The organism is Pseudomonas sp. AE27 (assembly GCF_037113495.1).
Lineage (GTDB): Bacteria > Pseudomonadota > Gammaproteobacteria > Pseudomonadales > Pseudomonadaceae > Aquipseudomonas > Aquipseudomonas palmensis.
In genome coordinates this window covers 3,614,891-3,670,489 of record NZ_CP146966.1, presented here as the reverse complement: position 1 = coordinate 3,670,489, position 55,599 = coordinate 3,614,891, and the positions used below count along the sequence as shown (strand labels likewise).

The 55,599-nt window shown below is 64.4% G+C and carries 57 protein-coding genes (2 of these 57 only partly in view); 31 read left to right on the top strand and 26 right to left on the bottom strand.

Annotated features, from left to right (window positions below; translation table 11 throughout):
- Both gatA and gatC read right to left on the bottom strand, forming a co-directional pair.
- A protein-coding gene (gene gatA / locus V9K84_RS16965) for an Asp-tRNA(Asn)/Glu-tRNA(Gln) amidotransferase subunit GatA (RefSeq protein ID WP_043862478.1) crosses the window boundary here: on the bottom strand, positions 1–902 show its 5' portion. Its footprint begins 550 nt before the window's first position; only the first 902 of its 1,452 coding nucleotides appear in the window; the start codon lies at positions 900–902; its stop codon lies off the left edge, out of view.
- Between the two features lie 16 nt (positions 903–918).
- On the bottom strand, positions 919–1,206 hold the full coding sequence (gene gatC / locus V9K84_RS16960; RefSeq protein ID WP_043862477.1) for an Asp-tRNA(Asn)/Glu-tRNA(Gln) amidotransferase subunit GatC: 288 nt from the start codon (positions 1,204–1,206) through the stop codon (positions 919–921).
- A 205-nt stretch (positions 1,207–1,411) separates the two neighbouring features.
- Between gatC and mreB the strand changes: the two genes are divergently transcribed.
- The 8 genes from mreB (at position 1,412) to tldD (ending at position 12,513) form a co-directional block, all read left to right on the top strand.
- Positions 1,412–2,449, top strand: coding sequence for a rod shape-determining protein MreB (gene mreB, locus V9K84_RS16955; protein WP_008371426.1), 1,038 nt, complete (start codon positions 1,412–1,414; stop codon positions 2,447–2,449).
- A gap of 187 nt (positions 2,450–2,636) precedes the next feature.
- Positions 2,637–3,638: a rod shape-determining protein MreC gene (gene mreC / locus V9K84_RS16950; protein WP_338794413.1), complete on the top strand. Its 1,002-nt coding sequence runs from the start codon at positions 2,637–2,639 to the stop codon at positions 3,636–3,638.
- Positions 3,638–4,126 carry a rod shape-determining protein MreD gene (gene mreD / locus V9K84_RS16945; RefSeq protein ID WP_043862475.1) on the top strand — a complete coding sequence of 163 codons (489 nt, stop codon included), beginning with the start codon at positions 3,638–3,640 and terminating at the stop codon, positions 4,124–4,126. Before mreC ends, mreD begins: the two co-directional genes overlap by 1 nt.
- Positions 4,127–4,163: 37 nt before the next feature.
- Entirely contained in the window at positions 4,164–4,769 is a 606-nt protein-coding gene (locus V9K84_RS16940; RefSeq protein ID WP_043862474.1) for a Maf family protein, read from the top strand.
- Positions 4,770–4,857: 88 nt separating this feature from the next.
- Complete coding sequence (rng, locus tag V9K84_RS16935; RefSeq protein ID WP_043862473.1) at positions 4,858–6,315, top strand: ribonuclease G; 1,458 nt, start codon at positions 4,858–4,860, stop codon at positions 6,313–6,315.
- Positions 6,316–6,394: 79 nt separating this feature from the next.
- Positions 6,395–10,210, top strand: a complete 3,816-nt coding sequence (locus V9K84_RS16930) for a YhdP family protein (RefSeq protein WP_088515327.1) — start codon at positions 6,395–6,397, stop codon at positions 10,208–10,210.
- 9 nt (positions 10,211–10,219) lie between these two features.
- Positions 10,220–11,071 (top strand): carbon-nitrogen hydrolase family protein, encoded by an 852-nt coding sequence (locus V9K84_RS16925; RefSeq protein WP_054916383.1) that lies wholly within the window; start codon positions 10,220–10,222, stop codon positions 11,069–11,071.
- A gap of 2 nt (positions 11,072–11,073) precedes the next feature.
- Positions 11,074–12,513, top strand: coding sequence for a metalloprotease TldD (gene tldD / locus V9K84_RS16920; RefSeq protein WP_043862470.1), 1,440 nt, complete (start codon positions 11,074–11,076; stop codon positions 12,511–12,513).
- 42 nt (positions 12,514–12,555) lie between these two features.
- On the opposite strand, the gene yjgA is transcribed toward tldD, so the two are convergent.
- The gene (gene yjgA / locus V9K84_RS16915) at positions 12,556–13,077 is read right to left on the bottom strand and encodes a ribosome biogenesis factor YjgA (RefSeq protein ID WP_043862469.1); all 522 of its coding nucleotides are present in this window, start codon (positions 13,075–13,077) and stop codon (positions 12,556–12,558) included.
- 108 nt (positions 13,078–13,185) lie between these two features.
- Between yjgA and pmbA the strand changes: the two genes are divergently transcribed.
- The 6 genes from pmbA (at position 13,186) to V9K84_RS16885 (ending at position 18,481) form a co-directional block, all read left to right on the top strand.
- Positions 13,186–14,532 (top strand): metalloprotease PmbA, encoded by a 1,347-nt coding sequence (gene pmbA, locus V9K84_RS16910; RefSeq protein WP_088515328.1) that lies wholly within the window; start codon positions 13,186–13,188, stop codon positions 14,530–14,532.
- 169 nt (positions 14,533–14,701) lie between these two features.
- Positions 14,702–15,103 carry a hypothetical protein gene (locus tag V9K84_RS16905; protein WP_043862467.1) on the top strand — a complete coding sequence of 134 codons (402 nt, stop codon included), beginning with the start codon at positions 14,702–14,704 and terminating at the stop codon, positions 15,101–15,103.
- On the top strand, positions 15,096–16,472 hold the full coding sequence (locus V9K84_RS16900) for a class II fumarate hydratase (RefSeq protein ID WP_058541428.1): 1,377 nt from the start codon (positions 15,096–15,098) through the stop codon (positions 16,470–16,472). Before V9K84_RS16905 ends, V9K84_RS16900 begins: the two co-directional genes overlap by 8 nt.
- 29 nt (positions 16,473–16,501) lie before the next feature.
- Positions 16,502–16,963, top strand: coding sequence for a hypothetical protein (locus tag V9K84_RS16895; protein WP_043862465.1), 462 nt, complete (start codon positions 16,502–16,504; stop codon positions 16,961–16,963).
- A 1-nt stretch (position 16,964) separates the two neighbouring features.
- Entirely contained in the window at positions 16,965–17,576 is a 612-nt protein-coding gene (locus V9K84_RS16890; RefSeq protein ID WP_088515329.1) for a superoxide dismutase, read from the top strand.
- An 11-nt stretch (positions 17,577–17,587) separates the two neighbouring features.
- The gene (locus V9K84_RS16885; RefSeq protein ID WP_058541430.1) at positions 17,588–18,481 is read left to right on the top strand and encodes a ZIP family metal transporter; all 894 of its coding nucleotides are present in this window, start codon (positions 17,588–17,590) and stop codon (positions 18,479–18,481) included.
- Positions 18,482–18,496: 15 nt separating this feature from the next.
- Here the strand turns inward: V9K84_RS16885 and V9K84_RS16880 are convergent, their stop codons facing one another.
- The 10 genes from V9K84_RS16880 to V9K84_RS16835 form a co-directional block, all read right to left on the bottom strand.
- Positions 18,497–18,769 (bottom strand): HPr family phosphocarrier protein, encoded by a 273-nt coding sequence (locus V9K84_RS16880; RefSeq protein ID WP_043862462.1) that lies wholly within the window; start codon positions 18,767–18,769, stop codon positions 18,497–18,499.
- Between the two features lie 20 nt (positions 18,770–18,789).
- Positions 18,790–19,644, bottom strand: a complete 855-nt coding sequence (rapZ, locus tag V9K84_RS16875) for an RNase adapter RapZ (protein WP_043862461.1) — start codon at positions 19,642–19,644, stop codon at positions 18,790–18,792.
- A gap of 2 nt (positions 19,645–19,646) precedes the next feature.
- Positions 19,647–20,111, bottom strand: a complete 465-nt coding sequence (gene ptsN / locus V9K84_RS16870) for a PTS IIA-like nitrogen regulatory protein PtsN (protein WP_043862460.1) — start codon at positions 20,109–20,111, stop codon at positions 19,647–19,649.
- A gap of 12 nt (positions 20,112–20,123) precedes the next feature.
- Positions 20,124–20,432, bottom strand: a complete 309-nt coding sequence (gene raiA / locus V9K84_RS16865) for a ribosome-associated translation inhibitor RaiA (RefSeq protein ID WP_043862459.1) — start codon at positions 20,430–20,432, stop codon at positions 20,124–20,126.
- Between the two features lie 82 nt (positions 20,433–20,514).
- On the bottom strand, positions 20,515–22,008 hold the full coding sequence (locus V9K84_RS16860) for an RNA polymerase factor sigma-54 (RefSeq protein ID WP_088515330.1): 1,494 nt from the start codon (positions 22,006–22,008) through the stop codon (positions 20,515–20,517).
- 188 nt (positions 22,009–22,196) lie between these two features.
- Entirely contained in the window at positions 22,197–22,922 is a 726-nt protein-coding gene (gene lptB, locus V9K84_RS16855; RefSeq protein WP_043862457.1) for an LPS export ABC transporter ATP-binding protein, read from the bottom strand.
- Positions 22,923–23,447, bottom strand: coding sequence for a lipopolysaccharide transport periplasmic protein LptA (lptA, locus tag V9K84_RS16850; protein ID WP_054916380.1), 525 nt, complete (start codon positions 23,445–23,447; stop codon positions 22,923–22,925).
- A complete protein-coding gene (gene lptC / locus V9K84_RS16845) occupies positions 23,434–24,006 on the bottom strand; it encodes an LPS export ABC transporter periplasmic protein LptC (RefSeq protein WP_043862455.1) in 573 nt (190 codons plus the stop codon). The genes lptA and lptC overlap by 14 nt, the downstream gene beginning before the upstream one ends.
- Positions 24,007–24,014: 8 nt before the next feature.
- Positions 24,015–24,539: an HAD family hydrolase gene (locus V9K84_RS16840; RefSeq protein ID WP_043862454.1), complete on the bottom strand. Its 525-nt coding sequence runs from the start codon at positions 24,537–24,539 to the stop codon at positions 24,015–24,017.
- Complete coding sequence (locus V9K84_RS16835) at positions 24,540–25,514, bottom strand: KpsF/GutQ family sugar-phosphate isomerase (protein WP_043862453.1); 975 nt, start codon at positions 25,512–25,514, stop codon at positions 24,540–24,542.
- A 256-nt stretch (positions 25,515–25,770) separates the two neighbouring features.
- Here V9K84_RS16835 and V9K84_RS16830 point away from each other — a divergent pair, with 256 nt between their 5' ends.
- The 12 genes from V9K84_RS16830 (at position 25,771) to V9K84_RS16775 (ending at position 35,741) form a co-directional block, all read left to right on the top strand.
- On the top strand, positions 25,771–26,580 hold the full coding sequence (locus tag V9K84_RS16830) for an ATP-binding cassette domain-containing protein (protein WP_043862452.1): 810 nt from the start codon (positions 25,771–25,773) through the stop codon (positions 26,578–26,580).
- Positions 26,580–27,377: a lipid asymmetry maintenance ABC transporter permease subunit MlaE gene (gene mlaE, locus V9K84_RS16825; protein WP_043862451.1), complete on the top strand. Its 798-nt coding sequence runs from the start codon at positions 26,580–26,582 to the stop codon at positions 27,375–27,377. The genes V9K84_RS16830 and mlaE overlap by 1 nt, the downstream gene beginning before the upstream one ends.
- Positions 27,377–27,844: an outer membrane lipid asymmetry maintenance protein MlaD gene (mlaD, locus tag V9K84_RS16820; protein ID WP_043862450.1), complete on the top strand. Its 468-nt coding sequence runs from the start codon at positions 27,377–27,379 to the stop codon at positions 27,842–27,844. The genes mlaE and mlaD overlap by 1 nt, the downstream gene beginning before the upstream one ends.
- 9 nt (positions 27,845–27,853) lie before the next feature.
- Positions 27,854–28,504, top strand: a complete 651-nt coding sequence (locus V9K84_RS16815; RefSeq protein WP_338791498.1) for an ABC transporter substrate-binding protein — start codon at positions 27,854–27,856, stop codon at positions 28,502–28,504.
- Positions 28,501–28,803, top strand: a complete 303-nt coding sequence (locus tag V9K84_RS16810) for an STAS domain-containing protein (RefSeq protein WP_054916378.1) — start codon at positions 28,501–28,503, stop codon at positions 28,801–28,803. Before V9K84_RS16815 ends, V9K84_RS16810 begins: the two co-directional genes overlap by 4 nt.
- A gap of 115 nt (positions 28,804–28,918) precedes the next feature.
- Positions 28,919–29,158, top strand: coding sequence for a BolA family protein (locus V9K84_RS16805; RefSeq protein WP_010223373.1), 240 nt, complete (start codon positions 28,919–28,921; stop codon positions 29,156–29,158).
- Between the two features lie 23 nt (positions 29,159–29,181).
- Complete coding sequence (murA, locus tag V9K84_RS16800) at positions 29,182–30,447, top strand: UDP-N-acetylglucosamine 1-carboxyvinyltransferase (RefSeq protein WP_043862447.1); 1,266 nt, start codon at positions 29,182–29,184, stop codon at positions 30,445–30,447.
- 97 nt (positions 30,448–30,544) lie between these two features.
- A complete protein-coding gene (gene hisG, locus V9K84_RS16795) occupies positions 30,545–31,180 on the top strand; it encodes an ATP phosphoribosyltransferase (protein ID WP_088515331.1) in 636 nt (211 codons plus the stop codon).
- A 126-nt stretch (positions 31,181–31,306) separates the two neighbouring features.
- Positions 31,307–32,647 carry a histidinol dehydrogenase gene (gene hisD, locus V9K84_RS16790; protein ID WP_088515332.1) on the top strand — a complete coding sequence of 447 codons (1,341 nt, stop codon included), beginning with the start codon at positions 31,307–31,309 and terminating at the stop codon, positions 32,645–32,647.
- A gap of 2 nt (positions 32,648–32,649) precedes the next feature.
- On the top strand, positions 32,650–33,696 hold the full coding sequence (gene hisC, locus V9K84_RS16785) for a histidinol-phosphate transaminase (RefSeq protein ID WP_043862444.1): 1,047 nt from the start codon (positions 32,650–32,652) through the stop codon (positions 33,694–33,696).
- A gap of 130 nt (positions 33,697–33,826) precedes the next feature.
- Complete coding sequence (locus tag V9K84_RS16780) at positions 33,827–34,474, top strand: FadR/GntR family transcriptional regulator (protein ID WP_043862443.1); 648 nt, start codon at positions 33,827–33,829, stop codon at positions 34,472–34,474.
- A 13-nt stretch (positions 34,475–34,487) separates the two neighbouring features.
- Positions 34,488–35,741, top strand: a complete 1,254-nt coding sequence (locus V9K84_RS16775; protein WP_256582870.1) for an MFS transporter — start codon at positions 34,488–34,490, stop codon at positions 35,739–35,741.
- 137 nt (positions 35,742–35,878) lie between these two features.
- Here V9K84_RS16775 and V9K84_RS16770 read toward each other — a convergent pair whose 3' ends face one another.
- A complete protein-coding gene (locus V9K84_RS16770) occupies positions 35,879–36,814 on the bottom strand; it encodes a transposase (RefSeq protein ID WP_338791484.1) in 936 nt (311 codons plus the stop codon).
- Positions 36,815–37,135: 321 nt separating this feature from the next.
- On the opposite strand from V9K84_RS16770, the gene V9K84_RS16765 reads away from it, so the two are divergent.
- Both V9K84_RS16765 and V9K84_RS16760 read left to right on the top strand, forming a co-directional pair.
- Entirely contained in the window at positions 37,136–37,606 is a 471-nt protein-coding gene (locus tag V9K84_RS16765) for a nuclear transport factor 2 family protein (protein ID WP_043862441.1), read from the top strand.
- Positions 37,607–37,646: 40 nt separating this feature from the next.
- The gene (locus V9K84_RS16760; RefSeq protein WP_229589547.1) at positions 37,647–37,940 is read left to right on the top strand and encodes a GIY-YIG nuclease family protein; all 294 of its coding nucleotides are present in this window, start codon (positions 37,647–37,649) and stop codon (positions 37,938–37,940) included.
- Here the strand turns inward: V9K84_RS16760 and yejK are convergent.
- A complete protein-coding gene (gene yejK, locus V9K84_RS16755; RefSeq protein WP_043862439.1) occupies positions 37,921–38,928 on the bottom strand; it encodes a nucleoid-associated protein YejK in 1,008 nt (335 codons plus the stop codon). The genes V9K84_RS16760 and yejK overlap by 20 nt on opposite strands.
- 408 nt (positions 38,929–39,336) lie before the next feature.
- Here yejK and V9K84_RS16750 point away from each other — a divergent pair, with 408 nt between their 5' ends.
- Positions 39,337–39,618, top strand: a complete 282-nt coding sequence (locus V9K84_RS16750) for an HU family DNA-binding protein (protein WP_009398256.1) — start codon at positions 39,337–39,339, stop codon at positions 39,616–39,618.
- Positions 39,619–39,690: 72 nt separating this feature from the next.
- Here V9K84_RS16750 and rlmF read toward each other — a convergent pair whose 3' ends face one another.
- From rlmF to V9K84_RS16725, 5 genes are all read right to left on the bottom strand, one after another.
- Entirely contained in the window at positions 39,691–40,653 is a 963-nt protein-coding gene (gene rlmF, locus V9K84_RS16745) for a 23S rRNA (adenine(1618)-N(6))-methyltransferase RlmF (protein ID WP_088514593.1), read from the bottom strand.
- A gap of 145 nt (positions 40,654–40,798) precedes the next feature.
- Positions 40,799–43,645: a valine--tRNA ligase gene (locus tag V9K84_RS16740; protein ID WP_088514592.1), complete on the bottom strand. Its 2,847-nt coding sequence runs from the start codon at positions 43,643–43,645 to the stop codon at positions 40,799–40,801.
- A gap of 171 nt (positions 43,646–43,816) precedes the next feature.
- Positions 43,817–44,182 carry a DNA polymerase III subunit chi gene (locus V9K84_RS16735; protein ID WP_088514591.1) on the bottom strand — a complete coding sequence of 122 codons (366 nt, stop codon included), beginning with the start codon at positions 44,180–44,182 and terminating at the stop codon, positions 43,817–43,819.
- Between the two features lie 2 nt (positions 44,183–44,184).
- On the bottom strand, positions 44,185–44,613 hold the full coding sequence (locus V9K84_RS16730) for a DNA polymerase III subunit chi (protein ID WP_043862523.1): 429 nt from the start codon (positions 44,611–44,613) through the stop codon (positions 44,185–44,187).
- A gap of 51 nt (positions 44,614–44,664) precedes the next feature.
- The gene (locus tag V9K84_RS16725; protein WP_054916377.1) at positions 44,665–46,158 is read right to left on the bottom strand and encodes a leucyl aminopeptidase; all 1,494 of its coding nucleotides are present in this window, start codon (positions 46,156–46,158) and stop codon (positions 44,665–44,667) included.
- A 287-nt stretch (positions 46,159–46,445) separates the two neighbouring features.
- Here V9K84_RS16725 and lptF point away from each other — a divergent pair, with 287 nt between their 5' ends.
- Positions 46,446–47,561 (top strand): LPS export ABC transporter permease LptF, encoded by a 1,116-nt coding sequence (lptF, locus tag V9K84_RS16720; RefSeq protein WP_043862434.1) that lies wholly within the window; start codon positions 46,446–46,448, stop codon positions 47,559–47,561.
- Positions 47,554–48,615 (top strand): LPS export ABC transporter permease LptG, encoded by a 1,062-nt coding sequence (gene lptG, locus V9K84_RS16715; RefSeq protein WP_043862433.1) that lies wholly within the window; start codon positions 47,554–47,556, stop codon positions 48,613–48,615. The genes lptF and lptG overlap by 8 nt, the downstream gene beginning before the upstream one ends.
- Positions 48,616–48,698: 83 nt before the next feature.
- Here lptG and V9K84_RS16710 read toward each other — a convergent pair whose 3' ends face one another.
- The 6 genes from V9K84_RS16710 to gcvH form a co-directional block, all read right to left on the bottom strand.
- Entirely contained in the window at positions 48,699–49,187 is a 489-nt protein-coding gene (locus V9K84_RS16710) for an RDD family protein (protein WP_043862432.1), read from the bottom strand.
- Between the two features lie 97 nt (positions 49,188–49,284).
- Entirely contained in the window at positions 49,285–49,497 is a 213-nt protein-coding gene (locus tag V9K84_RS16705) for a cold shock domain-containing protein (RefSeq protein ID WP_003175786.1), read from the bottom strand.
- 340 nt (positions 49,498–49,837) lie between these two features.
- A complete protein-coding gene (gene gcvT / locus V9K84_RS16700; protein ID WP_058541434.1) occupies positions 49,838–50,962 on the bottom strand; it encodes a glycine cleavage system aminomethyltransferase GcvT in 1,125 nt (374 codons plus the stop codon).
- 29 nt (positions 50,963–50,991) lie between these two features.
- Positions 50,992–52,368, bottom strand: coding sequence for an L-serine ammonia-lyase (locus V9K84_RS16695; protein ID WP_088514590.1), 1,377 nt, complete (start codon positions 52,366–52,368; stop codon positions 50,992–50,994).
- Positions 52,369–52,468: 100 nt separating this feature from the next.
- Positions 52,469–55,324 carry an aminomethyl-transferring glycine dehydrogenase gene (gene gcvP, locus V9K84_RS16690; RefSeq protein WP_088514589.1) on the bottom strand — a complete coding sequence of 952 codons (2,856 nt, stop codon included), beginning with the start codon at positions 55,322–55,324 and terminating at the stop codon, positions 52,469–52,471.
- A gap of 10 nt (positions 55,325–55,334) precedes the next feature.
- Positions 55,335–55,599: the 3' portion of a glycine cleavage system protein GcvH gene (gene gcvH, locus V9K84_RS16685; protein ID WP_043862428.1), read on the bottom strand. It continues 119 nt past the right edge of the window; the window shows 265 of its 384 coding nt (coding positions 120–384); the start codon falls outside the window, past its right edge; it ends in the stop codon at positions 55,335–55,337.

The window sequence follows — 55,599 nt, the reverse complement described above, 5'->3', positions numbered from 1 at the left end:
TGCTGCATGTTCGGCAGGCTGATCTGCTTGACCACCGCGCCGAGCTTTTCCAGCTCCTTGACGCTGGCCTGGATCAGGTCGGCGATGCGCGGGTCCAGGCCGGCACCGAAGTACTCCTTCGGCAGGCCGATGCGCAGGCCCTGCAGCGAGGCGTTGAGCGGGGCGCTGTAGTCGGGCACCGGTTCGTCGATGCTGGTGGAGTCCTTGGCGTCGAAACCGGCCATGGCCTGCAGCAGCAGCGCGCAGTCTTCGGCGGTACGCGCCAGCGGGCCACCCTGGTCGAGGCTGGAGGCGTAGGCAATCATGCCCCAGCGCGACACGCGACCGTAGGTCGGCTTGAGGCCGGTGAGGTTGGTCAGCGCCGCCGGCTGGCGGATCGAACCGCCGGTGTCGGTGCCGGTGGTGGCCGGCAGCAGGCGCGCGGCCACGGCGGCGGCCGAACCGCCGGACGAACCGCCCGGCACGTGTTCGAGGTTCCACGGGTTCTTCACCGCGCCGTAGTGGCTGGATTCGTTGGCCGAACCCATGGCGAACTCGTCCATGTTGGTCTTGCCCAGGGTGACCATGCCGGCCTCGGCCAGCTTGCTGACCACGGTGGCGTCATACGGCGAGACGAAGTTGTCGAGCATCTTCGAGCCGCAGCTGGTGCGCACGCCCTGGGTGCAGAACAGGTCCTTGTGGGCGATGGGGGCGCCCAGCAGGGCGCCGGTTTCACCGCCAGCGCGGCGGGCGTCGGCGGCACGCGCCTGGTCCAGGGCCAGGTCTTCGGTGACGCTGATGAAACTGTTGATTTGCGGGTCGAGCTGCTGGATGCGCGCCAGCAGCGTGCGGGTCAGCTCTTCGGCAGAAAAGGCTTTGTCGGCGAGTCCGCGGGCGATCTCGGCCAGGGTCAGTTGATGCATGGCAGGCTCTATTCCCTTACTCGATGACTTTAGGAACCAGGTACAGGCCGCTTTCGGTCGCCGGGGCGATGGCCTGGTAGCTGTCTCTCTGGTTACTTTCTGTTACCACGTCGGCACGCAGGCGCTGACGGGCTTCAAGGGGGTGGGCCAGTGGCTCGATGCCAGTGGTGTCGACCGCTTGCATCTGGTCGACCAAACCCAGAATACTGTTCAAGGCATCGGTAGTGCGCGGAAGATCGGCTTCATTGAGGCCCAGGCGGGCCAGGTGAGCGATCTTTTCCACGTCGCAGCGTTCAAGCGCCATGGGGATCTCCAGGGGAAAACAAAAAACGGAATTGGTCCGCGAATGAGGAACATGCTGGCAGATTTACGGTCATAAGGCCGCGATTGTGTGCTGGCTTGCTCGGAAAAACTGCCAATTTAACATATTGGCGCCTTGCCCAAAATCCCCGCCGTTGTTAGAGTTTGCCGCACTTTTTTACCCACGCGTTGCCTAGGGTCACTTTCCCATGTTCAAGAAACTGCGTGGCATGTTTTCCAGCGATCTTTCCATCGACCTGGGCACTGCCAACACCCTTATTTACGTGCGTGAGCGCGGTATCGTCCTGAATGAGCCTTCGGTTGTGGCCATTCGTACTCACGGCAACCAGAAAAGTGTCGTCGCTGTCGGCACCGAGGCCAAGCGCATGCTCGGCCGTACGCCCGGCAACATCGCTGCCATTCGTCCGATGAAGGACGGCGTGATCGCCGATTTCAGCGTCTGCGAAAAGATGCTGCAGTACTTCATCAACAAGGTTCACGAAAACAGTTTTCTGCAGCCCAGCCCTCGCGTGCTGATCTGCGTTCCGTGCAAGTCGACCCAGGTAGAGCGCCGCGCCATTCGCGAGTCGGCCCTCGGTGCCGGTGCCCGTGAAGTGTTCCTGATCGAAGAGCCGATGGCCGCCGCCATCGGTGCCGGCCTGCCGGTCGAGGAAGCCCGTGGTTCGATGGTCGTCGATATTGGTGGTGGTACCACCGAAATCGCACTGATCTCCCTCAATGGTGTGGTGTACGCCGAATCCGTGCGTGTGGGTGGCGACCGTTTCGACGAGGCCATCGTCACCTACGTGCGCCGCAACTACGGCAGCCTGATCGGCGAGTCCACCGCCGAGCGTATCAAGCAGGAAATCGGTACTGCCTACCCGGGCGGCGAAGTGCGTGAAGTCGACGTACGCGGCCGCAACCTGGCCGAAGGCGTGCCACGTGCCTTCACCCTGAACTCCAACGAAGTGCTCGAAGCCCTTCAGGAATCGCTGGCGACCATCGTGCAGGCGGTCAAGAGCGCCCTGGAGCAATCGCCACCGGAGCTGGCTTCGGACATCGCCGAGCGCGGCCTGGTGCTGACCGGTGGTGGTGCGCTGCTGCGCGACCTGGACAAGCTGCTGGCCCAGGAAACCGGCCTGCCGGTGATCGTCGCCGAAGACCCGCTGACCTGTGTCGCCCGTGGCGGCGGTCGCGCGCTGGAGATGATGGACAAACACACCATGGACCTGCTCTCCAGCGAGTGATTTGCTGACCGCCCACCCCGTCCCCCGGTTTACAGGTAGCGCCCACAGTGCTACCTGTATGTGCTGGTGGCGCGTGTGGGCGTCGTTTCCATCCATCCTGCAAGCAGGCCGGTGCGTTGCCGTATGAATGACCCCCTGAATCTTCGAGGAGCGGCCTATTAAACCGCTTTTCGCCAAAGGCCCTTCGCTGGGCGTGCACCTGCTTGTGCTGGTTGTGCTGTCTATCGCCCTGATGGTGGTGGACGCCCGCTTTACCTTGCTCAAGCCGCTGCGCAGCCAGATGGCGCTGGTGCTGATGCCTTCCTATACCATCAGCGACTTCCCGCAACGCATGTGGCAGGGCGTGGCCAGCCAGTTCGGCAGCCGCACCGAGCTGATCGCCGAGAACGAGAAACTCAAGACCGAAGCCTTGCTGCTGCAAGGTCGCCTGCAGAAGCTGGCGGCCCTGACCGAGCAGAACGTGCGCCTGCGCGAGTTGCTCAACTCCTCGGCGCTGGTCAACGAGAAGGTCGAGGTGGCCGAGCTGATCGGCGTCGACCCCAACCCCTTTACCCACCGCATCCTGATCAACAAGGGCGAACGCGACGGCGTGGTGCTGGGCCAGCCGGTGCTCGACGCCCGTGGCCTGATGGGCCAGGTGGTCGAGCTGATGCCGTACACCTCGCGGGTGCTGCTGCTCACCGACACCACCCACAGCATTCCGGTGCAGGTCAACCGCAACGGCCTGCGCGCGATTGCCAGTGGCACCGGCAATCCCGAACGCCTGGAACTGCGCCACGTGGCCGACACCGCCGACATCAAGGAAGGCGACCTGCTGGTCAGTTCCGGCCTGGGCCAGCGCTTCCCGGCTGGCTACCCGGTGGCCACGGTGCGCGAGGTGATCCACGACTCCGGGCAGCCGTTCGCCATCGTGCGGGCGGTGCCGACCGCGGCGCTCAACCGTAGCCGCTACATGCTGCTGGTGTTTTCCGACAGCCGTACCCCCGAACAGCGCGCCGCCGATGCCGCGCAGGCTCAGGAAGCGGCTGATCGCCAGGCGCAGAGCCCGATCGATGGCAGCATGCCGGCTGCCGCGCCGGGCACACCTGCCGCACCCGCTGCGCCGGGCACGCCTGCGCCAACCCCTGCTCCTGCCGCCGCGCCCGCTGCCCCTGCAGCCGCACCGGCCACTTCTCGGGAGAGACACTGATGAGCAGTACCCGTAGCCGCAACGGTTGGGTGGTCTGGTTGACCTTCCTGATCGGCCTGCTGCTGAGCGTGTGGCCCACGCTGCCGTTCATGGAGATTTTCCGTCCGCTGTGGCTGGCCCTGCTGCTGGCCTTCTGGACGCTGCACCTGCCGCACAAGGTCGGCATGACCACCGCATTCGTGCTGGGGCTTGCCGAGGACGTGCTGTACGGCACGCTGCTGGGGCAGAACGCCCTGGTACTGGTGCTTATCACCTTCCTGGTGCTGTCGCTGCAGCAACGCCTGCGCATGTTCCCCATGTGGCAGCAGAGCCTGGTGATTCTGGTGATCTTCGGCCTGGCCCAGCTGGTTCAGCTGTGGCTCAGCGCCCTGACCGGCAATCGCCAGCCGACCCTGGCGCTGGTGTGGCCGGCGGTGATCAGTGCGCTGTTGTGGCCCTGGATCAGCTTCGCCTTGCGCGGCCTGCGCCGACGCCTGAGTATCAACTGATTCGCGTTGCTCACCGACGCTGACACGGAGACGTCACATGACCCCGCTGTACCTGGCCTCTGGTTCGCCACGCCGACGTGAGCTGCTCTCCCAGATCGGCGTGCCGTTCACCCCGGTGGCCGCCAGCATCGATGAAACCCCTCTGGATGCCGAACCGGCTGACGCCTATGTCGAGCGCCTGGCGCGCGAGAAGGCGGCTGCCGGCCTGGCGGTGTTGCGCGCCAGCGGCGTGGAAGGGCACCTGGCGGTACTGGGCGCCGACACTGCGGTGGTGCTCGACGGGCAGATCCTCGGCAAGCCGCAGGGGCAGGCCGACGCCCTGGCCATGCTGGCCGCATTGTCCGGACGCGAGCACGACGTGCTGACGGCAGTGGCGGTGACCGATGGCGAGCGCTGCCTGAGCGTGAACGTTGCCAGCCGCGTCAGCCTGCGCCCCATCAGCCCCGAACAGGCCCTGGCCTACTGGGCCAGCGGCGAGCCGCAGGACAAGGCCGGCAGCTACGCGATCCAGGGCCTGGCGGCAATTTTCGTCAAGGCGCTGCAGGGCAGCTACTCGGCGGTGGTCGGCTTGCCGTTGAGCGAAACCGCCGAGCTGCTGGAGCAATTTGCCATTCCCTGCTGGCAAGGCCTGCCGCCCCGTTGAGCGAGGAACTGCCCGTACCCCTTTAATTGCTCGCCAGCGACCGCCGGGCAATCCATCATTAGCTGAAGACCTTTGACGAGAGCCTGCCATGAGTGAAGAGATTCTGATCAATATCACGCCGATGGAATCACGCGTGGCGGTGGTGGAGAACGGTGTTCTTCAAGAGGTGCACGTCGAGCGCACCCAGCGGCGGGGCATCGTCGGCAACATCTACAAGGGCAAGGTGGTGCGGGTGCTGCCCGGCATGCAGGCAGCGTTCGTCGACATCGGCCTGGAGCGCGCGGCGTTCATCCACGCCTCGGAAATCTCCCAGCGCGAAGGCGCCAGTGTCGAGACCATCAGTGCCCTGGTGCACGAAGGCCAGAGCCTGGTGGTGCAGGTGACCAAGGACCCGATCGGCTCCAAGGGCGCACGCCTGACTACCCAGCTGTCGATCCCGTCGCGCTATCTGGTGTACATGCCGCGTACCAGCCATGTGGGCATCTCGCTGAAGATCGAGGACGAAGGCGAACGCGAGCGGCTCAAGCAGGTGGTCACCGACTGCATCGCCCAGGAAAACATCCAGGACGCCGGCGGGTTCATCCTGCGCACCGCGGCCGAGGGCGCCGGCGCTGACGAGATCGTCATGGACATCCGCTACCTGCGTCGCTTGTGGGACCAGATCGGCGCCCAGATCAAGACCGTTGGCGCACCCACCGAAATCTACGAAGACCTGGGCCTGGCCCTGCGTACCCTGCGCGACCTGGTCAACCCCAAGATCGAGAAGATCCGCATCGATTCACGGGAAACCTTCCAGAAGACCACGCAGTTCGTCGCCGAGCTGATGCCGGAAATCGCCGACCGCCTGGAGCACTACCCGGGGGAGCGGCCGATCTTCGACCTGTATGGCGTTGAGGACGAGATCCAGCGTGCGCTGGAGCGCAAGGTGCCGCTCAAGTCCGGTGGCTACCTGGTGGTCGACCCGGCCGAGGCTATGACCACCATCGACGTCAACACCGGGGCCTTCGTCGGCCACCGCAACCTCGAAGAGACCATCTTCAAGACCAACCTGGAGGCTGCCACGGCGATTGCCCGCCAACTGCGCCTGCGCAACATCGGCGGCATCATCATCATCGACTTCATCGACATGGAAGACGAAGAGCACCAGCGCCAGGTACTGCGTACCCTGGAAAAACAGCTGGAACGTGATCACGCCAAGACCAACATCATCGGCATCACCGAGCTGGGGCTGGTGCAGATGACCCGCAAGCGCACCCGCGAAAGCCTTGAACAGGTGCTATGCGAACCATGCGCCAGTTGCCAGGGCCGCGGCAAGCTAAAGACCCCTGAGACCATCTGTTACGAAATTTTCCGCGAGATCCTGCGCGAGGCCCGCGCCTACCAGGCCGAAGGCTACCGGGTGCTGGCCAACCAGAAGGTGGTGGACCGCCTGCTCGACGAGGAATCGGGCAACGTGGCGGAGCTGGAGGCATTCATCGGGCGAACCATCCGCTTCCAGGTGGAGTCCATGTATTCCCAGGAACAATACGATGTGGTGCTGCTCTGACTCGCGTTGAAACCTACCCTGCGCTGGAAAACTGCGCGTACCGGGCCATAGTTAACGGACCACACGGGGAGCCCTTGCCATGGAGCGTCTGATCCGCGTTCTGGGCATCTTGACCCGTTGGGGGCTTGGCCTGTGCGCCTTGCTTGCCGTGCTGGTGGCGTTGTACGTCAGCCTTGGCCGCGAGCTGGTGCCACTGGTTGCCGAGTACCGCGCCGAGGTGGAGCAGAAGGCCGAGGCCGCACTGGGCATGCCGGTGCATATCGGTGCCCTGGAAGGCCGCTGGAGCGGTCTTGCGCCGGTGTTGCGCGTGCGCGACGTGCAGCTGGGCGAAGGCGCCGGCGCCTTGCGCCTGGACGAGGTCAAGGTGGTGCCCGACCTGTGGGCCAGCCTGATGCAGCGCCAGGTCCGCCTGGCCCAGGTCGAACTGGGCGGCCTGCAACTGAACCTGCACGAAGATGAAAACGGTCACTGGAGCCTCAAGGGGCTGCCGGTGCAGGACGATCAGCCACTGGATGTACAGCAGTTGCTCGAACGCAGCCAGGTGGTGGCGAAGGTGTCGGTGCTCGACAGCCAGGTGACCCTGGAGCCGTTCGCGCATGAGCCGATGACCCTGACCTATGTGAGCCTCGGGCTGCAGACCGGCAGCGTGCGCCAGCGCCTGGATGCGCGCCTGACCCTGCCCGACGGCCAGCCGATGAGCCTGAGCCTGCGCAGCCGCGTGCGCGCCGACCAGTGGCGCGACGGTGCGGTGGATGCCTACCTCAGCCTGCCACAGAGCGACTGGGCCAAATGGGTGCCGGCGCGGCTGCTGGGCCCGTACACGGCCAGCGAACTGCGTGCCGGTGGCGAGGCCTGGGTAGGGTGGGGCAAAGGCCAGTTGCAGACCGCGACGCTGCGCCTCAACGCGCCCCAGCTCAAGGGTGCGCATGCCGGTCGCAAGGCGGTAAAGGTCGAGAACCTGGCGCTCAATGCCTGGTTCAGGCGTAGCGACAAGGGCTTTGACGTGGTGCTCGATTCCCTGGCCATGAGCCTGGGCGACACCCGCTGGGAATCCCACGTTCAACTCAGGCAGAGCGCCGCCACCGAGCCGGCCGATGAAGTGTGGGCGATCCAGGCCGACCGCCTCGACCTGACCCCGCTGACCCCGCTGATCCAGGCGCTCGCGCCGCTACCGGAGGCGGGCATGGCCGTGGTCGAGGGCCTCAAGGTCACAGGCGGCCTGCGCAATGTGCGCCTGGACGTGCGGCCCAGGGCCGAAGGCGATCAGCGCCTGAGCTTTGCAGCCAACCTGGACCGCGTCGGCTTCAACGCCTACCACGGCGCCCCCGCTGCCGGGAATGTCAGCGGCAGCATCAGCGGCGACCTGGGCCAGGGCGAGCTGCGCCTGGACACCGACAAGTTCATGCTGCACCTAACGCCGATCTTCGCCGACCCCTGGCATTACCTGAAGGCCAATGCACGCCTGACCTGGCGACTGGACTCCGAGGGTTTCACCCTGGTTGCGCCGTACCTTAAGGTACTGGGTGACGAGGGCAGGATTGCCGGCGACTTCCTGATCCGGCTGCTGTTCGACGATGCACGCGAAGACTACATGGACCTGCGTGTGGGCCTGGTCGACGGCGATGGCCGCTACACCGCCAAGTACCTGCCCGAAGTGCTCAGCCCTGCGCTGGACCACTGGTTGCGCACCGCAATCCTCAAGGGCGCGGTGGATGAAGGCTACTTCCAGTACCAGGGCTCGCTGCACCACGGCGCGACCCCCGAGTCGCGCAGCATCAGCCTGTTCTTCAAGGTGCATGACGCCGAGTTGGACTTCCAGCCCGGCTGGCCCCACGTGAGCAAGGTCGATGGCGACGTGTTCATCGAGGACACCGGTGTGCGGGTCAAGGCGCGCAGCGGCCAGTTGCTCGGCACCCGGGTGCGCAATGTGGACGTGAACATTCCCCATGTGAACGAAGGCGAGCATACCCACCTGTACCTGGACGGAGAGTTCGACGGGCGCCTGGCCGACGGGGTGAAGATCCTGCAGGACGCGCCGATCGGTACCGGCCCGACCTTCGCCGGCTGGGAAGGCGAGGGCCCGCTGCAGGGCAAGCTCAAGCTCGATATCCCCCTGGAGCACGGCCAGCAGCCCAAGGTGCTGGTGGACTTCAGCACCGAACAGGCGCGCCTGAAGCTGAGTGAACCGCCGCTGGAGCTGAGCCAGTTGAACGGCACTTTCCGCTTCGACTTCGACAAGGGGCTCAGCGGCCAGAACATCACCGCGCGCGCCTTCGACAAGCCCATCAGCGCACAGATCTTTGCCGAGGGGCAGCCTGGGCAACTGCAGACCCGTATCGCCGCCAAGGGCCAGATCGCCTTGAAGGCGCTGACCGACTGGCTGAAATTCACCCAGCCCTTGCCAGCCTCCGGAGAAATCCCCTACCAGTTGCAGGTCAGTGTCGGCAGCCGCGAAAACCAGCTGAGCATCGACTCTACCCTCAAGGGCCTGAAAGTGGACCTGCCGGCGCCGTTCGGCAAGGCGGTCAGCGAAACCCGGGCCACGCAGTTCAAGATGAACCTGCAAGGGCCGCAACAGCGCTTCGATGTGGCCTACGCCGACGTCGCCAGGCTGGCCTATGCCGCGCCTGCCGGCAAGCTCGGCCAGGGGCGCGGTGAGCTGCTGCTGGGCAACGGCACGGCGCAACTGCCGGCCGGTCAGGGCCTGCGGGTGCGTGGCCGGCTCGCCCAGTTGGACATTGAGCCCTGGCAGAAGCAGTTCGAGCAGATGGCCGGTGACGATCCGGGCGGCAATGCCCGGCAGGTGCTCAACAGCGTGGACGTGAGCATCGGCCAGCTCAAGGGCTTTGGCCAGACCCTCAACCAGGCAGTGGTACGCCTGGACCGCGGGAGCAACTTCTGGAACCTGCGCCTGGACAGCAAGGAGGTCATCGGCACGGCCCGCCTGCCCGATGCCAAGGGCGCCCCGATCGTGATCAACCTGCCGACCCTCCACCTGCCGCCGTCCGACCCGGCCGACGCCAGCGCAGTGGACGGACCGGACCCGCTGGCCGATGTCGACCCGCGCAAGATCCCGGCGATCGACCTGAGCATCGGCAGGCTGTTCCTTGGCGATGATCTGCTCGGCAGCGTCGCGCTGAAAACCCGTCCCACCTCCAAGGGCGTGGCCCTGAACGACCTGGACCTGAACCTCAAGGGCCTGGCGATCGATGGCACCGCCACCTGGGAAGGCACGCCGGGGCGCAGCGACAGCTGGTACAAGGGGCGCCTGGAAGGCAAGAACCTGGCCGATGTGCTGACCGCCTGGGGCTTCGCGCCGACGGTGACCAGCCGCGACTTCCGCCTGGACGTGGACGGACGCTGGCAGGGGTCGCCGGCCTGGGTCAGCCTCAAGCACTTCTCCGGCAACCTCGATGCCTTGCTGCGCAAGGGGCAGTTCGTCGAAGTGGAAGGCGGGGCGCAGGCCTTGCGCGTGTTCGGCCTGCTCAATTTCAACTCGATCGGCCGGCGTCTGCGCCTGGACTTCTCCGACCTGCTCGACAAGGGCCTGAGCTACGACCGGGTCAAGGGCCTGCTGGTGGCAAGCGAGGGGGTGTATGTGACGCGCGAGCCGATCACCCTGACCGGCCCGTCCAGCAACCTCGAGCTCGATGGCACCCTGGACATGGTTCGGGACCGGGTCGATGCGACCTTGCAGGTGACCTTGCCGGTGACCAACAACCTGCCCCTGGCGGCGCTGATCGTGGGCGCGCCAGCGGTGGGCGGGGCGCTGTTCCTGGTGGACCGGCTGCTGGGGGATCGGGTGGCGCGCTATGCCAGTGTGCATTACCGCGTCGAGGGCCCGTGGAAAGAGCCTAAGATTAGCTTTATCAAACCTTTCGAGAAGTCGCGCTAGAACATGGACATGACGTCAGCGGTTATTCAGATGGTCAGCCAGGACGATGTGCCGGGCAACCTGGCGCGGGCCCGTGCCCTGCTGGAGCGGGCTGCCGAAGGGGGCGCGCGGCTGGCGGTGCTGCCGGAAAACTTCGCTGCCATGGGCCGGCGCGACAGTGCCGCCATCGGCCGGGCCGAGGCGCTGGGGGAGGGGCCGATCCTGCCCTGGTTGAAACAGGCCGCCCGCGACCTCAGGTTATGGATTGTAGCGGGCACCTTGCCGCTGCCGCCGCTCGACCGGCCCGAGGCCAAAGCCCATGCCTGCTCCCTGCTGGTCGACGAGCACGGCGAGCAGGTGGCCCGCTACGACAAGTTGCATCTGTTCGATGTGGATGTGGCCGACAACCGTGGCCGCTACCGCGAGTCGGACGATTATGCCCACGGCGCGCGGGTGGTGGTGGCCGATACCCCGGTGGGGCGCCTGGGCCTGAGCGTGTGCTACGACCTGCGCTTTCCCGAGCTGTACAGCGCGCTGCGTGCGGCCGGGGCCGAACTGATCAGTGCACCGGCAGCCTTTACTGCAGTAACCGGTGCGGCCCATTGGGACGTGCTGATTCGCGCCAGGGCCATAGAGACACAGTGTTACGTATTGGCGGCCGCCCAGGGCGGCACGCACCCGGGGCCACGGGAAACCCATGGCCATGCCGCCATCGTCGACCCCTGGGGGCGTATCGTTGCCCAGCAGGCCAGCGGTGAAGCGGTGCTGCTGGCGCCCCGCGACAGTAGCGAACAGGCGTCCATTCGGGCGCGAATGCCGGTGGCCTCGCACCGGCGCTTTTTTTCGCAGGACGCATTGCGGCCTGCGCACACCTCGGAGTGACTATGAGCGAGTTGTTATCCACTGTCAGCGATCACCTGCTGGCGCCGGGCGGCCTGACCCTCGACAGCCTGCAATCGGTGCTGGGCGAGTTGGCCGGGCCGGGAATCGACGCCGCCGACCTGTACTTCCAGGGCCAGATTTCAGAGTCCTGGGCGCTTGAAGACGGCATCGTCAAGGAAGGCAGCTTCAACCTCGACCAGGGGGTCGGGGTACGCGCCCAGTCTGGTGAAAAGACCGGCTTTGCCTACAGCAACGCGATCAACCTCGAAGCCCTGACTTCCGCTGCACGCGCCGCGCGCTCCATTTCCCGCGCCGGCCAGAATGGCAGCGTGCAGGCCTTCAAGAGCCAGGACGTGACCGCGCTGTATGCGCCGGGCAACCCGCTGGATGTGCTCAGCCGCGCCGAGAAGGTCGAGCTGCTCAAGCGTGTCGACGTGGCCACGCGTGCCCTGGACCCGCGCATCCAGCAGGTCAGCGTGAGCATGGCCGGGGTGTGGGAGCGCATTCTGGTGGCCGCTGCCGATGGCAGCCTGGCGGCCGACGTGCGGCCGCTGGTGCGCTTCAACGTCAGTGTGATCGTCGAGCAGAATGGCCGTCGCGAACGTGGCGGGCATGGCGGCGGCGGGCGCACCGACTACCGCTACTTCACCGACGAGCGGGTGATGGGTTTTGCCCGCGAGGCGCTGCGCCAGGCACTGGTCAACCTCGAGGCCATTCCGGCACCGGCCGGCACCTTGCCGGTGGTGATGGGCGCCGGGTGGTCCGGTGTGCTGCTGCACGAGGCGGTCGGGCATGGCCTGGAGGGCGATTTCAACCGCAAGGGCAGCTCGGCCTACAGTGGCCACCTGGGCGAGAAGGTCGCGTCCAGCCTGTGCACCATCGTCGACGACGGCACCCTCGAAGGGCGCCGCGGTTCGTTGAGCGTCGATGACGAAGGCACTCCGACCGAATGCACCACACTGATCGAGAACGGCATTCTCAAGGGCTACATGCAGGACAAGCTCAATGCCCGCCTGATGGGCATGGCAGTCACCGGCAACGGGCGGCGCGAGTCGTATGCGCACCTGCCGATGCCACGCATGACCAACACCTACATGCGCGCCGGCGAAAGCGACCCGGCGGAGATCATCGCCTCGGTCAAGCGTGGCATCTACTGCGCCAACCTCGGCGGTGGCCAGGTGGACATCACCAGCGGCAAGTTCGTGTTCTCCACCAGCGAGGCTTACCTGATCGAAGACGGCAAGATCACCGCGCCGGTCAAGGGTGCGACGCTGATCGGCAACGGCCCCGAGGCCATGAGCCGGGTGTCGATGGTCGGCAACGACCTGTCGCTGGACAGTGGTGTGGGCACCTGTGGCAAGGATGGGCAGTCGGTGCCGGTGGGCGTTGGCCAGCCGACCCTGAAGATCGATGCGATCACCGTGGGTGGCACGGGCGCATGAGCATGAAACCGGGCGGGCAGGGTGCCTGCCCGGTGGCGAGAATCAGCGCAGGCCGCGCTGGATTTCGTCGAGGTCGCGGATGTACTTGAAGATCTTGCGGCTGGCGGTGGGCGCCTTGTTGCGCGCCAGCTCGTGCTGGGCCTGGCGGATCAGCGAGCGCAGCTGCTGGCGATCGGCGTCCGGGTACTCCTGGACGAACTTCTCCAGTACGTCGTCGGTGCCGCCGATCAGCCGGTCGCGCCAGCGTTCGAGGTTGTGGAAGCGTTCGTTGTACTGGCGCGAAGAGGCGTCGAGCTGGTCGAGCAGCGCGAGGATCGCGTCGATGTCCTGGTCGCGCATCAGCTTGCCGATGAACGACTTGTGACGGCGCTTGGCTTCGTTCGCGGTGTGCCGCTTGTGCTCTTCCAGGGCCGCGCGCAGTTCGTCGGTCAAGGGCAGTTTGGCCAGGATATCGGGCTTGAGCGTGGTAAGGCGCTCGCCCATATCAACCAGCGCCTGCATCTCGCGCTTGATTTGGGTTTTGCTTTTTTCGCCGTCGAAGGCGGTGTCGTAAGAATCAACCATGGGGGCAGTCCGCTGAGAATCGCCGCCATGATAACCAGTCGGGGGCCGCTTGTCCGGTCCGGTCGTAGATTGACCCGAGCCGAACGCAGAATTTGAGTGGAGAAAACCATGAGTGCAGTCCAGAGCGTAGGTCCGCAGGCCCTGCCGGCGTTGCAGGAACAGGTCGAACAGATCATCGCCGAAGCCCGGCGCCAGGGCGCCAGCGCCTGCGAAGTGGCCGTATCGCTGGAGCAGGGGTTGTCGACCTCGGTGCGCCAGCGCGAGGTGGAGACGGTGGAGTTCAACCGCGACCAGGGCTTCGGCATCACCCTGTATGTGGGCCAGCGCAAGGGCTCGGCAAGCACCTCGGCCAGTGGCAGCGATGCCATCCGCGAAACCGTGGCGGCGGCCCTGGCCATTGCCAAGCACACCTCCGAGGACGAATGCTCGGGCCTGGCCGACCCTGCCCTGATGGCCCGTGACCTGCAGGATTTCGACCTCTATCACGCCTGGGACATCACCCCCGAGCAGGCCATCGAAAAGGCCCTGGCCTGCGAAGCCGCGGCGTTCGACACCGATGCCCGCATCAAGAACGCCGATGGCACCACACTCAGCACCCACCAGGGATGCCGGGTGTACGGCAACAGCCACGGCTTCATCGGTGGCTACGCCTCCACCCGCCACAGCCTGAGCTGCGTGATGATCGCCGAAGGTGACGGGCAGATGCAGCGTGACTACTGGTATGACGTGAACCGCCAGGGCGAGCTGCTGGCCGATCCGCAGAGCATCGGGCGTCGCGCGGCGCAGCGTGCGGCGGCGCGCCTGGGCGCACGTCCGGTGTCGACCTGCGAGGTACCGGTGCTGTTCTCGGCGGAGCTGGCCGGCGGGTTGTTCGGCAGTTTCCTGTCGGCGATTTCCGGCGGCAACCTGTACCGCAAGTCGTCGTTTCTGGAAGGCTGCATGGGCCAGCGCCTGTTCCCCAGCTGGCTGACCCTGGACGAGCGGCCGCACCTGCAGCGTGCCCTGGGCAGTGCCTCGTTCGATGGGGACGGCCTGGCGACCTATGCCAAGCCGTTCGTCGAAAATGGCGAGCTGGTGTCGTATGTGCTGAGCACCTATTCCGGACGCAAGCTGGGGCTGCCAAGCACCGCCAACGCCGGTGGCGTGCACAACCTGTTCGTGACGCATGGGGTCGAAGATCAGGCTGCATTGCTGCGCCGCATGGGGCGCGGGTTACTGGTGACCGAGCTGATGGGGCATGGCTTGAACATGGTGACCGGTGACTATTCGCGCGGGGCAGCGGGGTACTGGGTGGAGAACGGCGAGATCCAGTTTGCGGTTCAGGAAGTCACGATTGCCGGCAACATGAAGGACATGTTCCAGCAGATTGTCGCTATCGGCAACGATCTTGAAACCCGTAGCAATATTCACACAGGCTCGGTGCTGATCGAGCGCATGACGGTCGCCGGCAGCTGACACTGCCGGCCTGTGCGCGGTCCCCGTAGGCGCCGGCGTTGCCGGCGAAGGGGCCACCTCAGGTTACACATCGAAGCCCGGCCCCGTGCCGGGCTTTTTGCTTTTCGCCTTTAGTCGCACTTGAACTGATTCTGATTATCACTTAATAATGACTATCATTATCTAGGCGATGATGTTCATGAGACCTGTCCTTCACGAATTGCCCTACCTCGAAAACTGGCGCTGGCTGAGCCGGCGAATTCGCTGTGCCCTCGAGCCCGACGAGCCGCGCCTGATCGAACACTACCTGGCCGAAGGTCGCTACCTGGTCTGCTGCACCGAGACCTCGGCCTGGACCGTTGCCTTGACTTCCTTCCGCCTGCTGCTCGACACCGCGTGCGACCGCATGCTGCCGTGGCATTGGCGCTGCTTGTGCCTGGACCAGGCCTGGAAGCCGCTGCTGCAGCTGCGCAAGCTCGACGGCGGCGAGCACGGCCAGCGCTGGCAGCCCTTCGCCCTGCAACTGGCGAACTGCACGCTGCTGCCTTCGATTTCTTTCGCTGAACTGATGCAAGGACTTGATGATGAGTAATACCCGTATCGAGCGTGACAGCATGGGTGAGCTGCAGGTGCCGGCCGAGGCCCTGTATGGCGCCCAGACCCAGCGCGCGGTGAACAACTTCCCGATCAGCCAGCAGCGCATGCCGACCCAGTTCATCCGGGCCCTGCTGCTGGCCAAGGCCGCCGCCGCCAAGGCCAACGTCGAGCTGGAGCAGATCAGCCAGGCACAGGGCGCTGCCATCGTCACCGCCGTGGAACAGTTGCTGGCTGGCGATTTCATGCAGCACTTCCCGGTCGACGTGTACCAGACCGGCTCCGGCACCAGCTCCAACATGAATGCCAACGAGGTGATCGCGACCCTGGCCAGCCGTGTGCTGGGCGACACGGTAAACCCCAATGACCATGTCAACTGCGGCCAGAGCAGCAACGACATCATCCCCACCACCATCCACGTGAGCGCCGCGCTGGCCCTGCACGAACAACTGCTGCCGGCGCTCAAGCACCTGGTGCAGGTGATCGAGCACAAGGCCGAGCAGGTGCACCCGTTCATCAAGACCGGTCGCACCCACCTGATGGACGCCATGCCCGTGCGCATGAGCCAGGTGCTGGGCGGCTGGGCGGCACAGGTCAAGGCGGGCATCGGTCACCTGAACGACACCCTGCCAAGCCTGCAGGCCCTGGCCCAGGGCGGCACTGCGGTGGGCACCGGGATCAACGCCCACCCCGCGTTCGCCGCGCGCTTCAGCCAGCAACTGAGCGGCCTGACCGGGGTGCAGTTCGTGCCGGGGGAAAACCTGTTTGCCCTGATCGGCTCGCAAGACACCGCCGTGGCTGTTTCCGGCCAGCTCAAGGCCACCGCCGTGGCCCTGATGAAGATCGCCAACGACCTGCGCTGGATGAACTCCGGCCCGCTTGCCGGGCTGGGCGAGATCGAGCTTGAAGGGCTGCAGCCCGGCTCCTCGATCATGCCGGGCAAGGTCAACCCGGTGATTCCGGAAGCCACCGCCATGGTGGCCGCGCAGGTCATCGGCAACGATGCGGCCATCGCCGTTGCGGGCCAGTCGGGCAACTTCGAGCTGAACGTGATGCTGCCGATCATTGCGCAGAACCTGCTGGGCAGCATCGAGCTGATGGCCAATGTGAGCCGTCTGCTGGCCGACAAGGCCATCGCCACCTTCAAGGTCAACGAACCCAAGCTCAAGGAAGCCCTGGCGCGCAACCCGATCCTGGTGACCGCGCTGAACCCGATCATCGGCTACCAGAAGGCTGCCGAAATCGCCAAGACCGCCTACAAGCAGGGGCGCCCGATCATCGAGGTTGCGCTGGAACACACCGACCTGCCGCGCAGCCAGCTGGAAGTCCTGCTCGACCCTGAAAAACTCACGGCCGGCGGTATCTGACACCGCCCACCGCTTCGGAGGTTTCTGTCATGCAGCATTGGAAACGCACCACTGAAATAGCCAACCGCCTGTTCCAACAGGGCGATCTGGTGGATGCCCGCGAGTTGTACTTGCAGGCCCTGGCCTTGGCCCAGGTGTTGTTCGAGCGCTGGCAGGACGCCGACGAGGCGGTGGCCGCCTGTGTGATTTCGCACCACAACCTGGCCGACCTGCATTTGCGCCTCAAGCAGCCGCAGGAGAGCGCCGAGTACCTGTGCGCCATCCACCAGCGCCTGTTGCAGGCCAGCCAGGATCAGCGCCTTTCGCCGTTGCTGCGCGATGCGGCGCTGCGCCAGAGCAGCAAGACCTACACCGAACTACTCAATTTCATCAGCGAGTATGGCCAGTACCCCCGTACCGAACGCCTGCTCTACCGCCAGGGGGCGCAGCCGGCGCTGTTTGCCGGCCAGGAACAACTACAGCCCCCAGCCCTTCATTATGGAACCCACTGATATGCCGCATACCTTGCCTGCATTGCCGTACGCCTACGATGCGCTGGAACCGCACATCGACACCCAGACCATGCAGATTCACCACAGCAAGCACCACCAGACCTACATCAACAACCTCAATGCCGCCATCGAGGGCACCGAATACGCCGAGTGGCCGATCGAGCAACTGGTCGCCAGCGTCACGAGCCTGCCGCAGAATCTGCAGGCCGCAGTGATCAACCAGGGCGGCGGGCATGCCAACCACAGTCTGTTCTGGATGGTGATGGCGCCCGGCGGCGGCGGTCAGCCCCACGGCGCGGTGGGCGAGGCGATCGATGACCAGCTGGGCGGTTTCGAGGCATTCAAGGATGCGTTCACCAAGGCTGCGCTGACCCGCTTCGGCAGTGGCTGGGCGTGGCTGAGCGTAACGCCGCAGAAAACCCTGGTGGTAGAGAGCAGCGGCAACCAGGACAGCCCGCTGATGAATGGCAATACGCCCATTCTTGGCCTGGACGTGTGGGAGCATGCCTACTACCTGCTGTACCAGAACCGTCGCCCCGAATACATCGGCGCCTTCTACAACGTGATCAACTGGTCCGAAGTAGAGCGTCGCTACGTTGCTGCCCTGGTGTGAGTCCTAGCGGCATGCGCTCGGAGGTGATGGCCATTGGCGGTGTGCGCCTGTTCAGGTTGGCGCTGGGCACACTGCTGCTGTTGGTGGGGACGGCGTTGCTGCTGGTACAGGGCTTCGCCTGGCTGGACCTGGAACCGCGGATGTTGCGTGCGCTTGAGGGTGGGGCCATGTGTGCGCTGGGCACTGCCCTGGGCGCAGTGCCGGTGTTGGTGATTCGCAGCATGCCGGTGGCCGTGGCCGATACCCTGATGGGGTTCGGTGCAGGCGTGATGCTGGCCGCCACGGCGTTCTCGTTGATCATCCCGGGGCTGGACGCCGCACAGGCGGTCGGCTTCGGCAAATGGGGGGCAGGTGGCCTGATCAGCTTCGGCCTGCTGTTCGGTGCGTTTTGCATCTACCTGGTGGACCGCAGGGTCTCGGGCGCAACACCGGACGACCTGGTCGCCGTGCCCGGCAGGCCGGTGATTCCGGCGCGCATCTGGGTGTTCGTGATTGCCATCATTGCCCACAACATCCCCGAAGGCATGGCCATCGGGGTGTCGGCCGGTGGCGGCATGCCGGATGCCGACAGCCTGGCCATGGGTATCGCCCTGCAGGATGTGCCAGAGGGGCTGGTGATCGCGCTGGTGCTGGCTGGAGCGGGGATGGGCCGTTTCAAGGCGTTTCTGATCGGCGCGGCATCCGGGCTGGTGGAGCCACTGGCGGCGGTACTGTGCGCGTGGGTGGTGAGCGTCGCCGAACTGATGCTGCCGCTGGGCCTGGCTTTCGCTGCCGGGGCCATGTTGCTGGTGGTGACCCAGGAGATCATTCCCGAGTCACGCAGCAACGGCAATCATCGCCTGGCCAGCCTGGGGCTGTGCATCGGGTTCTGCCTGATGATGGTGATGGATACCGCGTTGTCCTGAAGCGAGAAGGCGAGGTTACTCGCCTTCGTCGAAATAGTTGTTGATCAGTTCGACCAGGCCTTGCAGCGCTTCGGCTTCCTGTTCGCCTTCGGTCTTGAGGTGGATGCTCGTGCCCTTGCCGGCGGCGAGCATCATCACGGCCATGATGCTCTTGCCATCGACCATCGACTCCGGGGTACGGCCTACACGCACCGAACACGGGTACTTGCCCGCCACGCCAACGAACTTGGCCGCTGCCCGGGCGTGCAGCCCCAGCTTGTTGATAATCTCGATTTCAATTGCGGGCATCGCGGGCGGGATCCTGAGGGCTAGAGGTCGCGGTGGCGAACCTGGACGTTCTTCAATGTTTGTTGCAGCACCTGGCCCAGGCGTTCGGTGATGTACACCGAGCGATGATGACCGCCGGTGCAGCCGATGGCGATGGTGACATAGGCCCGGTTGCTGGCGGCGAACCGTGGCAGCCACTTGAGCAGGTACGACGAAATGTCCTGGAACATCTCCTCGACGTCCGGTTGCGCGGCCAGGTAGTCGATGACCGGTTGCTCCAACCCCGAATGATCCCGCAGCTCGGGCTTCCAATAGGGGTTGGGCAGGCAGCGCACATCGAACACCAGGTCGGCGTCGACCGGCATGCCACGCTTGAAGCCGAACGACTCCACCAGAAACGCCGTGCCAGGCTCGGGCTGGTTGAGCAGGCGCAGCTTGATCGAGTCGCGCAGCTGGTACAGGTTGAGGTTGGTGGTGTCGATCTTGAGGTCGGCCAGGTCGGCGATCGGCCCCAGCAGGTCGCTCTCTACCCGGATGGCTTCGGCCAGGGAGCGTTGCGTGTTGGTCAGCGGGTGGCGTCGGCGCGTCTCCGAGAAGCGCTTGAGCAGGGTTTCCTCGTCGGCGTCCAGGTACACCACATCGCAATGGATGTGCTTGCTGCGGGCATCCTCCAGCAGCTCGGGGAAGCGGCTCAGGTGGCTGGGCAGGTTGCGCGCGTCGATGGAAACGGCCACCAGCGGCTGCAGTAGCTCGGTATTGATCAGTGCGTTTTCGGCCAGTTGCGGCAACAGCCCGGCAGGCAGGTTGTCGATGCAGTAGTAGCCGTTGTCCTCAAGTACCGCGAGCGCGGTGCTCTTGCCGGAGCCGGAGCGACCGCTGACGATGATCAAGCGCATGTTCAGTGCCCGTTTTGCACGTCCAGTACGACCTGGTACAGGGATTGGCTATCGGTGGCCGCGCGCAGTTTGTCGCGCACGTCCTTGCGGTCGAGCATGCTGGCGATCTGGCGCAGCAGCTCAAGGTGCGCATCGGTGGCGGCTTCCGGGACCAGCAGCAGAAACAGCAGGTCGACGGGGGCGCCATCGATGGCGTCGAAGTCGATGGGAGCGTCCAGGTGCAGCAGGGCGCTTACCGGTTTTTCACAACCTTTCAAGCGGCAGTGCGGGATGGCGATACCATTGCCGAAGCCGGTCGAGCCCAGTTTTTCACGGGCGATCAGGCTCTCGAACACGGTTTGGGTGTCCAGCTCGGGTACTTCCTTGCCGATCAGATTGGCAATCTGTTCGAGCGCACGCTTTTTACTGCCGCCCGGCACGTTCACGAGGGAACGGCCGGGGGTCAGGATATCTTCTAGTCGGATCATGGGTGGGGGGGATCAGCGGGCCGCTGCACCTTGCAGGAGGCTTTGCTGTTTTTCCTTGTGTTTTTTCAGTTGGCGGTCGAGCTTGTCGGTAAGGGCGTCGATCGCTGCATACATGTCTTGATGTTCGGCGTTGGCAACCACTTCGCCGCCCGGGATCTGCAAGGTAGCCTCAATTTTCTGCTGAAGCTTTTCGACCTTCATGATCACCGTCACGTTGGTGATCTTGTCGAAGTGACCCTCCAGTCGTTTCAGCTTCTGCTCGACATACTCGCGCAGTGGCGGAGTGACTTCTACATGCTGTCCACTGATATTGACTTGCATACAGCTTCTCCTTTTGTTGCCGGTGCATAAGAGGCAGGTGTTGCGCCTGCCACTGAATTGCGGTGGCACATCTCAGGGGATGTCACATCAATCGCTTGCGTTCGCTCGACGGTGCAATGCCAAGGGACTCGCGGTACTTGGCGACGGTGCGACGGGCTACCTGGATGCCTTGTGCCTCCAGTAAACCAGCGATCTTGCTGTCACTCAATGGCTTTTTCTGATTTTCAGCCGCGACCAGTTTCTTGATGATCGCGCGGATCGCCGTGGACGAGCATTCGCCGCCCTCGGAGGTGCTCACGTGGCTCGAGAAAAAGTATTTCAGTTCGTAGATGCCGCGCGGGGTGTGCATGTATTTCTGCGTGGTCACCCGCGAAATGGTCGACTCGTGCATGCCCACCGCCTCGGCGATATCGTGCAGTACCAGCGGTTTCATCGCCTCGTCGCCGTGGTCGAGAAAGCCGCGCTGGTGCTCGACGATCTGCGTGGCCACCTTCATCAGCGTCTCGTTGCGGCTCTGCAGGCTCTTGATGAACCAGCGCGCCTCCTGCAACTGGTTGCGCATGAAGGTGTTGTCGGCGCTGGTGTCGGCGCGACGCACGAAACCGGCGTATTGCGGGTTGACCCGCAGGCGCGGCACGGCTTCCTGGTTCAGCTCGACCAGCCAGCGGTCGGAATCCTTGCGCACGATGACATCGGGCACCACGTATTCGGCTTCGCTGGACTCGATCTGCGAGCCGGGGCGCGGGTTGAGGCTCTGTACCAGTTCGATGACCTGGCGCAGTTCGTCTTCCTTGAGCTTCATGCGACGCATCAGCTGGCTGTAGTCGCGGCTGCCGAGCAGGTCGATGTAGTCGCTGACCAGGCGCTGCGCCTCGGCCATCCACGGCGTACGCGGCGGCAGCTGGCGCAGTTGCAGCAGCAGGCATTCGCTGAGGTTGCGGGCACCGATGCCGGCGGGCTCGAACTGCTGGATACGGTGCAGCACGGCCTCGACTTCGTCGAGTTCGATGTCCAGTTCCGGGTCGAACGACTCGCACACCTCTTCGAGGGTTTCCTCGAGATAGCCCTGGTTGTTGATGCAGTCGATCAGCGTCACGGCAATCAGCCGGTCGGTGTCGGACATCGGTGCCAGGTTGAGCTGCCACAGCAGGTGGCTCTGCAGGCTCTCGCCGGCGGAGGTGCGGGTGGTGAAGTCCCACTCGTCATCGTCATTGCTGGGCAGGCTGCTGGCGCTGGTCTGGTAGATGTCTTCCCAGACCGTGTCGACCGGCAGTTCGTTGGGGATGCGCTCGTTCCATTCGCCTTCTTCGAGGTTGTCCACCGTGGGGGCGGACTCCTGGAAGCTGCTCTCCTGAGGTTCGACAACCGGCTTGGTCTCGGCGTTGTCGGCCATCGGGTCGCTGTTGTCGAAATCCTCGCCTTCTTCCTGGCGTTCGAGCATCGGGTTGGACTCCAGCGCCTCCTGGATTTCCTGTTGCAGGTCCAGGGTGGAGAGCTGGAGCAGTCGGATAGCCTGTTGCAACTGAGGAGTCATCGTCAGTTGCTGGCCCATTCTTAGGACGAGCGATGGTTTCATGGCTGGGGCTTAACACCTTATTCGCCGGCGCACAGGCGCCATCTACTACAAGGGCGCGAGAGGCGCCAACTTTAAGCAAATTATATGCCTGAAATCAAAGCGTTTGCCTAGAGCGCTGGAACAATTAACCCCGGGTGGAGCCATTTGCCAGCGCCCAGGCAGCGCCATGTTCAGCCATGTGCCGCAGCTTACAGGCGGAACTCGTGGCCGAGGTACACCTCTTTCACCAGGTCGTTGGCCAGGATGGTCTGTGCATCGCCTTCGGCGATCAGCTGGCCATCGTTGACGATGTAGGCGGTTTCGCAGATATCCAGGGTTTCACGGACGTTGTGGTCGGTGATCAGCACGCCGATGCCCTTGGCCTTGAGGTGGTGGATGATCTGCTTGATGTCGCCCACGGAGATCGGGTCGACACCGGCGAAAGGTTCGTCGAGCAGGATGAACTTGGGCGCGGTGGCCAGTGCCCGGGCAATCTCCACCCTGCGCCGCTCACCACCGGACAGGCTCATGCCCAGGTTGTCGCGGATGTGGCTGATGTGAAATTCCTGCAGCAGGCTTTCAAGCTCCTTGCGGCGACCATCGCGGTCGAGCTCCTTGCGGGTCTCGAGGATCGCCATGATGTTGTCGGCCACCGACAGCTTGCGAAAGATCGAGGCTTCCTGCGGCAGGTAGCCGATGCCGGCACGTGCGCGACCATGCATGGGCTGGTGGCTGACGTCCAGGTCGTCGATCAGCACGCGGCCCTGGTCGGCCTGTACCAGGCCGACGATCATGTAGAAGCAGGTGGTCTTGCCGGCGCCGTTGGGGCCGAGCAGGCCGACGATCTGGCCGCTGTCGATGGACAGGCTGACATCACGCACGACTTGCCGGCTTTTGTAGGCCTTGGCCAGGTGCTGGGCTTTGAGGGTTGCCATCTACTCGGCCTTCTTCTTCGGCTGGATCACCATGTCGATGCGCGGACGCGACTCGGTGACTTTGCCACCGCGACCAGCGGTAGCGATCTGCTTCACCGTGTCGTAGACGATTTTCTCGCCTTCGGTGGTGTTGCCTTCATTGATGACCTTGGCGCGGTCGATCAGCACGATGCGGTTCTGTGGCGCATTGTACTGAATGGTCTTGCCGTAGCCCTGCATCTTGTCCGGCTTGGCTGCGCTCTGCTGCTGCTCGAAGTAGGCCAGGTTGCCCACCGAGGTCACGACGTCGATATCGCCGGAGGCAGTGCGGGTGATGGTCACGGTGTTGCCTTTGATCATCATCGAGCCCTGGGTGATGATCACGTCACCGGTATAGGTGGCAACGCCTTTCTTGTCATCCAGTTGAGCCTGGTCAGCCTGGATACGGATAGGCTGATCACGGTCGTTCGGCAGGGCCCAGGCGCTCGCGCTTCCCAGTGCTGCGCTCAGGCTGAGCAAAAAGGGGAGGGTTTTAACGAGCCTCATACTGTCCTCTTACGTTGGACAGCAGGTTCATCCTGCCGTCTTTCAGATACGCTTTCATTCCCTTGCCCGTAGTTGTGCCACCGGCGCCGTCGATTCTAACGGCTTGCTCGGTCTGCGCATATTGCTTCTGCGGGAAGACTGTCATGCGGGTGGTGGTAATGATGGTTTCGCGGTTCTGGTCGTCGGTGCGGGCAACCCGCACGTTGTCGATCAGTTCCACTTCGGTGCCGTCCGGGTTGACCTCGCCGCGGGTGCTCTGCACGTGCCACGGGTAGGCGGTACCGCGGTACATGTTGAGGTCCGGCGTGGTCAGCAGCGTCACTTCGCTGGCCTTGAGGTGTTCGACCTTGTCGGCGGTCATCTCGTACTGCAGCTTGCCATCGGGCAGAAACTGCACGCTGTGGGCATTGATGGCGTAGTAGTCGATGGCGCTTTCGTCGACCTGCGCTGCGGGCTCGTCGAGGAACGTCTCGGGGCTGATGTTCCAGTAGCCGACCGCTGCAAACAAGGCAGCGATCACACTGAACAGCGCGATATTGCGGATCTTTTTACTGAACATGGATCGCTCTACAGGTAGTTGGCATTCGCCGCGTCCAGGTTGCCCTGGGCTTGCAGGATCAGTTCGCAGAACTCGCGGGCTGCGCCTTCGCCTCCGCGCGCAAGGGTCACGCCATGGGCGTGCTGGCGCACGAACGGAGCGGCACTGGCTACGGCCATGCCCAGGCCGACCCGGCGAATCACCGGCAGGTCTGGCAGGTCGTCGCCCAGGTAGGCAACCTGTTCATAGCTTAGGCCCAGTTGACCAAGAAGGTCGTCGAGCACCACCAGTTTATCTTCCCGGCCCTGGTACAGGTGCGGGATGCCGAGGTTCTTCGCACGACGTTCGACCACCGGCGTCTTGCGCCCGCTGATGATCGCGGTGGTCACGCCCGAGTTCATGAGCATCTTGATGCCCTGGCCGTCGAGGGTGTTGAAGGTCTTGAATTCGCTGCCGTCCTCGAGAAAGTACAGGCGACCGTCGGTCAGCACGCCGTCCACATCGAATACCGCCAGCTTGATGGCCTTGCCGCGTTGCAGCAGATCGTCGTTCATTTACATCACTCCGGCGCGCAGCAGGTCGTGCATGTTCAGGGCGCCGACCGGCTGGTCGAGCGTGTCAACCACCACCAGCGCGCTGATCTTGTGGTCTTCCATGATCTTCAGGGCCTCGGCCGCGAGCATCTCGGCGCGGGCGGTCTTGCCGTGTACGGTCATCACTTCGTCGATCAGCGTGGTGTGCACGTCGATGTTGCGATCCAGGCTGCGGCGCAGGTCGCCGTCGGTGAACACCCCGGCCAGGCGGCCGTCGCTTTCGCGCACCACGGTCATGCCCAAACCTTTGCGAGACATTTCAAGCAGGGCGTCCTTGAGCAGCGTGCCGCGCTGAACCTGGGGCAGTTCGTCACCGCCGTGCATCACGTTCTCGACCTTGAGCAGCAGGCGTCGGCCCAAGGCGCCGCCCGGGTGCGAGAAGGCGAAGTCTTCGGCGGTGAAGCCGCGCGCCTCGAGCAGGGCGATGGCCAGGGCGTCGCCGAGTACCAGCGCAGCGGTGGTCGAGGACGTCGGGGCCAGGTTCAGCGGGCAGGCCTCCTGGCCCACGCGGGCGTCCAGGTTGACCTCGGCGGCCTTGGCCAGCGGCGAGTCGGGGTTGCCGGTGAGGCTGATGAGCTTGATGCCCAGGCGCTTGATCAGTGGCAGCAGGGTCACGATTTCGTTGGTGGTGCCCGAGTTGGACAGTGCCAGGATGATGTCGTCCCGGGTGATCATGCCCATGTCGCCGTGGCTGGCCTCGGCGGGGTGAACGAAGAACGACGTGGTGCCGGTGCTGGCCAGGGTGGCGGCAATCTTGTTGCCGATGTGCCCGGATTTGCCCATGCCCACCACCACGACCCGGCCCTTGCTGGCCAGGATCAGCTCGCAGGCCTTGACGAAATCGGCGTCGATATGGGCCAGCAGGCCCTCTACCGCTTCGATCTCGAGACGGATGGTGCGCTGTGCGGATTGGATCAGGTCGGTGGATTGGCTCATGTCGTAGATCGGATTGCCTGATGAAAAGGCGGGGATTATAGCGGTAATGCGCCAAAGCCTCACCTGTGATTGCAAGGATGCTCTGCCAGAAACCTTAAGTGAGCCTTAACTTGAGCTGAACAGCCTCGGTGATGGCCTTGGGGTGGCTCTATCAGCGGTGCTATAGTTCGCCGCCTGTTCGGCCCGCTCGGAGCGTGCGTGCCTCCATGAAGGAGGTTGGCGTCTGAGTGAAAAGGCTGCATCGCAAGGAGTTTAGATGAGCGTTGATAACGCCTACGCGGTCGAATTGAAGGGCGTGACCTTCAAGCGCGGCGCGCGCAGCATCTTCAATAATGTCGACATACGCATTCCCCGCGGCAAGGTTACCGGCATCATGGGGCCTTCCGGGTGCGGCAAGACCACGCTGCTGCGTCTGATGGGCGCGCAACTGCGCCCTGCCAGCGGCGAGGTGTGGGTGGCCGGGCAAAACCTGCCGACCCTGTCGCGCAGCGACCTGTTCGACGCGCGCAAGCACATGGGCGTGCTGTTCCAGAGCGGTGCACTGTTCACCGACCTCGACGTGTTCGAGAACGTCGCCTTCCCGCTGCGGGTGCATACCCAGCTGCCCGAGGAAATGATTCGTGACATCGTGCTGATGAAGCTGCAGGCCGTGGGCTTGCGCGGCGCCATCGAACTGATGCCCGACGAACTGTCCGGCGGCATGAAGCGCCGTGTGGCGCTGGCCCGGGCGATTGCCCTGGACCCGCAGATCCTCATGTACGACGAACCTTTCGTCGGCCAGGACCCGATCGCCATGGGCGTGCTGGTACGCCTGATCCGCCTGCTCAACGATGCGCTGGGCATCACCAGCATCGTGGTTTCGCACGATCTTGCAGAAACCGCGAGCATTGCCGACTACCTGTATGTGGTGGGGGACGGCCAGGTACTGGGCCAGGGTACGCCGCAGGAGCTGATGGAGTCGGACAACCCGCGTATCCGCCAATTCATGAAAGGCGATCCGGATGGCCCGGTGCCCTTTCATTTTCCTGCGCCTGATTACCGCGCCGATCTGTTGGGGAAGCGTTGATGCGCAGAAAGTCATTGCTCGAACGTATTCGTCTGTTTGGTCGCTCCGCGATCGACGTGGTGGCCGTGCTGGGGCGCTCCTGCCTGTTCCTGCTGCATGCCCTGGTGGGGCGCGGCGGGATTGGCGGCGGGTTCCAGTTGCTGGTCAAGCAGCTGTACTCGGTCGGCGTGATGTCGCTGGCCATCATCGTCGTGTCCGGCGTGTTCATCGGCATGGTGCTGGCCCTGCAGGGCTTCAGCATCCTCACCAAGTACGGTTCGGAACAGGCGGTGGGGCAGATGGTTGCCCTGACCCTGCTGCGTGAACTGGGCCCGGTGGTGACCGCGCTGCTGTTCGCCGGGCGGGCCGGGTCGGCGCTGACGGCCGAAATCGGCAACATGAAATCCACCGAGCAGCTGTCGAGCCTGGAGATGATCGGCGTCGACCCGCTCAAGTACATCGTTGCACCGCGCCTGTGGGCCGGCTTCATCTCGCTGCCGCTGCTGGCGATGATCTTCAGCGTGGTCGGCATCTGGGGCGGGTCCTGGGTGGCGGTGGACTGGCTGGGAGTCTATGAAGGTTCCTTCTGGTCGAACATGCAGAACAGCGTTTCGTTCGTCGACGATGTACTCAACGGGGTGCTCAAGAGCCTCGTGTTTGCCTTCGTCGTCACCTGGATTGCCGTATTCCAAGGCTATGACTGTGAGCCCACTTCAGAGGGGATCAGCCGTGCCACTACCAAGACCGTGGTCTATGCCTCGCTGGCAGTCCTGGGTCTGGACTTTATTCTGACCGCCTTGATGTTTGGAGATTTCTGATGCAAAACCGCACCCTGGAAATCGGTGTCGGCCTGTTCCTCCTGGCCGGGATCCTGGCACTGCTTCTGCTGGCCCTGCGCGTCAGCGGCCTGTCCGCCAGCCCGAGCAGCGATACCTATAAACTTTACGCCTACTTCGACAATATCGCCGGTTTGACTGTCAGAGCTAAAGTGACCATGGCCGGTGTAACCATCGGCAAGGTCACGGCCATCGATCTGGACCGCGATACCTATACCGGTCGGGTGACGTTGCAGCTGGAAAAACGCGTCGACAACCTGCCGACCGATTCCACCGCCTCGATCCTGACCGCCGGGTTGCTCGGCGAGAAGTACATCGGCATCAGCGTGGGCGGTGAGGAGGCGGTGCTCAAGGAAGGTGGAACCATCCATGACACCCAGTCGGCGCTGGTACTGGAAGATCTGATTGGCAAGTTTTTGCTCAATACCGTTGGCAAAGAAGCTAAATAAGGAGTTTCCATGATTTCCATCCTGCGACGCGGCCTGTTGGTATTGCTGGCGAGCCTGCCGTTGATGGCCGTTGCGGCCACGCAATCGCCCAAAGAAGTGATCCAGACCACCACCACGCAACTGCTGTCCGACCTCAAGGCGAACAAGGAGCAGTACAAGGCCAACCCCAGCGCGTTCTACGATGCGCTCAACGCCAACCTGGGACCGGTGGTGGATGCCGATGGCATCTCCCGCAGCATCATGACGGTCAAGTACTCGCGCAAGGCTACCCCGGCCCAGATGCAGCGCTTCCAGGAAAACTTCAAGCGCAGCCTGATGCAGTTCTATGGCAACGCCCTGCTGGAATACAACAACCAGGGCATCACCGTAGGCGCCGAGAAGAAGGACGGCGACGACCGTGCCAGCGTCGACATGACGGTCAAGGGCAACAACGGCGCCGTCTACCCGGTTTCCTACACCCTGATCAAGCTCAATGGCGAGTGGAAGGTGCGTAACGTCATCGTCAACGGCATCAACATCGGCAAGCTGTTCCGTGACCAGTTCGCCGACGCCATGCAGCGCAACGGCAACGACCTGGACAAGACCATCGACGGCTGGGCCGGCGAAGTGGCCAAGGCCAAGGAAACCACCGAGCAAGCGGCCGAGAAGCAGGCCCAATGAGTGCGGCAGTCACCCTTGCCGCACCCGGCGTGCTGAGCCTGTCCGGTGTGCTGGATTACCGCACCGGCCCGGTGCTGCGCAAGCAGGGCAGGGCCCTGATTGCTGCCAGTCGCGAGCCTTCGCTGGTGCTGGACTGTTCGGCGGTGGAGCTTTCCAGCAGCGTGGGTCTGTCCCTGCTGCTGGCCTTCACCCGTGACGGGCAGGCGGCGGGCAAGACCATCGAGGTGCGCGGCATGCCCCATGGCATGCACGAAATCGCTCAGGTGTACGGGCTCGGCGAGCTGCTGGCCGGTCAATAAATACGGGTGCGCGACGGGCCCCTCTGTCAGAGTCCTCGTTTACGGGGTTCGCAGGCGAGGGGCTTTTTTGTATGATGGCCGACCCGCGCGCACAGGGCGCCGATTGAGGTTGAGCATGCAGGCCGTAGAAGTTAAGAACTTCCTTGAAGAAAAGTTGCCGGGAACCCGGGTCGAAGTTGAAGGCGAAGGCTGCAACTTCCAGCTGAACGTAATCAGTGACGAATTGGCGGCCCTGAGCCCGGTCAAACGTCAGCAGCAGATCTATGCTCACCTGAACCCGTGGATCACCGATGGCAGCATCCATGCGGTAACCATGAAATTTTTCAGCAGCGCAGCCTGGGCTGAGCGCACCTGAGCCAACTTGGCGGCGAGATTCCAATGGACAAACTGATTATCACTGGCGGCGTTCGTCTCGATGGCGAAATCCGCATTTCCGGCGCAAAGAACGCAGCGCTGCCGATTCTGGCGGCCACCCTGCTGTGCGACGGCCCGGTCACCGTCGGCAACCTGCCGCACCTGCACGACATCACCACCATGATCGAGCTGTTCGGTCGCATGGGCATCGAGCCTGTGATCGACGAGAAGCTCGCGGTGGAGATCGACCCACGCACCATCAAGACCCTGGTCGCGCCGTATGAGCTGGTGAAGACCATGCGCGCCTCGATCCTGGTGCTGGGCCCGATGGTCGCCCGTTTCGGCGAGGCCGAAGTGGCCCTGCCTGGCGGTTGCGCCATTGGCTCGCGCCCGGTCGACCTGCACATCCGCGGCCTCGAGGCGATGGGCGCGAAGATCGAAGTCGAAGGCGGCTACATCAAGGCCAAGGCGCCTGAAGGCGGCCTGCGCGGTGCGCACTTCTTCTTCGACACCGTCAGCGTGACCGGTACCGAGAACATCATGATGGCCGCTGCCCTGGCCAAGGGCCGCAGCGTGCTGCAGAACGCCGCACGCGAGCCGGAAGTGGTCGACCTGGCCAACTTCCTCAACGCCATGGGCGCCAAGGTGCAGGGTGCCGGTACCGACACCATCACCATCGACGGCGTCGAGCGCCTGGGTTCGGCGGTATACCGCGTGATGCCCGACCGAATCGAGACCGGCACCTACCTGGTGGCCGCTGCCGTGACCGGCGGTCGCGTCAAGGTCAAGGACACCGATCCGACCATCCTCGAGGCGGTACTGGAGAAGCTCAAGGAAGCCGGTGCCGAAATCACCACCGGTGAAGACTGGATCGAGCTGGACATGCACGGCAAGCGGCCAAAAGCCGTGAACCTGCGCACCGCCCCGTACCCGGCGTTCCCTACCGACATGCAGGCGCAGTTCATCTCCCTCAACGCCATTGCCGAAGGCACCGGCGCGGTGATCGAGACGATCTTCGAAAACCGCTTCATGCACGTGTACGAGATGCACCGCATGGGCGCGCAGATCCAGGTCGAAGGCAACACCGCCATCGTCACCGGCACCAAGACCCTCAAGGGCGCTCCGGTCATGGCCACCGACCTGCGGGCTTCGGCCAGCCTGGTCATTTCGGCGCTGGTAGCCGAGGGTGACACCCTGATCGATCGCATCTACCACATAGACCGTGGCTACGAGTGCATCGAAGAGAAACTGCAGATGCTGGGCGCGAAGATCCGTCGCGTACCGGGCTAGCCCTGCACCCGGCGCAGGGACGCGCCACAAGAATCGATTGCCGTCGGGCGCCTGCACGGGTCCGGCGGCTAAAGCCGCTTAAGGATTGACGTTTCCCATGTTGACCATCGCGCTGTCCAAGGGCCGCATTCTCGACGACACCCTGCCATTGCTGGCAGAGGCGGGCATCGTGCCTACCGAGAATCCGGACAAAAGCCGCAAGCTGATCATCCCGACCACCCAGGACGATGTACGCCTGCTGATCGTGCGTGCCACCGACGTGCCGACCTACGTCGAGCATGGCGCCGCCGACCTGGGCGTGGCCGGCAAGGACGTGCTGATGGAGTACGGCGGCCAGGGCCTGTACGAGCCGCTGGACCTGCAGATTGCCCAATGCAAGCTGATGACCGCCGGTGCCATCGGCGCTGCCGAACCCAAGGGGCGCCTGCGCGTGGCCACCAAGTTCGTCAACGTCGCCAAGCGCTACTACGCCGAGCAGGGCCGTCAGGTCGACATCATCAAGCTGTACGGCTCGATGGAGCTGGCACCGCTGATCAACCTGGCCGACAAGATCATCGACGTGGTCGACACCGGCAACACCCTGCGTGCCAACGGCCTGGAACCCCAGGAACTGATCGCCACCATCAGCTCCCGGCTGGTGGTCAACAAGGCCTCGATGAAGATGCAGCACGCACGCATCCAGAGCCTGATCGACGCCTTGCGTCTGGCCGTGGGATCGCGACACCGCGGCTGACCCCTGCGCGCGACCTTCGCTGTCGCGCCCGTCTATCCGCGTCATAGCCAATTTTCTCGGGTGCCCGCGCGGATGGACTGGTAGCTTAGGGCGCCTGAGCATCCGCCATTTACCGAGGCCTTAGCCATGACCACGTCCACTGCAATTCGCCGACTCAACGCTGCTGACCCGGATTTCGCCCGACATCTGGATCATCTGCTGAGCTGGGAAAGCGTGTCTGACGATGCGGTCAACCAGCGGGTGCTGGACATCATCAAGGCCGTGCGCGAGCGCGGCGACGCGGCGCTGGTGGAATTCACCCAGCGTTTCGACGGCGTCCAGGCCACCTCCATCGATGACCTGATCCTGGGGCGCGAGCGCCTGGAGCTGGCCTTGAGCCGCATTACCCCGGCGCAGCGCGAGGCGCTGGAAACCGCCGCCCGCCGGGTGCGCAGCTACCACGAAAGGCAGAAGCAGGACTCCTGGACCTACACCGAGGCCGACGGCACCGTGCTGGGCCAGAAGGTCACGCCGCTGGACCGCGCCGGGCTGTACGTACCGGGTGGCAAGGCGTCGTACCCTTCGTCGGTACTGATGAACGCGATTCCGGCCAAGGTTGCCGGGGTGTCCGAAGTGGTCATGGTGGTACCCACCCCGCGTGGTGAAATCAACGAGCTGGTGCTGGCTGCGGCGTGCATCGCCGGGGTCGACCGGGTGTTCACCATCGGTGGCGCCCAGGCGGTTGCCGCACTGGCCTACGGCACCGAGAGCGTGCCGCAGGTAGACAAGGTGGTCGGCCCGGGCAACATCTACGTGGCCACCGCCAAGCGCCATGTGTTCGGCCAGGTGGGCATCGACATGATTGCCGGCCCGTCGGAGATCCTTGTGGTGTGCGACGGCCAGACCGACCCGGACTGGATCGCCATGGACCTGTTCTCCCAGGCCGAGCATGACGAAGACGCCCAGGCGATTCTGGTCAGCCCCGACGCCGACTTCCTCGACCGCGTGGCCGCAAGCATCGACAAGCTGCTGCCGGGCATGGACCGCGCCGAGATCATCCAGACCTCCATCAATGGCCGTGGCGCACTGATCCACGTGCGCGACATGCAGCAGGCCATCGAGGTGGCCAACCGCATCGCCCCCGAGCACCTGGAGCTGTCGGTGGCCGACCCGCAGGCCTGGTTGCCGCAGATCCGCCACGCCGGTGCGATCTTCATGGGCCGCCACACCAGCGAGGCGCTGGGCGACTACTGCGCCGGCCCCAACCACGTTTTGCCCACCTCCGGCACCGCACGGTTCTCCTCGCCGCTGGGGGTGTACGACTTCCAGAAGCGTTCCTCGATCATCTTCTGTTCCGAGCAGGGCGCTTCGGACCTGGGTCGCACCGCGTCGGTGCTGGCCCGTGGCGAATCCCTGAGCGCGCACGCACGCAGCGCCGAATACCGCATCCTTGGCGATCACACCCCTGTCGATAAAGAGGGCAACTGAGCATGAGCAAATTCTGGAGCCCCTTCGTCAAGGACCTGGTGCCTTACGTGCCGGGCGAGCAGCCCAAGCTGAGCAAGCTGGTCAAGCTCAACACCAACGAAAACCCCTATGGCCCTTCGCCAAAGGCGCTGGAGGCCATGCGCGGCGAGCTCAACGACAACCTGCGCCTGTACCCGGACCCCAATGGCGACCGGCTCAAGCAGGCGGTGGCCAGCTACTACGGCGTGCAGGCCAGCCAGGTGTTCCTGGGCAACGGTTCGGACGAAGTGCTCGCGCACATTTTCCACGGCCTGTTCCAGCACGATGCGCCGCTGCTGTTCCCCGACATCAGCTACAGCTTCTACCCGGTGTACTGCGGCCTGTACGGCATCCCGTATGAGGCGGTAGCGCTGGACGAGCAGTTCCAGATTCGTGTCGAGGATTACCAGCGCGCCAACGGCGGCATCATCTTCCCCAACCCGAACGCACCCACTGGCTGCCTGCTGGCGCTGGAGGCAGTCGAGCAGATGCTGCAGGCCAACCCTGATTCGGTGGTGGTGGTCGACGAAGCCTACATCGACTTCGGCGGCCAGACCGCCATCAGCCTGGTGGACCGCTACCCGAACCTGCTGGTGACGCAGACCTTGTCCAAGTCGCGTTCCCTGGCCGGCCTGCGGGTCGGGCTGGCGGTCGGCCACCCGGACCTGATCGAGGCGCTGGAGCGCATCAAGAACAGCTTCAACTCCTATCCGCTGGATCGCCTGGCCATCGTCGGCGCGGCGGCGGCGTTCGAGGACCAGGCGTATTTCGAACAGACCTGCCGTCAGGTGATCGACAGCCGGGAGCAGCTGGTGGCGCAGTTGACCGACCGCGGTTTCCAGGTGCTGCCGTCGGCGGCCAACTTCATCTTTGCCCGTCACCCCGAGCAGGATGCCGCTGCGCTGGCGGCCAAGTTGCGCGAGCAGGGCGTGATCGTGCGCCACTTCAAGCAGCAGCGCATCGCGCAGTTCCTGCGTATCAGCATCGGTACGCCCGAGCAGAACCAGGCGCTGCTTGACGCCTTGAACTGATCGCGCCTTGTCTTTCGCCAGCTAGGCGGGCTCCTGCGGGAGCCCGCCTAGCTGGCGATTGCATCGACGTGGCCCGACAGGCTATTCTCCGCTCCTCAGATTCGTCCGATGATTGGATGTAAGCACGTCAATGACTCAACTCATCAAACGCTCCCTTGTCGAGCAGGCCGTCGAACAACTGCGCCAGCGCGTCGCCGATGGCGCCTGGGCCGTCGGCCAGCGCCTGCCCACCGAGCCCGAACTGGCCCTGGAACTGGGCATCAGCCGCAATACCGTGCGTGAAGCGATGCGCGTGCTCGCCTTCAGCGGCCTGGTCGAAGTGCGCCAGGGCGACGGTACCTACCTGCGCGCCAATGTCGACCCGCTGGCCACCGTGCAGGTGCTGTCGCGTTGCAGCCTCGAGCAGGCCCGCGAAACCCGGCACATCCTCGAAGCCGAGGCCATCGGGCTGGCGGCGCTGCGCCGCACCGACGACGACCTCAAGGGGCTGCATGAAGCGCTGCAGCACAGCGCCGAGCACTTTCACGACGACCTCGACAGCTACGTGGCCTGCGACCTGGTGTTTCACCAGCGCCTGGTGGACGCCGCACACAACCCGGCATTGAGCGAGCTGTACCGCTACTTCTCCGCCGTGGTGGCGTGCGCCGTGCACCACAACATGCGCGAATCGCGTTGCCAGGGCGTGTTCGACCTGCACCGCGACATCCTGCAGGCGGTCGAGCAACGCGACCCGGAACGGGCCAAGGCCCTGAGCAGAACCCTTATCAATGAAGCCTGACGCAGAGACAGCCATGCCCAAACCCAACCCGCCGCTCGAAGAACTCCTGATCGACGCCGAAGCCGACGACGCCCAACTGCAACCGCCCGCCGTGCTGCAGCGCCCGTGGCTGTTGCTGCTGGGGCTGGTACTGGTGGCACTGAACCTGCGCCCGGCGCTGTCGAGCATGGCGCCGTTGCTCGGGCAGGTGTCCGACAGCCTGGGGCTGAGTGCTTCGCAGGCCGGCCTGCTGACCACGCTGCCGGTACTGTGCCTGGGCCTGTTCGCGCCGCTGGCACCGATCCTGGCGCGTCGCTTCGGCAGTGAGCGGGTGGTGCTGGGCATTCTGCTCACGCTGGCGTGCGGCATCTTGCTGCGCAGCTCGCTGGGCAGTGTGGGGCTGTTTGCCGGCAGCATCCTGGCCGGGGCCAGCATCGGCGTGATTGGCGTGCTGCTGCCGGGCATCGTCAAGCGCGACTTCCCCAAGCATGCCGGCGCCCTGACCGGCGTGTACACCATGGCCCTGTGCCTGGGCGCGGCCCTGGCGGCCGGCGCCACCGTGCCGTTGAGCCAGCACTTCGACGACAGCTGGGCGCTGGGCCTGGGTGTCTGGCTGATTCCGGCGGTGGTGGCGGCGCTGTTCTGGCTGCCCCAGGCGCGCCACGGGCATGGCAAGCATGCGGTGGCTTATCGGGTGAGGGGGCTGCTGCGCGATCCGCTGGCCTGGCAGGTGACCCTGTACATGGGCCTGCAGTCGTCGCTGGCGTACATCGTGTTCGGCTGGCTGCCCTCGATTCTGATCGGCCGTGGCCTGAGCCCGACCGAGGCCGGGCTGGTGCTGTCCGGTTCGGTGATCGTGCAACTGGCCAGTGCCCTGACCGCGCCGTGGCTGGCCACCCGTGGCAAGGACCAGCGCCTGGCCATCGTGCTGGTGATGCTGCTGACCCTGGCCGGCCTGTTCGGCTGCCTGTATGCCCCGTTAGGCGGGCTGTGGGGCTGGGCGGTGGTACTGGGTGTCGGGCAGGGCGGCACCTTTGCCCTGGCGCTGACCCTGATCGTGTTGCGGTCGAAGGACTCGCATGTGGCGGCCAACCTATCGAGCATGGCCCAGGGCATCGGCTATACCCTGGCCTCGATGGGGCCGTTCGCGGTGGGCCTGGTGCATGACGTGACCGGTGGCTGGGACGCAGTGGGCTGGATTTTCGCGGTGCTGGGCGTGGGTGCGATCGGTTTCGGGCTCAAGGCCGGGCGGGCGTTGCAGGTGGGTGTGGTCAGCGAACGGGTCTGACTTCGCGTGGCTGCCATCGCGGGTCTGCACTGCACCTGTGGGAGCAACTGTCTTTTTGTAGGAGCCGGCTCTGCCGTCGATGGGGTGCTTAGCGCCCCTGGCCCGGCGTAGCCGGGCATCGCCAGCAAAGCTGGCTCCTACGGTTGAGCGATCTGCTCCTGCCACGGCGTACCGGCCTTGAGCATCGCATTCAAACGGACGATCAGGACTCTCATGCATGCCACTACCGCTACCTTCGCTAGCTTTCCCTGGGCCCTCATAGCGGTATAACGCTCAGTGAAGTCCTTGTTGTGCCGGATGACGACCCAGCACGCCATGTACAGCGCCCGCCTGATTCGTGTCCGCCCTCCCCAGATCGAACGTTTGCCAGAGTGTTTGCCACTATCTTCGTTAAACGGCGCGACACCCACTAGAGCCGCGATCTCCTGGCGACTCACCTGACCCAGTTCCGGTAGCAATGCCACCAGTTTGGCGGCTGTGACCAGGCCGATACCTTTGACCTGCATGAGCTGCGCTACGCGGTCGTCATGCAGTTCCTCCGCCTGCTTGGCAATTTCTTGCTCAAGCGCTTTGATCTCGGCCTTCAGATAATTGATATGGCGCTCCAGACTCGCCAAAACACATGCCGTTTGCGCTTGCTTCAGTCGGCGCTTGTCATCGTCACGTTGCTGGACGAAACGATCCCGCTGGATCAGCAGTTCACGTAGCAAAGCTCGCTCAGGGGTCATCGTTACGCAACGTTGAGGCGGCAGCACCTCGGCGAAATGGGCAAGCACAGCTGCATCGATAGGGTCGGTCTTGGCACGCTTGCCCATGGACTTGGCGAAATCCCGGGCGCGATTGGGGTTGATTCGGAAGGCCGGGAAACCAGCACCTTGCAGTGCCCGAAGGGCACTGCATTCATAACCGCCGGTTGCTTCAAGCAAAATGGCTGAAACCTGGTACTCGCCAAGTTTTTCGACGAGCTGCTTAAATCCACTCAAGTCATTGGAAACATTGAAACTAATATCCTCGGGGCGGATGTGAACGGCGAGCGTGGCACTGGAAACATCGATACCGACAGAGGAAGACATGGCCAAACCCTCTTAGACTCAAGGTGTGAGAGTACTTTGGCTTGGCCCACGCTTGTGATTCGAGATTTGGCCCTCATCCAACTGTTCGGGCTCTCGCCAAAGTAGAACGGTGAATGGCAGCTTGTGCTCCCACGCGTGCTCAGGGCACCTCGGGCTATCAGCTTGCCATTCACCGCTCTCACTTCAGATTCTAACCCCTCCTCAAGACACAAGCGGGCCTGACCCGCGATGGGGCACATCATTCGCACCGTAGATACCCGTAGCTTTCAGCCATCACTCGGCCTATCGTTCACGTCCGTTCCCCTGTAATGGACCGCGCCCATGAGCGACGCCAACATCGCGCTGATCACACGTTTCTACCAGGCCTTCCAGCGCCTCGACGCCGAGGCCATGGTCGCCTGCTACAGCCCCGAGGTGGTGTTCAGCGACCCGGCCTTCGGTACCCTGCGTGGCAAGGACGCCGCCGACATGTGGCGCATGCTCGCCAGTCGCGCCAAGGATTTCTCCCTGACCTTCGACAGCGTGCGCGCCGACGAGCGCAGCGCCACTGCGCACTGGGTGGCCACCTACCTGTTCAGCCAGACCGGTCGCGTGGTGGTCAACGACATTCAGGCACGTTTCGTGATCCGCGACGGGTTGATCGTCGAGCATCACGATCATTTCGACCTGTGGCGCTGGGCCCGCCAGGCGCTGGGTACCAAGGGCCTGCTGCTGGGCTGGACACCGCTGGTACAGGGCAAGATTCGCCAACAGGCGGCAAAAGGCCTGCGCGCATTTCAGGCCGGGCGTTGACGGGGTAAGCTGTCGCCTTCACCCCTGTACGCAGATGCCCGTGACCGAAACCCCCACCTCTCGCAAACCCTGGTATGTCTATCTGGTACGCACCGCCAACGGTTCGTTGTACTGCGGCATCAGCGACAACCCCGAGCGCCGTTTCAATGCCCATCAAAGCGGCCGCGGTGCGCGTTACTTCAGCACCAGCCCGGCAGTGGCGCTGGTGTATGTGGAAGCCTGGCCGGACAAGGCCGAGGCGCTGCGCCAGGAACGCCTGGTGAAGAAGCTGCGCAAGTCGGCCAAGGAGGCATTGGTGGCCTCCTGGACGGGGCTCAGTCCTTGCGACGCTTGAGCTGATCGGTGAGCTGGGTGGGCAGGCCCTTGATGATCAGGGTGCCGGCCTCTTCGTCGTACTCGATCTTCGAGCCCAGCAGGTGTGCCTCGAAGCTGATCGACAGGCCCTCGGCGCGGCCGGTGAAGCGGCGGAACTGGTTCAGGGTGCGCTTGTCGGCCGGGATCTCCGGCGACAGGCCGTAGTCCTTGTTGCGGATATGGTCATAGAAGGCCCGCGGGCGGTCCTCGTCGATCAGTTCCGACAGCTCGCTCAGGGTCACCGGCTCGCCTGCCTTGGTCTGGCTGGTGGCGTACTCGACCAGGGTCTGGGTCTTTTCGCGGGCGGCTTCCTCGGGCAGGTCTTCGCTCTCGACGAAGTCGCTGAAGGCCTTGAGCAGGGTGCGGGTCTCTCCCGGGCCGTCGACGCCTTCCTGGCAGCCGATGAAGTCGCGGAAGTACTCCGAGACCTTCTTGCCGTTCTTGCCCTTGATGAACGAGATGTACTGCTTGGACTGCTTGTTGTTCTGCCACTCGGAGATGTTGATGCGAGCAGCCAGGTGCAGCTGGCCCAGGTCCAGGTGGCGCGAGGGGGTCACGTCCAGGTCGGCGTTCACCGCCACGCCTTCGCTGTGGTGCAGCAGGGCAATGGCCAGGTAGTCGGTCATGCCTTGCTGGTAGTGAGCGAACAGTACGTGGCCACCGGTGGACAGGTTCGACTCTTCCATCAGCTTCTGCAGGTGCTCGACGGCCACGCGGCTGAAGGCGGTGAAGGTCTTGCCTTCATCCAGGTATTCCTTCAGCCAGCCGCTGAACGGATGGGCGCCGGACTCGGCGTGGAACAGGCCCCAGGCTTTGCCCTGTTTGGCGTTGTAGCTGTCGTTGAGGTCGGCCAGCAGGTTCTCGATGGCGGTCGACTCGGCCAGTTCCGAGTCGCGTGCGTGCAGCACGGCAGGGCTGCCATCGGGTTTCTTGTCGATCAGGTGGACGATGCAATGACGGATCGGCATGGGATTCTCGGCTGAAAATAGGGCGCGACATACGGCGCTGCAAAGCGGCCAAGTGTAACCCAGCCGGGGGCTTGAGCAGGGTATGGATGTGTGTCGACGCAAGGGTTGTTCATTTTTTGTGCGATTTTTTGCGAAATTTGCTGCAAACCCCCGAAAAACCAGAACATTTGGCCTGTGGGAGGCGGATATTTATCGCTTCGTGTGGTAGTTTTGCCCGGTCTTGCGCACCGCGTGTGGCGCATTGCTGGCAGACCGCTGATGTCACGTCGAACCAAACGCATTTTTGTGTATCTACATACGCGATTGGCAATGGATATACCCCGGACCGCCGAAGACTCGCGGGTCTGGGCCGATGGCTGACGCTGCACTCTGCAAACCAACTGAATTTGATAGGGAAGGAACACCACCATGGCATTGACCAAAGACCAACTGATCGCCGATATCGCCGAAGCTATCGACGCGCCGAAAACCACCGCGCGTAACGCTCTGGAGCAACTGGGCCAGATCGTTGCTGATCAACTGGAAAATGGCAGCGAAATCACCCTGCCGGGTATCGGCAAGCTGAAGATCACCGAGCGTCCTGCCCGTACCGGTCGTAACCCTTCGACTGGCGCTGCCATCGAAATCGCTGCCAAGAAAGTCGTCAAGTTCGTTCCAGCCAAAGTGCTGACCGACGCTGTAAACAAGTAATTGTAAACAGCTTCTGAAAACCGCGTCCGGTGCGAGCCAGGCGCGGTTTTTTTGTGGGTGCTGCGCATGCCCCTAGGGGGCGGGTTTCGTCCAGCGCAGCTGGCGCCACGCTGCGCGCGCCTGAGGTGTCTGGAAGGTCCAGGCCACCAGGCGGCTCTGCTTCTGCCCCTGGCCCATCTCCAGCACGCGGTGCTCTACTGCGCTGGCCTTGTTCAGGGCCGCCTCGATACCCGGCAGGTTCGATGCCTTCGACACCAGGCTGCTGAACCACAGCACCTGTTGGCCCAGGGCCACGCTTTCATTCACCAGCTGGCTGACAAAGCGGATTTCACCGCCCTCGCACCACAGCTCGTTGTTCTGCCCGCCAAAGTTCAGTACCGGCAGCTTGCGCTTGGGGTCGGCCTTGCCCAGCGCCCGCCATTTGCGCTGACTGCCACGGGTGGCTTCGTCACGCGAGGCGTGGAAGGGCGGGTTGCACAGGGTGACGTCGAAGCGTTCGTCGCTCTTGAGCAGGCCGGCGAGGATCTGCCGCGCATTGCCCTGCTGGCGCAGGCTGATGACCTTGCCCAGCCCGTTGGCCTGCACGATGGCCTTGGCGGCGCCCAGGGCCACCGGGTCGATGTCCGAGCCCAGGAAGCGCCAGCGGTAGTCGACGTGACCCAGCAGCGGATAGATGCAGTTGGCCCCGACCCCCACATCCAGTGCCTGGATCATCGCACCCCGCGGAATCTCGCCACCGTTGTCGGTGGCCAGCAGGTCGGCCAGGCCATGCAGGTAGTCGGCGCGCCCGGGTATGGGCGGGCACAGGTAGTCGGCCGGGATGTCCCAGTGCTGGATGCCGTACTGGGCCTTGAGCAGGGCGCGGTTGAACACGCGCACTGCCTCGGGGTTGGCGAAATCGATGCTCGGCTTGCCGTGGGGGTTGGTGATCATGAAGCGGCCCAGCTCCGGGCTGCTCTTGATCAGTTGCGGGAAGTCGTAGCGACCCTGGTGGCGGTTGCGCGGGTGCAGGGTGGGTTTGTTGGGTGTGGTCATGAAAGTCCCATAAAAAACGCCGGCAAGACGGGCCCCCTGTAGGAGCCGGCCTTGCCGGCGATGCAAGGCGCAGCCTTGCCAGTGCAGGTAGCAGGGCAGTGTCGCCTGCTTCGCCGGCAAGGCCGGCTCCTACAGTCAGTGAGTATTACAAGGCGGCAATCCGCGCATGCTGCTCGGTGAAGTTGGCCAGGGCCTGTTCGGCCTCGGCCAGCTTGGCGCGCTCCTTGTCGATCACCGCAGGCGGCGCCTTGTCGACGAACGCCGGGTTGGACAGCTTGCCGCCCACCCGCTGCACTTCGCCTTGCAGGCGCTGGATTTCCTTGTTCAGACGCGCCAGCTCGGCATCCTTGTCGATCAGCCCGGCCATCGGCACCAGCACCTGCAGGTCACCGACCAGGGCGGTGGCGCTCAGCGGCGCCTCGTCCTGCTCGCCCAGCACGGTGAAGGATTCGATCTTGGCCAGCTTTTTGAGCAGTGCCTCGTTTTCCTGCAGGCGACGCACGTCTTCGGCACTGGCGTTCTTGAGGAACAGCTGCAATGGCTTGCCCGGGCCGATGTTCATTTCGCCACGGATGTTGCGCACGCCCAGCATCAGTTCCTTGAGCCACTCGATATCGCCTTCGGCCGCTTCATCGATGCGGCTTTCGTTGGCCACCGGCCACGGCTGCAGCATGATGGTCTTGCCTTCGATACCGGCCAGTGGCGCCAGGCGCTGCCAGATTTCCTCGGTGATGAACGGCATGAACGGATGCGCCAGGCGCAGCGCCACTTCCAGCACGCGGACCAGGGTGCGGCGGGTGCCGCGCTGGCGTTCGACCGGTGCGTTCTCGTCCCACAGTACCGGCTTGGACAGCTCCAGGTACCAGTCGCAGTACTGGTTCCAGATGAACTCGTACAGCGCCTGGGCGGCCAGGTCGAAGCGGAACTGGTCCAGCTGGCGGGTCACTTCGGCTTCGGTGCGCTGCAGCTGCGAGATGATCCAGCGGTCGGCCAGCGACAGCTCGTAGGCCTCGCCGTTCTGGCCGCAGTCCTCGCCCTTGTCCAGCACGTAGCGCGCGGCGTTCCAGATCTTGTTGCAGAAGTTGCGATAGCCTTCGACGCGGCCCATGTCGAACTTGATGTCGCGACCGGTGGACGCCAGCGAGCAGAAGGTGAAGCGCAGGGCATCGGTGCCGTAGCTGGCGATGCCTTCGGGGAACTCGGCCTTGGTCTGCTTGGCGATCTTGTCGGCCAGCTTGGGCTGCATCAGGCCGCTGGTGCGTTTCTCCAGCAGCGCGTCCAGGGTGATGCCGTCGACGATGTCCAGCGGGTCGAGCACGTTGCCCTTGGACTTGGACATCTTCTGCCCCTGGCCATCACGAACCAGACCATGCACGTACACGGTCTTGAACGGCACCTGCGGGGTACCGTCCTCGTTCTTCACCAGGTGCATGGTCAACATGATCATCCGGGCAACCCAGAAGAAGATGATGTCGAAACCGGTCACCAGCACGTCGGTGGAGTGGAAGGTCTTGAGGAATTCGGTCTGCTGCGGCCAGCCCAGGGTGGAGAAGGTCCACAGGCCCGAGCTGAACCAGGTGTCGAGCACGTCGTTGTCCTGGTTCAGGACCACGTCGTCGCCCAGCCGGTGCTTGGCGCGCACTTCTTCTTCGCTGCGCCCCACATAGACCTTGCCCGACACGTCGTACCAGGCCGGAATGCGGTGGCCCCACCACAGCTGGCGGCTGATGCACCAGTCCTGGATGTCGCGCATCCAAGAGAAATACATGTTCTCGTACTGCTTGGGCACGAACTGGATGCGGCCGTCTTCGACAGCGGCGATCGCAGGCTCGGCCAGCGGCTTGGTCGACACGTACCACTGGTCGGTCAGCCATGGCTCGATGATGGTGCCGGAGCGGTCGCCCTTGGGCACTTTCAAGGCGTGGTCGTCGACGCTGACCAGCAGGCCTGCGGCATCCAGGTCGGCAACGATCTGCTTGCGCGCCACGAAGCGGTCGAGGCCGGCGTAGGCGGCAGGCAGGCTGGCGTCCAGGCTTTCGTTCAGGCTGCCGTCGAGGTTGAACACCTGGGCTGCCGGCAGCACCGCAGCGTTCTTGTCGAAGATGTTGAGCAGCGGCAGGTTGTGGCGCTTGCCGACTTCGTAGTCGTTGAAGTCGTGGGCCGGGGTGATCTTCACGCAGCCGGTGCCGAATTCGGGGTCGCAGTAGTCATCGGCGATGATCGGGATCAGGCGACCGACCAGCGGCAGCTTGACGAACTTGCCGATCAGCGCCTGGTAGCGCTCGTCGTTCGGGTTGACGGCCACGGCGGCGTCGCCGAGCAGGGTTTCCGGACGGGTGGTGGCGACCACCAGGTGGTCCTTGCCGTCGGCCGTGGTGGCACCGTCGGCCAGCGGGTAGCGCAGGTTCCACAGATGGCCTTTCTCGTCGTGGCTTTCCACTTCGAGGTCGGAGATCGCCGTGTGCAGCTTGGTGTCCCAGTTGACCAGGCGCTTGCCGCGGTAGATCAGGCCGTCTTCATGCAGGCGCACGAAGGCTTCCTTGACCGCTTCGGACAGGCCGTCGTCCATGGTGAAGCGCTCGCGGCTCCAGTCTACCGACGAGCCCAGGCGGCGGATCTGGCGGCTGATGTTGCCACCGGACTGATCCTTCCATTCCCAGACTTTCTCGAGGAATTTGTCGCGGCCCAGGTCGTGACGGTTCTGGCCCTTGGCCTCCAGTTGACGCTCCACCAGCATCTGCGTGGCGATGCCGGCGTGGTCGGTGCCTGGTTGCCACAGGGTGTTGCGACCCTGCATGCGGCGAAAACGGATCAGGGCGTCCATGATCGCGTTGTTGAAGCCGTGACCCATGTGCAGGCTGCCGGTCACGTTCGGCGGCGGGATCATGATGGTGTACGAATCGCCCGCGCCTTGCGGGGCGAAATAATTCTCTGACTCCCAGGTGTTGTACCAGGAAGTTTCAATGGCGTGCGGCTGGTAGGTCTTATCCATGCGCGGCGGGACCCTATGGCATTTATTCAGGAAAGCCGAGAAGTATAGCGGGGATAAGGGCCGGGGCGTAGCATGAGGTGCGGGAGTGGGGCAAAAAACTGTGGGGAATTCTTCGCGTAGGAGCCGGCCTTGCCGGCGAAGCGAGCCAAAGGCTCGCCCCCCCGTTTTTGATTACGAGCGTGAGTTCAACAACCGCTCCAGGCGGGCATCCAGGCGCCGCTTGATCTCGTTCTCGATATGCGGGGTAAAGTCCTTGATCACATCCTGCATGATCAACTGCGCCGCCGCGCGCAGTTCGCTGTCCAGGTGCAGCAGGGTGTCCTGGCGGCGCGCCTGCGGGTCGGGCTCGGCAGCCGGCTCGGCAGCCACCGTGGCCCGCGTTGCCGGTTCGGCCGGCTCGAGCAGCAACGGTATCTGCTCCTCGACGGTCTCGGTCAGCAGTGGCGGTTCCAGGGCATCGTCACCCAGCAACTGGCGAATCGACTCCAGATCGTCCAGCAAATGCGCAGGTTTTGGCATGGGGGCAGGTTTGTCCATCATCAGAGTCGCTGTAAACGGTGGTCTTGCAGAGCATAGCCCTGTTCACGGTAGAAACGGAAACTCTCCCGCGCCGCCGCACGAATGGCCGGCTCCTCCACCACGATCTCGGCAATGCGGGCAAAGCGTGCGGCAAAACCGGGTACCTTCAGGTCGAGATTGACCAGCAGGTCCTGATGATCGCCCGGGTCGTCACCGACCCCCAGCGCCACCGCGCCGTGCGGGTCGTCCTCGAGCGCGCTGTGGGGCACGAAGGCCTCGCCCTTGAACGCCCACAGCCGCGCATCCAGCTCGTCGCGCTGGGCCGCATCGCTGCAGTTGAGGTACACGCGGTGCCCAAGGCGCCAGGCCTTTTCGCACAGCTTGCAGGCGAAATCCAGCCGCGCGGCAGGCGCGGGGCTGGGCAGGATATAGAAGTCGACTTTGCTCATGGTGGGGTGGCCCACCGGCTACGCCTTGCAGCGCGGCCGGTGGACGGCGCCTCAGGCGTTGGCGCGGTCGAGCAGGTACTGGGTCAGCAGCGGTACCGGGCGGCCAGTGGCGCCCTTGTCCTTGCCGCCGCTGGTCCAGGCCGTGCCGGCGATGTCCAGGTGGGCCCAGTGGTAGGCCTTGGCAAAGCGCGACAGGAAGCAGCCGGCGGTGATGCTGCCCGCCTTCGGGCCGCCGATGTTGGCGATGTCGGCGAACGGGCTGTCGAGCTGCTCCTGGTATTCGTCGAACAGCGGCAGTTGCCAGGCGCGGTCGTCGGCACGCTTGCCGGCGTCCAGCAGTTGGCCGATCAGTTCGTCGTCGTTGCCCATCAGGCCCGAGGTATGGCTGCCCAGGGCGACGATGCAGGCGCCGGTCAGGGTGGCGATGTCGATCACCGCCTGCGGCTTGAAGCGCTCCACGTAGGTCAGTGCGTCGCACAGCACCAGGCGGCCTTCGGCGTCGGTGTTGAGGATTTCGACGGTCTGCCCGCTCATGGTGGTGACGATGTCGCCCGGACGGCTGGCGCCACCGCTGGGCATGTTCTCGGCACAGGCCAGTACACACACCAGGTTGATCGGCAGCTTGAGTTCGAGCACGGCACGCAGGGTGCCGAACACGCTGGCTGCACCGCCCATGTCGTACTTCATTTCATCCATGCCGGCACCGGGCTTGAGGCTGATGCCGCCGGTGTCGAAGGTAATGCCCTTGCCCACCAGTACGTAAGGCTTCTCGCTCTTCTTGGCGGCGCCCTGGTAGCTGAGCACGATCAGGCGTGGCGGCTGATCGCTGCCCTGGCCCACGGCGTAGAACGCGCCCATGCCCAGGTCCTTGATCTTCTTCTCGTCCAGCACCTCGACCTTGAGGCCCTTGAACTCCTTGCCCAGCGCCTTGGCCTGTTCGGCCAGATAGCTTGGGTGGCAGATGTTCGGCGGCAGGTTGCCCAGGTCGCGGGTGAAGCCCATGCCGTTGGCGATCGCGGTGGCGTGCTTGACGGCGCGCTCCACCTCGGCCAGGCCGGCCTTGTCGCTGAGCAGGGTGATCTTCTTCAGGGCGATCGGCTCGGCCTTCTTGCTCTTGTAATGATCGAATACATATTGACCATCGAGCAGGCTCTCGGCCAGCAGGCGTACCTTGCCGTAGTTGGCATCGCGGCCGGTCACGGCAACGTCGTCCAGTGCCAGCACCGCATCGCTGCCAGCCAGGCCCTTGAGCACGTTGAGCACGCTGCCCGCCAGCTTGCGCCAGGCGCGGTCGGCAAGGGCGTCCTTGCCGGTCCCCACCAGCAACACGCGCTCGGCCTTGACCCCGGCCAGGCCTTGCAGCAGCAGGGTCTGGCCGACCTTGCCGGCCAGGTCGCCGCGCTTGAGCACTGCGCTCAGGGCGCCGTTGCTGGCGTCGTCCACGGCCTTGGCGGTAGCGCCCAGTGTGCGGCCTTCACCCACGCTCAGTACCAGGGTGGCGGTTTTCAAGGATGCTGCGGCTACGCTTTTTACAACCAATTCCATGTCAGGGTCCCCGAATGAACTGTCAGTGCGCGCTGGCGGTGCAGGCGCTCGAAGCGGCCTGGCGCGCCGTGGCGGGCCAGTCAGAAAGCGCCCAGTTTGAGCCTGCGGCGGGCGCGCTGACAACCCCGAGATGAAGCTTTGCACGGCGCCAAGTGACAGGCACGGCCATTCACAGGATAATGCGCGCACTTTTGTCCGGGTTCGCCTTTGGCGGGCGGGCGACTATCTTGGTTGCAACGTTTTCCCTTGTTCGGCTGTCCGAGCCTGACAACCCAGGAGTGTCTGGTTTGATCGTCTTCCGTTATCTGTCCCGCGAGGTCCTGGTGACCTTGAGTGCCGTCAGCGCTGTGCTGCTGGTCATCATCATGAGCGGGCGCTTCATCAAATACCTGGCCCAGGCGGCCCAGGGCATGCTCGATCCGGGCGTACTGTTCCTGATCATGGGCTACCGCCTGCCCGGCTTTCTGCAACTGATCCTGCCGCTGGGCCTGTTTCTGGGCATCTTGCTGGCCTACGGCCGGCTGTACCTGGAAAGCGAGATGACCGTGCTCTCGGCAACCGGCATGAGCCAGCAGCGCCTGCTGGGCATGACCCTGATGCCGGCGGCACTGATCGCGGTGCTGGTGGCCTGGCTGAGCCTGAGCCTGGCGCCCCAGGGCGTGACCCAGGTATCGCAGATCATCAACCAGCAGGATGCGCTGACCGAGTTCGACACCCTGGTGCCGGGCCGCTTCCAGAACCTGCGCGACGGTTCGCGGGTCACCTACACCGAGCAGCTGTCGGATGACCGTTCAAAGCTGGCCGGCGTGTTCATTTCCGAGAAGCGACTGTCCCAGGACAAGAGCAAGGACCGTGGCATCTCCGTGCTGGTGGCCGAAAAGGGCCGTCAGGAAGTGCAGGCCGACGGCAACCGCTACCTGATCCTTGAAAACGGCTACCGCTACGACGGCAACCCGGGCCAGGCCGATTACCGCGCCATCAAGTACGACACCTACGGTGTGCTGCTGCCCAAGCCGGAGGTCAGCCAGGAAGTCACCGAGCGCGAGGCCATCCCGACGTCCGAACTGATCGGCAGTACCGGGCTGCGCGAGCGTGCCGAACTGCAGTGGCGCCTGTCGCTGCCGCTGCTGGTGTTCATCGTGACCCTGATGGCGGTGCCGCTGTCGCGGGTCAACCCGCGCCAGGGCCGTTTCCTCAAGCTGCTGCCGGCGATCCTTCTGTATATGGCTTACCTGACGATTCTGATTGCCGCCCGCGGCGCCCTGGAGAAAGGCAAGTTGCCGATCGGCCTGGGCCTGTGGCCGGTGCATGGGCTGTTCCTGCTGATCGGCCTGGGCCTGATGTTCTGGGAACCGCTGCGCCTCAAGCGCGCCAGCCGTCGTGCGGAGGTGGCCCGTGGCTAAACTCGATCGCTACATCGGCCAGAGCGTGTTCATGGCCATCCTCGCCGTGCTGGGGATCATCCTCGGCCTGGCGTCGCTGTTCGCCTTCATCGACGAGATGGGCGACATCAGCGATACCTACACCTTGTGGGACGCGGGCAACTACGTGCTGCTGACCGCGCCACGGCGCCTGTACGACATGCTGCCCATGGCCGCGCTGATCGGCTGCCTGATCGGCCTGGGCAGCCTGGCCAGCAGCAGCGAACTGACCATCATGCGCGCTGCCGGCGTGTCCATCGGGCGCATCGTGTGGGCGGTCATGAAGCCGATGCTGGTACTGATGCTGATCGGCGTGCTGATGGGCGAGTACCTGGCACCCGTGACCGAGAACAAGGCCCAGGCCGACCGTTCGCTGGCGCAGGGTGGCGGTGAGGCGCAAAGCTCCAAGCGCGGCCTGTGGCACCGCCAGGGCGAGGAGTTCGTGCACATCAACACCGTGCAGCCCAATGGGCTGTTGCTGGGCGTGACGCGTTATCGCTTCGACAACGAGCGTCACATGCAGACCTCCAGCTTTGCGCGCAGGGCGCAATACACCCAGGGCCACTGGGAACTGACCGACGTGACCACCACGCACTTCCGTGGGGACCACACCGAAGTCATCCACAATGCCGAGGAGCGCTGGGACGTCGCGCTGACCCCCGAGCTGCTCAGCACCGTGGTACTGGCGCCCGAGTCGCTGTCGATCAGCGGGCTGTGGGACTACATTCACTACCTCTCCGACCAGGGCCTGAACAACGCGCGCTACTGGCTGGCGTTCTGGACCAAGGTGCTGCAACCGGTGGTCACAGCGGCGCTGGTACTGATGGCGGTGTCGTTCATCTTCGGCCCGCTGCGTTCGGTGACGCTGGGCCAGCGGGTGTTCACCGGGGTGCTGGTGGGCTTCGTGTTCCGCATCGCCCAGGACCTGCTGGGCCCTTCGAGCCAGGTGTTCGGCTTCCCGCCGCTGCTGGCGGTGGTGATCCCGGCGGCAATCTGTGCGCTGGCGGGGGTGTGGTTGCTACGCAGGGCGGGGTAGCGATTACCCTGGCCAACAAAAAGCCGACCTCAGGGTCGGCTTTTTCATTGGTTGCCGGTGCCGGCGAACGGGGCGCTGCGGTTCTACTTCTTGCGCTTGGGAATCCGCACCAGCTGGGTTTCCGAGTACATGTCATGCCAGGCGCGTTTTTTCTTGTCCACCAGCGACCACAGAAACCCCAGGCCCAGGCACAGCCACGACGCAATCGACACCACAAAGCGCAGCAGTGCCTGCCACAGGCTGATGGCACTGCCGTCGGCATTCTGCACGCGGATGCCCCATACCTGCATGCCAAGGGTCTGGCCGCCGTGGGTCCAGAACTTGGCGAAGAAGCCGAACAGCATGAACAGCAGAACGGTCGACAGCAATGGATCGCCATCCAGCGCCCCCGCCTCGGTCAGGGCGCGCATGCGCGTCTCGCCGATGATCGCCATCTGCACCATCTTGTACACCAGCGTGGTCACCATCAGCAGGGCGGTGCACAACAGGAAGTCATAGAACATCGCGGCCAGGCGACGGCCCAGGCCGACCACGGGGAACTCGCCCTGTGGTTGAAGAAGTTGCTTGGGCATGCGCTCAGGCTCCGGGTGACAAAGCGCCCATTCTACGGAATTGCGCGCACAAAAAAGCCCCTGCTGTTGCCAGCAGGGGCTCTTTCGTTGATGAAGATCAGGCTTCGGCTTGAACTTCGTCGGCTTGCATGCCTTTTTGGCCCTGCACAGCAACGAAGGTCACTTTCTGGCCTTCTTTCAGGCTCTTGAAGCCGTTGCCCTGAATAGCGCGGAAGTGTACGAACAGATCCGGACCGCTTTCTGGAGTGATGAAACCAAAACCTTTCTCGTCGTTAAACCACTTGACGGTACCGCTCTGACGTTGGGACATTGTCTTATTTCCTTTGAAACTTAGAATTAGTAACAGTTTCTTTCATTGAAAGAGTACTGGGCTGGGTTGCAGGAAAGTAAGAGACGTCGAACGGGTTGTAGCAAAACTCGGCGCTACTGCCCAGGTCACGAACCATAGCGACCCATGCAAACACAGTGCAGTGAATCTACACTCATTTCGATTGCAAAAACAAGTCCCGCAGAGCGCCGCACCACGGGGCCTGGCGGGAAATTTCCGGGGCTGTTTGCGGGCCGCTGTCGGGCGTGTTCGAAAGTTGTAAAACGCGTTCGAAAACGAATATCCCGAACGCGCCATGACACCTTGTTTCAATTGCGCTGTTTCAGCCGCGATAGTAGCGCTGGGCAACGAACGGCATCTTGCTGACTTTCATCGCCACCCGTTTGCCGCGCACGATGGCCCACAGCGGTGTATCGAGCGCTGCATGGGCCTGGTCCACATATCCCATCGCCACTGGTGCGCCCAGTGTGGGCCCGAAGCCTCCGCTGCAGATGCTGCCGACCACCGTGCCGGCCTCATCGACGATCTCGGCCCCTTCGCGCACCGGGGTACGCTCCTGCGGCAGCAGGCCGACGCGCTTGCGCGCCACGCCGCTGTGCTGCTGGGCGAAGATCGCAGCAGCGCCGGGGAAGCCTCCCGCCCGCGAGCCATCGGCACGGCGTACCTTGGAGATGGCCCACAGCAGGCTCGCCTCGATCGGCGTGGTGTCGGCATTCATGTCATGCCCGTACAGGCACAGGCCGGCTTCCAGGCGCAGCGAGTCGCGCGCGCCCAGGCCGATGGCGGCCACTTCCGGCTCGGCCAGCAGGTGACGGGCCAGGGCCTCGGCGCTGGCGCTGGGCACACTGATCTCGAAGCCGTCTTCGCCGGTGTAGCCCGAACGGCTCACGTAGCAGTCCACGCCCAGCAACACCACGGGCTTGAACTGCATGAAGGTCATGTCCGCCACCTCGGGGGCCAGGCGCTGCAGCACCTTGACCGCCGCCGGGCCCTGCAGGGCCAGCAGGGCGCGCTCTTCGAACAGCGGCTGCACCTGGCACAGCGTGCCGATGTGCTGGCGCAGGTGGGCCAGGTCCTGGTCCTTGCAGGCGGCGTTGACCACCAGGAACAGTTCGTCGTTGCCCAGGTTGGCCACCATCAGGTCGTCAAGGATGCCGCCCTGTTCGTTGGTGAACATCGCGTAACGCTGCATGCCCACCGGCAAATCGATGATGTCGACCGGCACCAGGGTTTCCAGGGCCTTGGCGGCATCGGCGCCCACCAGGCGGATCTGGCCCATGTGCGACACGTCGAACAGGCCGGCCTGTTCGCGGGTGTGCAGGTGCTCCTTGAGCACCCCCAGCGGGTACTGCACGGGCATGTCGTAGCCGGCGAACGGCACCATGCGCGCGCCCAGTTCCAGATGCAGGGCATGAAGCGGTGTTTGCAGCAGTGTGTCGGTGGACATTGATGACTCCTTCTAGAGGCTTGAGGTTGTCAGCACTCGATGATGTTGACGGCCAGACCGCCGCGGGCGGTCTCCTTGTATTTGCTTTTCATGTCGGCGCCGGTCTGGCGCATGGTGCGGATCACCTTGTCGAGCGAGACGAAGTGCTGCCCGTCGCCGCGCAAGGCCATGCGCACCGCGTTGATCGCCTTGACCGAGCCCATGGCATTGCGTTCGATGCAGGGCACCTGGACCAGCCCGCCAATCGGGTCGCAGGTCAGGCCCAGGTTGTGTTCCATGCCGATTTCGGCGGCGTTCTCGACCTGTTGCACGCTGCCGCCCAGCACCTCGCACAGGGCCCCGGCTGCCATCGAACAGGCCACCCCGACCTCACCCTGGCAGCCCACTTCGGCCCCCGAGATCGAGGCGTTTTCCTTGTACAGGATGCCGATGGCAGCGGCGGTGAGCAGAAAGCGCACCACGTCGTCTTCGCTGGCACCCCCGATGAAGCGCATGTAGTAGTGCAGCACCGCCGGCACGATGCCGGCAGCGCCATTGGTGGGTGCGGTGACCACTCGACCGCCGGAGGCATTCTCTTCGTTGACCGCCAGGGCATAGAGGTTGACCCAGTCGAGTACCGACAGCGCATCGCGCAGGCTCGCCTCGGGGTTGGCGCACAGCTGGCGGTGCAGGGCCGCAGCGCGGCGCTTGACCTTGAGCCCGCCGGGCAGAATGCCCTCGTTGCGACAGCCGGCAGCCACGCAGTCCTGCATCACTTGCCAGATGTGCAGCAGGCCGCTGCGGGTCTCGGCCTCGGGGCGCCAGGCCGATTCGTTGGCCAGCATCACCTGGCTGATGCTCAGGTGATGCGTGGTGCAGTGGCCAAGCAGTTCCCGGGCCGTCTTGAACGGGTAGGGCAGTGTGGTGCTGTCCTCGACGATACGATCGGCCCCGGCGGCGCCTTCGTCGACCACGAAACCGCCGCCCACCGAGTAGTACTCGCGGCTGCGTACCTGCAGGCCGGCGGCGTCGAAGGCACGAAAGATCATGCCGTTGGGGTGAAAGGCCAGCGGCTTGCGGATCATCGCCAGGTGCTGTTTTTCGTTGAATTCGATGGCGTGCTCGCCCAGCAGGTAGAGCTGCCCGCTGCTGCGGATCGCCTGCAGGCGCGCTGCGATGGTGTCGGTGTCGACGCTGTCGGGGTGTTCGCCCTCAAGCCCCAGCAGCACCGCCTTGTCGCTGCCGTGGCCCTTGCCGGTGGCGCCGAGCGAGCCGTACAGCTCGACCTTGACGCTGGCGGTACTGGCCAGCAGGTCGTCGCGGCGCAGGCCCTCGGCAAAACGCGCGGCTGCGCGCATCGGCCCGACGGTATGTGAGCTGGAGGGGCCGATGCCGATCTTGAACAGGTCGAAGACGCTGAGTGACATGGTCGTACCCTCGTGCAGGTTGAAAAGCTTCGCCGGCAAGGCCGGCCCCTACAGATGCGCGCGGGCTCTGCAGGAGCCGGCCTTGCCGGCGAAGAGGCCCTCAGGCGTCCTGATAGCTTTCGATCGACGGGCAGGCGCAGATCAGGTTGCGGTCGCCGAACACGTTGTCGACACGCCCCACGGGTGGCCAGTACTTGGCCTCCACCAGCGATGGCAGCGGGTACACCGCCTGCTGGCGGCTATAGCCGTGGGGCCATTCGCCGGCCAGTTCGGCCGCGGTGTGCGGGGCGTTCTTCAGCGGGTTGTCGTCCTTGTCCAGGCTGCCGTTCTCCACTGCGCGAATCTCTTCGCGAATACAGATCATGGCGTTGCAGAAGCGGTCCAGTTCCTCCTTGGCCTCGCTCTCGGTCGGCTCGATCATCAACGTGCCGGCCACCGGGAACGACATGGTCGGGGCATGGAAGCCGAAGTCGATCAGGCGCTTGGCCACGTCGTCGACGCTGATGCCGCTGCTGTCCTTGAGCGGGCGCAGGTCCAGGATGCACTCGTGCGCCACCAGGCCATTGCCGCCGGTGTACAACACAGGATAGTGCTCTTCCAGGCGGCGGGCGATGTAGTTGGCATTCAGGATCGCCATCTGCGACGCACGCTTGAGCCCGGCGCCGCCCATCATGCGGATGTACATCCAGGTGATCGGCAGGATGCTGGCGCTGCCGAACGGCGCCGCGCATACCGCGCCCTGGGGGTTGTGCAGGTGCGCATGGCCCGGCAGGAACGGCGCCAGGTGCGCCTTGACGCCGATCGGGCCGACGCCCGGGCCGCCACCGCCGTGGGGGATGCAGAAGGTCTTGTGCAGGTTCAGGTGGGACACGTCGCCGCCGAACTTGCCCGGGGCGCACAGGCCGACCATCGCGTTCATGTTGGCGCCGTCGATGTACACCTGGCCGCCGTTGTCGTGGATGATCGCGCAGATCTCGCCGATGGCCTCCTCGAACACACCGTGGGTGGACGGGTAGGTGATCATCAGCGCGGCCAACTGGTCGCGGTGCTCGATGGCCTTGGCGCGCAGGTCGTCGATGTCGACGTTGCCACGGGCATCGCACGCAGTGACCACCACGCGCATGCCGGCCATGTGTGCGGTGGCCGGGTTGGTGCCGTGGGCCGACGAGGGAATCAGGCAGATATCGCGGCGGGCATCGCCCCGGCTCTGGTGGTAGGCGCGGATCGCCAGCAGGCCGGCGTACTCGCCCTGCGAACCGGCGTTGGGCTGCAACGACACGGCGTCATAGCCAGTGGCGGCGCACAGCATGGCCTCCAGCTCGTCGGTCAGTTGCTGGTAGCCCTGGCTCTGCTCGGCGGGGGCAAAGGGGTGCAGGTTGCCGAACTCGGCCCAGGTCACCGGGATCATTTCGCTGGCGGCGTTGAGCTTCATGGTGCACGAGCCCAGCGGGATCATGGTGCGGTCCAGCGCCAGGTCCTTGTCGGCCAGCTTGCGCAGATAGCGCATCAGTTCGGTTTCGCTGTGGTAGCGGTTGAACACCGGGTGTTCGAGGATGGCCGACTGGCGCAGCAGGGCGGCCGGCAGTCGTGCTGGCGTGGCAGCGGCCAGCGCGGCGAAGTCCGGTACGGCCTGGCCATTGGCGAACAGCTGCCACAGGGCCTCGACATCGGCCTGGGTGCTGGTTTCGTCCAGCGACAGGCCCAGGTGGTCGGCATCGATCTGGCGCAGGTTGAGCTGGCGGGCGCGCGCCTGTTCATGCAGCGCGGCAGTCGCGCCGCCGGTGGCCAGGGTCAGGGTGTCGAAGAACGCGGCGTTCTGCACGTTCACGCCCAGTGCCTTGAGGCCGCTGGCCAGGATCGCGGTCAGCTGGTGGGTGCGCTGGGCGATCTGCTTGAGGCCCTGCGGGCCGTGGTACACGGCGTACATGCTGGCGATGTTGGCCAGCAGTACCTGGGCGGTGCAGATGTTGCTGGTGGCCTTCTCGCGGCGGATGTGCTGCTCGCGGGTCTGCATGGCCAGACGCAGGGCGGTCTTGCCGAAGCGGTCGATGGACACGCCGACCAGGCGCCCTGGCATGTCGCGCTTGAACGCATCGCGGGTGGAGAAGTACGCCGCATGCGGGCCGCCGAAGCCCAGCGGCACGCCGAAGCGCTGGGCGCTGCCGATGGCCACGTCGGCGCCGAATTCGCCCGGCGGGGCCAGCAGGGTCAGCGCCAGCAGGTCGGCGGCTACCGCCACCAGCGCGTTGGCGGCGTGCAGGCGCTCCACCAGTTCGCGGTAGTCGAACACCTCGCCGTTGCTGGCCGGGTACTGCAGCAGGGCGCCGAAGAAGGCGCTCACGTCGCCCAGCTCGCGCTCGTCGCCCACCACCACCTCGATGCCCAGCGGCTCGGCACGGGTGCGCAGCACGTCGAGGGTCTGCGGGTGGCAATGCACCGAGGCGAAGAAGGCGTGGCTGCCCTTGTTCTTGCTCAGGCGCTTGCAGAAGGTCATGGCTTCGGCGGCGGCCGTGGCTTCGTCGAGCAGGGAGGCGTTGGCGATCGGTAAGCCGGTGAGGTCGCTGATCAGGGTCTGGAAGTTCAGCAGCGCTTCCAGGCGGCCCTGGGAAATCTCGGGCTGATAGGGGGTGTAGGCGGTGTACCAGGCCGGGTTTTCCAGCAGGTTGCGCAGGATCGGTGCCGGGGTGTGGGTGTTGTAGTAGCCCTGGCCGATGAAGCTCTTGAACAGCTGGTTCTTGCCGGCGATGGCCTTGAGCGAGGCCAGGGCATCGGCTTCGCTCTGCCCGTCACCGAGCTCGAGCACGCTGGTGCCCTTGATGCTGTCGGGGATCACGGCGGCGCTCATGGCCTCCAGCGAGTCGAAGCCCAGGGTGGCGAGCATGGCCTGCTCGTCGGTGTCGCGCGGGCCGATATGACGGGCGATGAACTGATTGGCGGTGCCGAGGTTGATGGTCATGGTGATTTCCTCAGGCGTCGGCGTTGGCTTTGATCAGACGGTCGTAGGCGTCCTGGTCGAGCAGTTGCGCGACGGCGCCGGCATCGGCCGGGATGAAGCGGAAGAACCAGCCTTCGCCCAGCGGATCTTCGTTGACCAGCTCGGGGCTGTCCTGCAGCTGTTCGTTGACTGCCACCACTTCACCGGTCAGCGGCATGTACACGCCGCTGGCGGCTTTGACCGATTCGACGGTGGAGGCTTCGGCCCCGGCTTCGTAGGTTTGCAGTTCCGGCAGT

Bases quoted from the DNA above. Each gene is read 5' to 3' on its own strand.
- gatC (WP_043862477.1), bottom strand. From the start codon at position 1,206: ATGGCGCTTGAACGCTGCGACGTGGAAAAGATCGCTCACCTGGCCCGC.
- mreB (WP_008371426.1), top strand. From the start codon at position 1,412: ATGTTCAAGAAACTGCGTGGCATGTTTTCCAGCGATCTTTCCATCGAC.
- mreD (WP_043862475.1), top strand. From the start codon at position 3,638: ATGAGCAGTACCCGTAGCCGCAACGGTTGGGTGGTCTGGTTGACCTTC.
- V9K84_RS16940 (WP_043862474.1), top strand. From the start codon at position 4,164: ATGACCCCGCTGTACCTGGCCTCTGGTTCGCCACGCCGACGTGAGCTG.
- rng (WP_043862473.1), top strand. From the start codon at position 4,858: ATGAGTGAAGAGATTCTGATCAATATCACGCCGATGGAATCACGCGTG.
- V9K84_RS16930 (WP_088515327.1), top strand. From the start codon at position 6,395: ATGGAGCGTCTGATCCGCGTTCTGGGCATCTTGACCCGTTGGGGGCTT.
- V9K84_RS16925 (WP_054916383.1), top strand. From the start codon at position 10,220: ATGACGTCAGCGGTTATTCAGATGGTCAGCCAGGACGATGTGCCGGGC.
- tldD (WP_043862470.1), top strand. From the start codon at position 11,074: ATGAGCGAGTTGTTATCCACTGTCAGCGATCACCTGCTGGCGCCGGGC.
- yjgA (WP_043862469.1), bottom strand. From the start codon at position 13,077: ATGGTTGATTCTTACGACACCGCCTTCGACGGCGAAAAAAGCAAAACC.
- pmbA (WP_088515328.1), top strand. From the start codon at position 13,186: ATGAGTGCAGTCCAGAGCGTAGGTCCGCAGGCCCTGCCGGCGTTGCAG.
- V9K84_RS16905 (WP_043862467.1), top strand. From the start codon at position 14,702: ATGATGTTCATGAGACCTGTCCTTCACGAATTGCCCTACCTCGAAAAC.
- V9K84_RS16900 (WP_058541428.1), top strand. From the start codon at position 15,096: ATGAGTAATACCCGTATCGAGCGTGACAGCATGGGTGAGCTGCAGGTG.
- V9K84_RS16895 (WP_043862465.1), top strand. From the start codon at position 16,502: ATGCAGCATTGGAAACGCACCACTGAAATAGCCAACCGCCTGTTCCAA.
- V9K84_RS16890 (WP_088515329.1), top strand. From the start codon at position 16,965: ATGCCGCATACCTTGCCTGCATTGCCGTACGCCTACGATGCGCTGGAA.
- V9K84_RS16885 (WP_058541430.1), top strand. From the start codon at position 17,588: ATGCGCTCGGAGGTGATGGCCATTGGCGGTGTGCGCCTGTTCAGGTTG.
- V9K84_RS16880 (WP_043862462.1), bottom strand. From the start codon at position 18,769: ATGCCCGCAATTGAAATCGAGATTATCAACAAGCTGGGGCTGCACGCC.
- rapZ (WP_043862461.1), bottom strand. From the start codon at position 19,644: ATGCGCTTGATCATCGTCAGCGGTCGCTCCGGCTCCGGCAAGAGCACC.
- ptsN (WP_043862460.1), bottom strand. From the start codon at position 20,111: ATGATCCGACTAGAAGATATCCTGACCCCCGGCCGTTCCCTCGTGAAC.
- raiA (WP_043862459.1), bottom strand. From the start codon at position 20,432: ATGCAAGTCAATATCAGTGGACAGCATGTAGAAGTCACTCCGCCACTG.
- V9K84_RS16860 (WP_088515330.1), bottom strand. From the start codon at position 22,008: ATGAAACCATCGCTCGTCCTAAGAATGGGCCAGCAACTGACGATGACT.
- lptB (WP_043862457.1), bottom strand. From the start codon at position 22,922: ATGGCAACCCTCAAAGCCCAGCACCTGGCCAAGGCCTACAAAAGCCGG.
- lptA (WP_054916380.1), bottom strand. From the start codon at position 23,447: ATGAGGCTCGTTAAAACCCTCCCCTTTTTGCTCAGCCTGAGCGCAGCA.
- lptC (WP_043862455.1), bottom strand. From the start codon at position 24,006: ATGTTCAGTAAAAAGATCCGCAATATCGCGCTGTTCAGTGTGATCGCT.
- V9K84_RS16840 (WP_043862454.1), bottom strand. From the start codon at position 24,539: ATGAACGACGATCTGCTGCAACGCGGCAAGGCCATCAAGCTGGCGGTA.
- V9K84_RS16835 (WP_043862453.1), bottom strand. From the start codon at position 25,514: ATGAGCCAATCCACCGACCTGATCCAATCCGCACAGCGCACCATCCGT.
- V9K84_RS16830 (WP_043862452.1), top strand. From the start codon at position 25,771: ATGAGCGTTGATAACGCCTACGCGGTCGAATTGAAGGGCGTGACCTTC.
- mlaE (WP_043862451.1), top strand. From the start codon at position 26,580: ATGCGCAGAAAGTCATTGCTCGAACGTATTCGTCTGTTTGGTCGCTCC.
- mlaD (WP_043862450.1), top strand. From the start codon at position 27,377: ATGCAAAACCGCACCCTGGAAATCGGTGTCGGCCTGTTCCTCCTGGCC.
- V9K84_RS16815 (WP_338791498.1), top strand. From the start codon at position 27,854: ATGATTTCCATCCTGCGACGCGGCCTGTTGGTATTGCTGGCGAGCCTG.
- V9K84_RS16810 (WP_054916378.1), top strand. From the start codon at position 28,501: ATGAGTGCGGCAGTCACCCTTGCCGCACCCGGCGTGCTGAGCCTGTCC.
- V9K84_RS16805 (WP_010223373.1), top strand. From the start codon at position 28,919: ATGCAGGCCGTAGAAGTTAAGAACTTCCTTGAAGAAAAGTTGCCGGGA.
- murA (WP_043862447.1), top strand. From the start codon at position 29,182: ATGGACAAACTGATTATCACTGGCGGCGTTCGTCTCGATGGCGAAATC.
- hisG (WP_088515331.1), top strand. From the start codon at position 30,545: ATGTTGACCATCGCGCTGTCCAAGGGCCGCATTCTCGACGACACCCTG.
- hisD (WP_088515332.1), top strand. From the start codon at position 31,307: ATGACCACGTCCACTGCAATTCGCCGACTCAACGCTGCTGACCCGGAT.
- hisC (WP_043862444.1), top strand. From the start codon at position 32,650: ATGAGCAAATTCTGGAGCCCCTTCGTCAAGGACCTGGTGCCTTACGTG.
- V9K84_RS16780 (WP_043862443.1), top strand. From the start codon at position 33,827: ATGACTCAACTCATCAAACGCTCCCTTGTCGAGCAGGCCGTCGAACAA.
- V9K84_RS16775 (WP_256582870.1), top strand. From the start codon at position 34,488: ATGCCCAAACCCAACCCGCCGCTCGAAGAACTCCTGATCGACGCCGAA.
- V9K84_RS16770 (WP_338791484.1), bottom strand. From the start codon at position 36,814: ATGTCTTCCTCTGTCGGTATCGATGTTTCCAGTGCCACGCTCGCCGTT.
- V9K84_RS16765 (WP_043862441.1), top strand. From the start codon at position 37,136: ATGAGCGACGCCAACATCGCGCTGATCACACGTTTCTACCAGGCCTTC.
- yejK (WP_043862439.1), bottom strand. From the start codon at position 38,928: ATGCCGATCCGTCATTGCATCGTCCACCTGATCGACAAGAAACCCGAT.
- V9K84_RS16750 (WP_009398256.1), top strand. From the start codon at position 39,337: ATGGCATTGACCAAAGACCAACTGATCGCCGATATCGCCGAAGCTATC.
- rlmF (WP_088514593.1), bottom strand. From the start codon at position 40,653: ATGACCACACCCAACAAACCCACCCTGCACCCGCGCAACCGCCACCAG.
- V9K84_RS16740 (WP_088514592.1), bottom strand. From the start codon at position 43,645: ATGGATAAGACCTACCAGCCGCACGCCATTGAAACTTCCTGGTACAAC.
- V9K84_RS16735 (WP_088514591.1), bottom strand. From the start codon at position 44,182: ATGGACAAACCTGCCCCCATGCCAAAACCTGCGCATTTGCTGGACGAT.
- V9K84_RS16730 (WP_043862523.1), bottom strand. From the start codon at position 44,613: ATGAGCAAAGTCGACTTCTATATCCTGCCCAGCCCCGCGCCTGCCGCG.
- V9K84_RS16725 (WP_054916377.1), bottom strand. From the start codon at position 46,158: ATGGAATTGGTTGTAAAAAGCGTAGCCGCAGCATCCTTGAAAACCGCC.
- V9K84_RS16710 (WP_043862432.1), bottom strand. From the start codon at position 49,187: ATGCCCAAGCAACTTCTTCAACCACAGGGCGAGTTCCCCGTGGTCGGC.
- V9K84_RS16705 (WP_003175786.1), bottom strand. From the start codon at position 49,497: ATGTCCCAACGTCAGAGCGGTACCGTCAAGTGGTTTAACGACGAGAAA.
- gcvT (WP_058541434.1), bottom strand. From the start codon at position 50,962: ATGTCCACCGACACACTGCTGCAAACACCGCTTCATGCCCTGCATCTG.
- V9K84_RS16695 (WP_088514590.1), bottom strand. From the start codon at position 52,368: ATGTCACTCAGCGTCTTCGACCTGTTCAAGATCGGCATCGGCCCCTCC.
- gcvP (WP_088514589.1), bottom strand. From the start codon at position 55,324: ATGACCATCAACCTCGGCACCGCCAATCAGTTCATCGCCCGTCATATC.